The sequence below is a fragment of the Leptotrichia hongkongensis genome (genome assembly GCF_007990635.1).
Classification (GTDB): Bacteria; Fusobacteriota; Fusobacteriia; order Fusobacteriales; family Leptotrichiaceae; genus Leptotrichia; species Leptotrichia hongkongensis.
This window is the reverse complement of sequence record NZ_AP019846.1, coordinates 1,211,101-1,268,771: the sequence shown is the minus strand read 5'-3', so window position 1 is coordinate 1,268,771 and position 57,671 is coordinate 1,211,101. Positions and strand designations below refer to the sequence as shown.

The window sequence follows — 57,671 nt, the reverse complement described above, 5'->3', positions numbered from 1 at the left end:
CCAGCAGTAGCACCGTCACCATCACCAATAGAACAAAAGACTGAACGTGATGGATATGCTGATATGCAAAGTATGATGGAATATAGTAAAAGAAGAACTGAGGAAGAAAGTTATGATAGAGCTAAATACAACTTTAGTAGGAAAGAAAAAAATGTAGAAAATATCATTTTAGAGCAATTGAAGAAAAATGTTTATGATGATCTGAATTATGCTTCCTTTGAAGAAATTATTCTTGTAAATGCTGAAAAATCAATCTATAAGGGTACAATAAAAGCCAATTATATAGAATATGATTTTAAAATTAATTTATCAACACGTGAAATTTTAAAATGGAAATTAAAAAAATAGAATCTAAAAAAGTAAAAATTTTCAGTTAAATTTAAGGTTAATTTGCTAAAATACACTTGAATCTTTTTAAACTTAAATATATCATAACTTTTGATACAAATTTTAAAATAGTATTGTTATGATAAGAAAGTAGGAGAATTATGAAAAAGAAATCAAGAAAATTATCTGTATTAGTTATGACAGGATTAACACTTTATGCTGCAAATGGATTTTCTATACCAGCAATAAAAAAAGATTATACTTGTCCGATAGGAAAAGAAAAGTTTAGTAGCATTGATGATTCGCCACAATGTCCGACTAACAAATTTGTAATGTTCAAGAATGAATTTACAAAAGAAGAATTGAAAAAATATGAAAAAATAATAAATTCAAAAGAATATAAGGCTATTCCCCAAAATTTGCCTAAAGAATATTATTTAGGGAGATTTTATGAAATGGCAGGAGGATTTTCAGACAAGGAAATAGGCGAAACATATTACAAAGCATATATAGCACAAATTAATGAGAATTTTGAAAATGCTAATACTTTAAAGGAAAGTTTGGCAAAAGGGATAAGTTATCTTGAAAAATCTTTGCCTATGGAAAATAAAAGCGACTTTCCTTGGAAGTTAGCTTATTTATATATTAGTAACAAAGAATTTGATAAAGCAAATGCCTTAGTGGAAAAACAGGATAAGAATGTTCATTTGGAAAGAATAGCAAATTTTTACTACACTCTCTCTGATATAGAAAAATCTCAAATAGACTATTATGGTTATGACTATATGGATTTTAATAAGGAAAGTATTGATAAAAAAACAGAAAAAGAATTTAGAGAAAAAGCGTTGTATTACTTACAGGATGTAATTAAGAAAAATAAAGGACGTTATTCAGAGAAAGAACTTTTCAGACTGGTAAATTTATACAAATCTTTAGGAAATGAAAAGGCAATTGACGAAGTATTTTCTAAAGCACCATCAGAATACTGGAGTCTGATTGTGTCATATTATTTAGACGAGCCTATAGAAAGTATTGGTGATGTCTATGATGAAAAAAAATTAGCAACAGAAGATAATTTGAAAAAAGCACTAAGCTATGCTGACAAATTAGAAAAAATGATTTCTAAAAATAATAATGCTGATAAAATTCAATATAATCTATCTATAATTTTAAAAGCTGAAGCTGAACGTCGTTTAGGAAAATTTGAAGAAGCATCAAAAACTTTAAGTAAAATAAATTTAGTAGATGTTAAAGATACGCTTTATGATTATGATTTTAAAATTCTTAAAGAAAGAATAAATAAGAAAGACATTAGTGTAAGGCAATATATTCCAGAACCAATTAGGTATTAATATTAGAAATTTTTTCATTTATAATTTTTCATTATATTGTAAATTTCTTAAAAATTTTCAGTTAATTTTAAGGTTCGTTTGATAAAATACATTTATCAAAGGGAAAGGAGTTGATATGAAAAGGAAAAAAAGAAATTTATCTGCACTAATTACAGCAGGATTGGTAATGTGTGCTTCAAATTCTTTTTCCATAAGAATAGTAACTAAAGAGTATACTTGTCCACTAGGAAATGAAAAGTTTACAGCTGGTATAAGTTTGCCACAGCAATGTCCAGAAAATAAATTTGTAATGTTTAAAGAAAATTTTACAAAAGAGGAATTGAAGAAATATGAAAAGATAATAAGTTCAAAAGAATATAAAGTTATTCCTCAAAATTCTCCTAAAGAATATTATTTAGGGAGATTTTATGAAATGGCAGGAGGATTTTCAGATAAAGAAATAGGGGAAGCATATTATAAATCATATATTGAACACATTAATAGAAATGTTCAGAATAATGATACTTTAAAGGAGAGTCTGATAAAAGGGATAGATTATCTTGAAAAATCTTTATCTTCAGGAAAAAAAGAAGGTTTTCCATCGAGTTTAGCTTACTTATATATCAGTAACAAAGAATATGATAAAGCGAATGCTCTTATAGAAAAGCAGGATAAGAATATTTATTTAGAAAAGATAGCTGATTTTTATTATAGTGTTTCCAGCTTGCAGAAGGCTGAAAGTAGTTATAGTTATAAATATTATAATGAAATCAGTATTGATGAGAAAGCAAAGAAAATTTTTAGAGAAAAGGCATTGAATTATTTGCAGGAAGTAATTAGAAAAAATAATGGACAGTATTCGGGACAGGAGCTTTTAAGGAAAACAGAATTGTATAGTTCTTTAGGTAATAAAAAAGCTATAGATGAAGTATTTCTTAAAGCACAGCCAAAACATTGGAAGTTGATTATTTTACATTATTTGGATGAACACGGAGGAATTATTGGCGAAGTTTATGATAAAAATAATTTATCAACAGAAGCTGATTTGAAAAAAGCTCTAAGTTATGCTGACAAATTAGAAAAGATGACCTATAATTCATTTAAAGAGAATATTAACGTGGAAATGAAAAATATTAAAAGAAATAATTATCTTGAAGCTGCATTTTTGAAAGCTGAAGCTGAACGTCGTTTAGGAAAATTTGGAGAAGCATTAAAAACTTTGAGTAAAATAGATGTAGCAGATATAAAAAATACTGCCTTTAATAGTGCATTTTGAAAAAATTAAAGAATTAATTGAAAAAAAGGATAACAGCGTAAGCCAATATATTCCAGGTCGAATTATGTATTAGTTTAACAAAAAATTATAAAATTAAAACTTAAAGGAGAGATGATTTTTTATGAAAAAGTTTTTTAATAGAAAGATTGAAACTTTTATTCTTTTGCTATTATGTGCTAGTTTTTTAAGTGCTGTGCCTGTAAAAAGTGAGGAAGAAGCAGTAAAAACTGTGAAAAAATCTATAATTAAGCATAACCTTGGTGGTAAATTAGGAACAAAGTGTATGAAATTTTACATTGATGAAACTGCGGAAGATTTTCAGGTTGATGTACGTAGTGATAATGAAAAATGTGGTGGAGATCCTAGAGTTGAACCTCGTATCTTCAGTTACACTGTAAATAAAAAAACTGGTCAACTTAAAACAGACAGTTTTGAATATGCAAAGGAAAAAGGAATTGACTGGGAAGGAGATTATCTGTCTATAGATTAGTGATGCAGAAAATATGGTTAATTAAAACTTAAAGGAGAGATGATTTTTATGAAAAAATTGGTTTTAACAGGATTGCTTGTATTAAGTACAATGGTATTTGCAGAAAAAATTACTACAACAGGAAAAAGCTGGGAGAAAATTGAAAAAGAAAATAAAGTTCCCGAACAGGAAATCAGCATAATGAATTTTAGCTGGTTGGATAAAAAAGATGGTATAGAGGGTGTATATAATGTATATAGTTTTAAAATAGGAAAATTGGAATCTGATAAAAATAATGACTTTTATTTATCATCATATTATGATGAAAAACCTGAAAATGGTCTTCCGTTAGTATCAGATTTTAATAATATCAAAAATTTAAATGGTTTTACCATTAAAGAAAGTCTTGATGAAAATTCTGAAGCTTATGTTTCATATTATAAAATAAGAAAAACAGCTGTAAAAGGAATTTATTATATAGACAACTATATTGGTCAAGATGGGAAAAAACATCCTAAATTATACTTTGGATTTGATGAAAAATCTAAAAAGGTTGTAATTACTGATAAAAATGGTAATATAAAGAATGTATTGGAATATTATCCAGCAGGTTAATTATAAAATTAATATTTAAAAAAAATATAAATGAAAGCAAGGGATAAAAAATGCTAAAAAAAATAGGAATAGCAATGTTAATTATAGCAAGTTTAGGAATTGCAGCTACAACAAAAGAATCAAAACAAATTAAATTCCATAAAACATTTAAAGAAAGTAATCAGGTAAATAAAAATTTAAGCAATGAAGATAAAGAAATAATAAATATAGCAATAAACTTTGCAAATGAATATATACAATTAAAAAACCCTGATGAGTTCGATAAATGGTTTGCAAAAGCTCCAATTACAGAAAAATTTAGAAAGGAATATTTTAGAAAAGAAAAATATATAGATTTAAAGGAAAAAGAATTGTATGCAGTAACAAGTGAATCACCTAAAGAAAAATTAACTCCTGCTGAAAAGAAATTTTTAAAAGAAAATAACGATATATATTCCTATTATCAATACGATCCTTTATTGGGATTAGGAATAGAAGATTTAGCACAGGAAAGTGAATTTTTATTGAAAGAATATGATCCCAAATCTAAAACAGTTTATTTAAAAGATAAGTATGAGGAAGAATTTGTTATTGATGGTAGAAAAAATTATCAAGGTGGAACAGAAATAATATTAAAACTTGTAAAACAAAATGGAAAATGGTTAATTGATGAATCAAAAATAAAATAATTTTAAAAAAATAAAGGAGAACTAATTATGAAAAAAATGTTATTATTTATGATGTTGCTATTATCAGCAATAGTATTTGGAGAAAAAGTTACGAATAAAATTAATTTTGAAATTTCTCCAAAAGAATTGAGAAATATTGTGAAAAGTGAACCGTTATCAAATTCACATGATGATGGAAGTTATGCTGTTTATTATTATGCAAATGTAGAAGATCCGTTAGGTGTGAAAAGACAATTTAACAGTTTTGCTTTTTCTGAAAATAAGCTGTATTCGACAATTTTTGATTCAGTAACAACAGATGAGGAACATGCAAAAATAATTGAAGCTTATAAAAAAAATATAAATAAGATTTCTAAAGAAAAAATGAATATAAAAGAGCGTAAAGGAGCTTTATTATTATATAATTCAAAAAAAATAATTGAAATATATAGAGTAGTAGACCATACATTTATAAATGTTGCTCTTTATAGTGCTGGAAAATTAAACAATAGTTTGAAAAATTATGAATAAATATAAAAAATGAAAGCGAGTGGTAAAAATGTTAAAAAAAGTAGGAATAGCTATGTTAATAGTAGCAAGTTTAGGAATGGCGGTTACAAGAAATAAATCAAAAGTAGGTAAAGTTCAAAAAACAGTTAAAGAAAGTAATCAGGTAAATACAAAATTAAGTAGTGAGGATAAAGAAGCGATAAATACAGCAATAAACTTTATGAATGAATATATAGAAATTAGAGATTCTGATGAGCTTGATAAATGGCTTGCAAAAGCTCCAATTACAGAAAAATTCAGAAAAGAATACCGAAGAAGAGAAAAATATATAGAATTAAGTCAAAAATCACTTGAAGGAAAATTATCTCCTGCTGATGAGAAATTTTTAAAAGAAAATGACGATATTCATTATGAGTATGATGCCTTATTAGGAGCAGGAATAATAGATATAAGAGAAGAAAGTCGATTTCAATTGAAAAAATATGATTCTAAGTCTAAAACAGTTTATTTAAAAGATAAATACGAAGAAGATTTTGTTGTTGATGGTAGAAAAGGTCATCAAGGTGGAACAGAGATAACATTAAAACTTGTAAAACAAAATGGAAAATGGTTAATTGATGACTCAAAATAAATTGTACAAAGAAACAAATGAGATAGTCAAGTAATATATTCATTGAAATATATAGAGCAGTAGACCATACATTTATAAATGTTTCTCTTTATAGTGCTGGAAAATTAAATAATAGTTTGAAAAATTATGATAAATATAAAAAATAAAAGCGAGTGATAAAAATGTTAAAAAAAATAGGAATAGCTATGTTAATCGTAGCAAGTTTAGGAATGTCAGTTACAAGAAATAAATCAAAAGTAGGTAAAGTTCAAAAAACAGTTAAAGAAAGTAATCAGGCAAATACAAAATTAAGTAGTGAGGATAAAGAAGCGATAAATACAGCAATAAACTTTATGAATGAATATATAGAAATTAGAGATCCTGATGAACTTGATAAATGGCTTGCAAAAGCTCCAATTACAGAAAAATTCAGAAAAGAATACAGAAGAAGAGAAAAACATATAGAATTAGGTGAAAAGGCACTTGAAGGGAAATTAACTCCTGCTGATGAGAAATTTTTAAAAGAAAATGATGATATTGATTATGACTATGACCCTTTATTAGGATCAGGAATAATGGATATAAGAGAAGAAAGTGGATTTCAATTGAAAAAATATGATTCTAAGTCTAAAACAGTTTATTTAAAAGATAAATACGAAGAAGATTTTGTTGTTGATGGTAGAAAAGGTCATCAAGGTGGAACAGAAATAACATTAAAACTTGTAAAACAAAATGGAAAATGGTTAATTGATGACTCAAAATAAATTGGACAAAGAAACAAATGATATAGTGAAATAACAATTCATTGAAATAAAAATAGGGATTACTGTAATTTAAGGAAATCCCTATTTTTTATAAATAAAATTTATTAAATCTATTGAATTTATTTAACATTGAAAGTGTTCGGTGATGTGTTAAAAATTAAATTTCCAAAAATTCCTTTTCAAATTCCTCTTCTGTAAGTATCCGAACGCCCAATTTTTCAGCTTTTTCCAGTTTACTTCCAGCCTTTTCTCCAGCGATTAGAAAATCCAGATTTTTTGAGACCGCTGACAGATAATTTCCGCCTTTGGACAGGATAATATCTTTTATGTCGTTTCGTTTGTATTTTTCCAGTTTTCCAGTTGCAAGGAAGTTTTTGTCTTTTATAGGATTATCTGCTATTTCTTCTGAATTAGTTTCATTAACGGCAAATTGCAATCCAATATTTTGTAAATCTGTGATAATTTTCCAGTTATTTTCATCATTTAAGAAAGTATTTACAGCGAGTGCCACTTTATCGCCAATACCTTTTACAGCCAGTAAATTTTCGATTGACTGATTTTTCAGATTTTCAATGTTTTTGAAAGTTTTTGTCAAAAGATTCGCATTGAATTTTCCAACAAAAGGGATTCCAAGTGCGTAGAGAACTTTTGAAAAATCACGATTTTTACTGGACTCGATGCTATTTATCAAGTTGTCTACGCTTTTTTGTCCCATTTTTTCCAGATTTTCCAATTCTTCACGGTATTTTTCCAACGAATAAATATCGACTATTGTTTTTATTTTTCCTAATTCAATAAATTTTTCGACAATTTTGTCACCAAGTCCAGAAATATTCATTGCATCACGAGAAACGAAATAGGCAATTTGGCGTTTAACTTTTTCGGGGCAAAGTGGATTGTGGCATTTTAAGGCGACAAGTCCTTCTTCGTGTGCAAGCTCACTATTGCAGACAGGACAATTTGCTGGTTCCTGAATTTCAATTTCTTGTCCAGTCCTATCGTCAAACACAACATTTACAACTTGCGGAATAATTTCTGCCGCCTTTTCTACAATGACATTATCGCCAATTTTTATATCTTTTCTGCGAATTTCATCAAAGTTATGTAAACTTGCTCTTTTCACAACAGAACCTGATAAATTCACAGCTTCAAGTTCAGCAACAGGAGTGATTACACCAGTTCTTCCAACTTGAAAAGTTACGTCCATTAATTTAGTTTTTACTTGTTCAGCAGGAAACTTGTAGGCAATTGCCCATCGTGGGCTTTTAGTTGTGTAGCCAAGCGTTTCGTAAAGTGCAAAATTATTTACCTTTATAACAAGCCCATCTGTTTCATAATCAAGTTTTTTCCTGTTGTTATGCCATTTGTCGATGGATTTTTCCAATTCTTTAAAATCAGTATATTTCTCAAATATTTTTGTTGTTTTAAACCCAAGTTTTTCAATATATTCAATGCTTTCCAAATGAGTATTTATCCCGTAATTCTCAGCATTTACAAGATAATAGAGATAGCAGTCAAGCCCACGTTCTGCAACAATTGTCTTATCCAGCTGTCTTATTGTACCAGAAGCCGCGTTTCTAGGATTTGCGAAAACATCTTCTCCATCATCTTCACGTTCTTGATTTATTCGGTTAAAGCTCGAAATTGGCAAAATGATTTCTCCACGAACTTCCAGTGAAACATCTTTTTTCAATTTTTTAGGAATAGTTTTAATTTCCATAATATTTTCAGTCACATCTTCCCCAATTTGACCATCTCCCCGTGTTACAGCCTGAACAAGCACTCCATTTTCATAAATCAGGCTTATACTAAGCCCATCCAGTTTCAGTTCCAGAATATACTCTAGTTCCTGTGAATGATTATTAACATTTTCAGATAAAATAATTTTTTTGATTCTTTTGTCAAAATCCTCAATTTCAGAAATATTATAAGTATTCGACAGACTAAGCATAGGTACCCGATGTCGTATCTTCGAAAATTTTTCGCTTGCAGTACCTCCAACTTTTTCAGTAGGTGAACTTTCTCCATTTTCTTTATTTTTCAGCAATTCTGGATATTCCTGCTCAAGCTGTTTTAATTCACGCATTAAAGCGTCATATTCCATATCCGAAATAAGAGGCTTGTCCTCATTATAATAAAGATTGTTATGATATTCGATTTCATTTCTCAATTTTGTATATTTTTCTTGAATATCAGAAAAACTGGTGTTTTTTTCACTATCTATATTTTCATTTTCGTTATTTTTTTCTTGACTAAATAAATTCACGATTGCTCCTTTTATAAAATTTGTTTTGTAAATTATATCATTTTTTTTATGATATGAAAAGTTTTTGGAGCAATTAAATCAGAGCTTGAATCCCAAATATTGACAAATCGTGAATGGTACAATATAATAATTTTATTAAGAATGATATAGTGTTTTTTTACTTTTTTCAAAAGAAGAGAAAAAAAATTGATTTGTATTTTTTTGTTATAAATTTATAAATTAAAAAAATATAAAAATATTGAAAAAAGATTACAAAATTGTATTAAAATGAACTGGAGAAAAAGAATATGTTTTGGTATTGGAAAATACTGGAATTAAGAATATCGTAAAATTAAAATGGTGTTTTTGGAGAAATATATAGAAATTGAAAATGAAAGAAGGATTGGTAAATGTGAAAGATGAAAATAATATGGAAATATTTGAGATTAACATTATTAATAATGGAAAAATAGAAAAAAATAAACTATTTTTATCAGAAATTCAAGATGAAAATTAATTTAAAAATAGAAATTGAAAGAGCAATATATTTTTCAAAAAGTGATAATATCTTTGATTCTGTTGTAGAATTACGAAAAAAATTAGAATTAAATAACATTTATTTACTTTGTAATGCTTCAGCTATTAATGTTTATCCTTCTGGAATGCAAAAAGAATTTGGAGGGACAAAGGCGTATAAATTACAAATGGGAAAACAAACAACTTTAACTGATGTAGTAGATATCTTTGATTATGATAGCGAACTAAAAATTGGTAGTGTTAAAGAGCAAGAGGAATTTTATGAAAGTTGGATAGAAAGTTTGAGAAAATAAAATGAAAAAAATCATTGTATTATTATTAATTATATTAGTTATATTTCTTTATTTTAATAATTCAAAAAAAGTAAAAAAAGAAGGATTTTACTCAGTTTCATTTTTTTATTCTGACAATAAAGAAAAGATTTTTGAAGTTGAAGATATTGAAATTGATTATTTTAAAAATATTATACAATCTATGGTTCCAATAAAATAAATTGAAAGATGGGAGTATAAAAATGGAAAAATTTATAATAAAGAAAATAGAAGCGGATTTTGATGAAAGGTGGTTAAGGGTAAAAAAAATAGATGATGGAAAAGAATTTGGTATATATTTCATGGAATTTTCAGAAGATGTTTTTATGATGAACAATATAAGTATGAAAAGAAAGGTAGGAGACATAATAGAAGGAAATCTATTTATATCTTGGATAACAGAATTTGAAAGAACAGATGAAGAATTAATGTATGTACAAAAAAATGAATATTCTGGAATAGATGCAGTAGTAGAAATAACAGAAGTCATAAATGAATTTACTTATTATGCAAAAAATTCCATTGTAGACAGAGATATAATTTTGGATATGGAAAAAGATATGGATTTAAAAAAAGGAGATAGGATCTATATAGAAGGAAGTTTACAGATAGAACTTGAAGAATACAAGGAAAGACTTGGATTATTGGAAGATTGGAAAAGATAATGTAATAATCTCTTTTCCTTTAGAAAAAAGATTGGGTGTTTCTAAGGGAACATTTGAAAACTCACTGGAAGGATTTACGAACTTTACTGAATAAGCAGAAAGAGTAATTAAAGAAGCTAAGAAAAATAAGAATGTAAGAAATGTAAATGGTAAATCATTTTACTATATTGATGGTGCTGACAAAATAAAAAAAGGTATCGAAGTTGTTGAAGATGGTAAACTTCAGTCAATAATGCCAAGCAACATTAAATTATTTCATAAACTGATGGAGAGTTACAGTATGGTACATCAGAAGCAGTTAACCGACGCTAAAAGACTGAAAATTTAGCAGTAAAGCTGCCAACGTATATATTGCTCAGCAGGGCGGTCAATGGCTTTGTATTAAAACAGTTTAAAATGAATAAAGCAGGAAATTTTAATGAAATACTGTAATCGAGCCTTCAGAAAAAACTTATACACTAAATTCATGAAAATCGAATTGGAATTTCAAATCAGAAATTCCAAAAACAGCAGTAAAAAATTCTGAAGGTACTGATACATTAGGTAGAAATAATGAATGGAATTTTGATACTAAATATAATATTCCGTATACTGAAACTAGAAACAAAGGTCAAGGATTAGTTTCTGTTCCAACTTATAATGCTGTAACGAATGATTATAGCAGAAATTATGATGTTTTTTATCGTACAATTTCAAAAGAAGACTATGGAATTTTAAAAAGTACAGGTAATTTAAAAGGAACAGGAGAAACGTCAACATCACCTAATTTAGGATTTACAGATAGTTATGATGGTATTCAACTGAAATTTTATACAAAGCAAGGAACTATAAATGAAATGGAAAAAATAGGAATAAGATCAGAAGGTAATGTTGTTAAAGATAAATACCCTGATATGCCAATGCCTGAAAAAAGTCCTGGCTGGGGATATAAATTTGTGTGTTTTAAAGAAGAAAAAAATAAAATAACAGGAGAAAAACAAATAAATATTCAACTTGGAAAAGAAAAAGGAAAAGGGTTAGAAATATTTAATCAAAATCTTAAAGAATACGAAGTAATAAAGGAGAATAAATAAAATGGATTTAAAAAGTGAAATTACAATTAGCGAAGTATTTGAATTAATAAATGATTATTGGAATAAAAGAATAACAAAAAAAGAGTTTCTTAATAAATTTTCCTTTACAAAGGAAAAGAAAATTGAATTATTAAAAAAAAGTTTTGAACAAGCATTTTTTCAAAAGTCTGAAGATAAAATAGATGATTTAGTTAGTACAGTTATATTTTTTAAATTAGAAGTAGAATTTGCTGATATTTTATGTAAATTATCAAAAGAAGAATGGCATAACGAACATGAAACAATAGCGATACATTTACCCCAAATAATAGACTGCATATACGAACTAGCAACTTCGAATTTTGAAAAATACCGTTGGGATGATAATTTTGTATTAGTAAGAAAATGTTGTTTTGCTTTAGGAGACATAAATACTCCTAAGGCGAAAGAAAAATTGAAATTATTATTACAAAGTGAAGAAGAGACTATAAGAGAACATGCAATGGAGCAGTTGAAGAGATGTGATTTTACAAATAAGGATGTCGAATGAAAGGATTAATTATGAAAAAAGAAGAAGAAAGAAATATTTATGCTGTATTTGATGATAAAACAATAAGAGTTTATCAGGCGTATAACGATGAAATAGCAGATGAGGCTTTGAAGTTAGGAAGGTTTGGAAGTAAATTCAGCCTTACAAGAATGACTTGGATAAAGCCGTCGTTTCTCTGGATGATGTTCCGAAGTGGCTGGGCTAGTAAGCAAGGACAGGAAAGAATATTGGCAATTGACTTGAAAAGGGAAGGATTTGATGAAATAGTGAAAAATGCTGTACTTTCATCTTTTAGAGAAGTTTCTGGTTTATCTAAGGAAGAATGGAAAGAAAAACTGGAAAATTCAGAAGTAAGATGTCAATGGGATCCTGATAGGGATATTTATGGCAATCCAATAGGAAGAAGGGCGATACAGCTAGGTATAAAAGGAGAAACTGTAAAAAAATATGTAAATGAGTGGATTGTAAATATAACGGATATAACTGATAAAGTTATAGAAATGAGAGAGAAGATTGAGAATGGGAGTTTTTTGGATAGTGATCTTCCAATAGAAGAAAAATATGTTTGAATCCTAATATTTTTTAAATTTTATAAAATTTCTAAAACATATTGACACACGTGTAAAAAATACGTATAATGATATTGTAAGGAGGAATAATGTCAAGAACTAAACCTTACAGAAGTGTTGTTAAAGTTTTAAAAAAGAATGGATGGGTACTTGATCATACAACTGGTTCACATGAAATTTATATAAAAGATGGTAAAATATGTCCTGTAAAATGTACAAAAAAAGATATACCATCTGGAACTTTAACAAATATAGAACGTATTACAGGGCTTAAATTTTAGCCTTGTAATATTTTATAGGAGAGTAGTTTTATGAAAAATAGATTGTTATATCCGTGTGTTGTAAAAGAAAAAGATGGTGTTTTTTATGCAAATTTTGTAAATTTTGAAGGATGTTTTACTGATGGAGAGACGCTTGAGGAAGTTGTAAGAAATGCAAAAGATGTTTTATCAGGAATGCTTTTTACAATGGCAAAAAATAATATTCCGTTTCCAAAATCTGAAAATAGTGAGATAAAACTGGAAAATGGAGAATTTTTGATATATGTTGATGTCTGGATTTCTCCAATTTTAGAAAAAACACGAAATCAGGCTGTAAAAAAGACATTGACAATTCCAAAATGGTTAAATGATGAGGCTGAAAAACAGTCATTAAACTTTTCTAATATATTGCAAACGGCATTAAAAGAGGCTTTGGGAATATAAAAATTAAAAATTAAGAAAAATGTTCAGAAATAGATTAAGTAAAATTAAATTTTGAGCATTTTTTTTATTTTGAAAATTCTATTTTTTATACTGTAATATTTTCGTAAAATATGGTATGATATAGGCAATGAAAATTGTAAAAATAAAAGGAGGAAATTGAAAAAAAATAAAATAATGGAGATAAATAATAATGAAATGACGAATATAAATACAGTTGAGAAAATTGATATTTTGGGGATGGATTTAGAGAGTTTACAAGAGAAATTTGTTGAGATTGGTCTTAAAAAGTTTAATGCGAGTCAAGTTTTTGACTGGCTACATAATAAACTGATATTTGATTTTGATGAGTTTTCTAATATTTCCAAAAAAGACAGAGAGATTTTGAAAGAGAGATTTTATGTGGCAAAATTGGAGTTTAAGACACATCAAGTTTCGGAAGATGGGGATACTGAGAAATTTTTGTTTGAACTGAAGGACAGAAGGCTGATTGAAAGTGTGCTTATTTCTCATAAAAATCGGCATACGCTTTGTGTTTCTTCGCAAATTGGATGTCTTATCGGATGTGATTTCTGTGCCACAGCTACAATGACTTATGAAAGAAATTTATCAATTTCTGAGATTTTACTACAATATTACTATGTTCAGAAATATTTACTTAAACGTGGAGAAAAATTAGGAAATGTAGTTTATATGGGGATGGGAGAACCATTTTTAAATTATGATGCGGTTCTTGGTTCAATTAATATGTTAAATTCTCCTAAGGGGCAAAATTTTTCAAAAAGGAATTTTACGATTTCTACAAGCGGAATTGTAAATGGGATAAAAAGATTTACAGAAAATGAAAATCAAGTGAACTTAGCAATCTCATTACATTCAGTGAGAGATGATGTGAGAAGTGAAATTATGCCGATAAATAAAACATGGGGAGTAAAACAGTTAAAAGAATCACTTTTGGAGTATCATAAACAAACTAAAAATCGTATTACATTTGAATATATCTTGATTGATGATTTGAACTGCGAACCTGAAGATGCAAGGGAACTAGCTGGATTCTTAAATTCATTTTCGTGTCTAGTAAACTTGATTCCTTATAACCCTGTCGGTGGAAAGCCTTATAAAACACCATCAAAACAAAAACAAAGAGAATTTTATAAATTATTAAAAGACAAAAATGTTAATGTAACGTTGCGAGAAACTAAAGGTCAGGACATTGCAGCGGCCTGCGGACAGTTGAAGGCAAAAAAACAGATGGATTCTGCTAAAAATATTTAAATAGATATTGAAATAGTTACGAAAAGAGGTAGTAATGAAAAAGAATAATAAAGAAGAAAAAATTGCAAAACCTAGAAAAAAATTTAGTTTATTGTCATTTTTTTTCAAAGTTTTTGTGTTTTTGTTTATAATCGGAGCGGGAGCGGGAGCTTATCTTGTTTATACGGTAAGCAAGGAAACGCCAGTTGATTTGATTGATGGGTATGCACCTGTATCGCCATCGGTAATTTATGACATCAATGGAAATCAAATAGATACGATAATGGTTCAAAATAGAGCTCCAATTGGAATTGGAGAAATTCCTTTGCATGTGCAGAATGCGTTTTTGGCAATTGAGGATAGAAAATTTAGGACTCATCACGGATTTGACTTTGTAAGAACGGCAAGAGCGGCTTTTTTGACAATTACAGGGAGACGGCGTGAAGGGGGAAGTACACTTACTCAGCAGCTTGCAAAAAATGCTTTTTTGTCACCAGAACAGACAATGACTAGAAAAATTAAAGAAGCGATTTTAGCGATAGAAATTGAAAGAAAGTATACAAAAGATGAAATTCTGGAAAATTACTTGAATACAATCTATTTTGGGCAAGGAGCTTACGGAATAAAAAATGCGGCTATAAAATATTTTAATAAACAGCCAAAACAGCTTTCTATTGCACAAGCGGCAATTTTAGCGAGTCTTCCAAAATCTCCAACAAAATATTCAAAAATAGAACATGCGTTGGAAAGACAAAAGATTGTGCTTCATCAAATGAGGAATTTTGGATTTATAACAGAGGAAGAATATGAGAAAGCGGTTAAAGAAAAAATTACGTTTGTAAATGGTAATATTAAAAGCCGTAATGAAGAGGAACAGATTTCGACTTCAAATGTGGCACCTGAATTTACAACAGTTGTATTAAGTGAAGTAAGAAAAATATTGAAAATACCTGAAGAAGACCAAAAATTCTTATTTGACGGTTATAAAATTTATGCAACAGTTGATTTAGATTTACAAAGGGCAGCTTATTCGGCATTTAACAATAACTATAACTTGAAGAGTCGAGCGAACTTAAATGGTGCATTGCTCTCTATTGATCCAAGCAATGGGTTTGTAAAAGCAATGGTTGGAGGAAAAAATTATAAAAAAGGTAACTTTAATCGTGCATTAAGTTCATTAAGACAGCCAGGTTCATCTTACAAACCAGTAGTTTACCTTGCAGCATTGCAAAAAAACATGGCAATGAATACCGTTATGGAAGATTCACCAGTAAAAATTGGAAACTGGAGTCCAAAGAACTATGACGGAGTATTCAGAGACAGCATGACACTTGCTAAAGCATTGGAAATTTCCAACAATATAATACCAGTAAAACTATTGCAACGTGTTGGAATCAATTCGGCTGAAAAAGTATGGCGTGATGCGGGAGTTGTAGGAGGAGATTTTCCTAAGAACTATACGTTGGCACTTGGTTCAATTTCGACAAGACCAATAGATATGGCAATGTTTTATGCGGCACTTGCAAATGGAGGATATCAAGTTCAGCCTCAATATATTTACAAAATCGAGAATAAATATGGTGAAGTTGTTTATGAAGCAAAACCAAAAATGAAAAAAGTTTATGATTCAAAAGATGTTGCAATATTAACTTACATGCTTGAAAATGCTGTAAATTATGGAACTGGGCAATCTGCAAAAGTCTTAAAAAATGGACAGCTTATTCCAATGGCTGGAAAAACGGGAACAACTTCTGATTACGTTTCAGCATGGTTTACAGGTTACACACCTACTCTTGCAACAGTAGTTTATGTCGGAAATGACGACAACAAGTCAATGGGGCCTGGAATGACTGGGGGAGCTGCAGCTGCACCAATTTGGAAAACTTACATGCAGACAGTAGTTGACTTGCCAAATTACAACGTTGGAGTCTTTGAATTTATAGACGATTATATTACAAGAAAAGATTTAACAACAAGAGATATTGACTTGCAAATTGGACTTCTTGACAGAGATGGAGTAAATAAACGAACAGCACTGTTTAAGACTGGAACAGAGCCAGTTGAGTCGGAAGGTAAGTTTAGGAATGGGATTACTTTCTAAAATTTTGTTATAAAAATTTAATATTTGAAACTACAAAAGATAGAGAATTAAAAATTAGTTCTCTATTTTTTTGTAAATATAATTGACAATTTTCACTATATATTGTACAATAAATTGAACAAAATTTTAAAAGGAGTGAGAAATATGATAGCTACAAATTATTCTAATATTAGAAATAATTTTAAAAAGTATTGTGATAAGGCAACAAGAGATTATGAAACAATAATTGTAACTAGAAAAAATGATGAAAATGTGGTATTAATGAGTGAAGAAGAATACAATAATCTTATAGAAAATTTGTATATTATGTCTAATAAAGATTATTATAATGAATTGTTGAAAAGAAAAGATGAGGTTGAAAAAGGGAAAGTTGAGAAACATGATTTAATTGAGGTGGAATAATAACATGAACATAAATTGGAATAGTGAAGCATGGAAGGAATATGTAGATTGGCAATCAAAAGATAAAAAAGTTATAAAAAAGATAAATGAAATTATAAAGGATATTCAGAGAAATGGAAATGAAGGAATAGGTAAAGCAGAGGCTTTAAAGCATGAATTAAGTGGGTATTGGAGTAGAAGAATAACTGATAAGCACAGATTTATTTATAAATTGACTGAAAATGAAGTTATAATAATAGCTTGTGCTAATCATTACAAATAACTTTTTAAATTATTTTATGAAAAAGTAATAAAAAATATGATTTCAAATACAGATTAATGTATAAGAAATCATATTTTTTGTCTATAAGAATTTATAAATTTGATTATGACATAAATAATAATTTAACTATAAATAATGCTCCTAAAATAACCATTACCCATGAAACGTGTCTTCTGTCTTCTTTTTTCGAGAATAAATTGTAAAATAGATTTATTAATACGTAAGATAATATTCCTAATGTCAAACCATCTCCGATACTGTAAGTTAGAGCCATTGTTGTAATTGTGATGAAAGATGGAACTCCTTCCAGAATATCGTGCAAGTCTATATTTTTAACTGAACTTAGCATTAGGTAACCAACGTAAATTAGGGCTGGAGCTGTGGCACATCCTGGTATTGAAATGAATATTGGTGAGAAAAACATTGATATTAGGAACAGGAATCCTGTTGTGATGGCAGTCCATCCTGTTCTTCCCCCTGCGATAACTCCTGTTGAGCTTTCTACATACGTTGTAACTGTTGAAACTCCAAGTGCGGCACCAGCTGTAGTTGCAATTGCGTCAGCCATTAAAGCTCGTCCTACATTTGGTACGTTTCCATTTTCATCTAGCATATCAGCTTTTGAACATACTCCTACTAATGTTCCGACAGTATCAAAAAAGTCTACAAACAGGAATGTACAAACTATGACAAATAAATTTCCAAACATTTTAAAATCAGTAAATAGCCTAAAGTCCAATTTTCCCATAACAGGCATCATTGACTCGTATTTAAAGATACCAGATGGTAAATAAATTCCTAATTCTTTTGCATGTGCAGGATTTATAAGTGCATATCCCCAGGCTAGAAGAGAACTTAATACTATTCCATAAAGGATTGATCCACGTACATTTTTTTTATCTAAAATAGCTATTAAGAATAATCCGATAAATGAAATAATAACTGCTGGAGAAAAATGTCCCATACTAACTTTGGTAGATTCATTTAAAACAACCAGCCCGCTTCCTGAAAAACCGACAAATGCGATAAATACTCCAATTCCACCAGTAACAGCGTGTTTCATATTTTCTGGAATGGAATTTACTACGGCTTCACGCACTTTAAAAAGGGTTAAGAAGATAAATATAATTCCTTCACAGAAGACAGCAGTCAAAGCAGTTTGCCAGCTGATACCGCCTTTTAATACAACTGTAAATGCAAAAAATGCGTTTAATCCCATACCCGAGGCAAGAGCGAAAGGCAGATTTGCAATAAGGCCCATAAGAAAACAGCCAATTGCGGCTGAAAAACAAGTTGCTGTAACTAATGCCCCTGCATCCATACCAGTTTTTGACAAAATATTTGGATTTACAGCAATTATGTACGCCATTGTAAGAAATGTTGTAATCCCTGCCACAATTTCCTTTTTCATATTGACATTTTCATTTGCTAGGAGCGGGAAAAGTCGTTTAAGTCCGCTTGTTTGTTGAACATTAGTGATGCCCATTTTGATTAATCAACTCCATTTCTATGTATTATTTATGTTGTTACAAATATTATTCATCTTCATTCGATTTGTTTTTAGACTTTTCATCATCTTGCTGATCTTTGTCAAAAGTCATAATAACTTTTTCGATTTTTTTATTTTTAACTCTCTGTGGCTTGAATACAACACCGTTAATAGTAATTGGCTCAATATTTTCATTATCTTCGGGAATATATCCTAAATTTTCAATTAAAATTCCGCTTAAAGTGTCATAATATTTTGATTCAAGTTCAAAGTTAAAGTTATCATTTAAGTCATTTAGCGAAACTTCTCCGTTAATTAAATATTTATTTCGTGACAATTGACGGATTGACAAGTCTTCATCATCAAATTCATCGGCAATATTTCCCATAACTTCCTCGATCAAATCTTCAAGTGTAACAATTCCCGAAAAACCTCCGTATTCATCAATCAGTATAGTAATATGCTTTTTCTCCAGCTGCATTTCGTTAAATAGTTCATTTACATTTTTTGTTTCAGGAACAAAATACGCTTCTTGCAGCAAATCAGCAACTTTTATGTTATCAAACCCTTTTTTGTAGGCTTCCATCATCAAGTCCTTGGTTAACAATACTCCGACAATATTGTCAGCTTCATTTTCATAAACTGGAATACGTGAATATTTTCCAATTTCCTTATTTTCAAAAAGCTCATGAATTGAGATATTTTTATCAATCAAAAATACTTTTGTCCTCGGAATCATTATTTCTCTTGCAATTTTTTCATCAAATTCAATAATATTTTCAATCATTTCCTGTTCAGCTTCATTTATAACACCGTGTTCCTTACCAACTTCCACAAGCGAACGCAGTTCTTCCTTAGAAACTTTTTCTTCAATATTGTCTTCTTTCATTTTCAAAATTGTAAGTACCAAATTTGTAGAAAATGTCAAAAATTTTACAAATGGAGAAAATAACCTTGAAATAAATACAACAACTCCAATTGATGATAAAGCGATCTTTTCTGAGTTTCTAAGTGCAATTCTCTTTGGAATCAGTTCCCCAAACACAAGAGTGATATATGATAATAGAAAAGTTATTAAAATCATCGAAATTTGATTACTGTACGGAATATTCAAAGGTTGCAATGCACCAGATAAATATTGGGATAAACCAGTCGCTGCCGATGCTGATGCAAAAAAACCTGCCAAAGTAATCCCAACTTGAATAGTAGACAGGAATTTACTAGGTTCCTGCAACAAATTATCAAGTAAAATTGCTTTTTTATTTCCATCTTCAATTAATATTTTTAATTTATTTTTGTTTAACGAAACAATCGCCATTTCCGCACTGGAAAAGAAAGCGTTAATTCCCGTTAAAATTATTATTATTACAATCTGTAATAATAAACTGCCCTCAGACATTTTATTTTTCCTCCTAAATTTTTTAAATTTACCAACTTTTATAGTAACAAATTTTAAAACTAAACTTAAAAAATGTAACTATATTTATTCAAACTCTAACTTTTTATTTTGTATTAATTTAAAGAGTTTGAGCATATTATAGCATATTTTTAAAAAATTTAAAAATTGATTTTAAAATTATCTTCCAATCGTTAAACAGCCGTAGCTAAACAAATAAAAGCTCCATCAGTTTATTAAAATTTAAAAATTAGATATAATTTTATAATTAATTAAGCAAAAGAAAAGAGCAAGAATACATTCTCCTAAATGAGAAATCTCTGCCCTTCCTATATAAATTCATAATTTCCTTTACATTATGGTATTTCAACTTTCACATTCTAATTAGTATCTGTTTCCGTCTCTATCCTTACAGTATACATTTCCATTATATTTTTCATAACACTCCACTCCTCTTTCAGCTCTTCTTTCACGTGCTTCATTCCATTCATCTACGTCAAATAAACTACAACTGAACGTGGTCATAGCCAATATAACCAGCATAATAATTTTTTTCATAAATATATCATCTCCTTTTATATTGTTCTTATCTAAGTCGAATATGTATTCTATTTTATGTATTAATTATTTGTGTTCTTTTTATATTTTAATTATACAATATTTCAAGTTAAAATGCAATTTTTTTATATTTCTTCCAAAAATTTAATAAAAAATTACAAAATCTCTTCAAAAACATACTTCTGAACTTTCATTCCCAACCTTTCATAAAATTTAACAGCTCCAGCATTATCAGCCCAAGCATCCAATGTTAAATTGTAACAGCCTTCTTTTTTTGCAAAATCTAAGGCAAAATCATATAATTTCTTTCCGATGTTCTGCCCACGAGTGCTTTCATCAACGCAAAGATCATCAATAAACAATGTTTTTATATCAGTTAGGACATTGTGATTTGTTTGTTGTTCAAAAATGCAGAAAATATAGCCGATTACGTTATCATTTTCATCAGTTGCTACGAATATTGGCTTATTTGAATCATTTAACATTTCTGCTAATTCTTTTGCTGTGTATTTTTTTCCATTTACCTTGAAAATATCTGGACGCCCTTCGTGATGAACTAATAAAATTTGTTCCAGTAAATTTTCTATTTTTGGAATATCTTTTTCTTGTGCTAGTCTAATCTCTTTCATTGTAGTAATTTTTCCTTTCATTTGCATTTTTTTTAATATCATTTCCTATTTAAATAGTGAATGTTTAATAAATTTTGAATTATGTAGTCTTATCAAGGAATTAAAACTTCTTGTTCTTAAAATAGTTTCTATTTTTTAAATAGGGTTTAATAATGAAAACTCAATCAGTTTGTTAAAATTTAAAAATTATATCTAATTTTTATAATTATTCAAGCAAAAAAAGAGCAAGAATACATTCTCCTAAACGAGAAGCCTTACCCTTCTTATTATAAATTCATCATTTCTTATTTTGTACCTTTGCAGTATACATTAGAATTCCCTATTTCCGTATCTATCCTCACAGTATATGTATCCACTACGTTTTTCATAACATTTCCTTCCTCTTTCAGCTGCTTTTTGATGAGCTCTTTCCCAACCACTTGGATCAAGCAGTTCACAGCTGAACAAAGTCATAGCTAATATAACCAGCATAATAATCTTTTTCATAAATATACCATCTCCTTTTATATTGTTATTATCTAAGTCGAATATGTATTCCATTTTATGTATTAATTACTTGTGTTCTTTTTATATTTTAATTATACAATATTTCTAGTTAAAATGCAATTTTTTTATATTTCTTCCAAAAATTTAATAGAAAATAAAATTATATCTAATACTAAATTCTATTTAAATAACGAAATTATTACAAATTTTTCTAAATCTAATATTTTCAAGTAATTTAAGATATAATTTTCATTTTTTAAACAGAGCATAATATAAACTAATCCGTCGGAGCATTTTTCTGTGCTGGCAAAACTGTTTGAGCATAGCGAGTTTTTTGTCAGTGCAGAAAAATGTCGGAGACTAGCCATAGGTTGTAGGATTTGCGGCAATGAGCAATCCTACGAAAATAAAAAAGAAAAACTCTGTTATAAAGTTTCTAAAAATTTCCTTCCATTTTCAATTTGCATTTCAACATTTTTTATGGAAGTTCCACCAAATGAATTTCGTTTGTTTACGCAGTTTTCGATTGTGATTTCTGAAAGAATGTCATCTTTGAAAACATCAGAAAATTTATGAAATTCTTCGAGTTTCATGTCGTCAATTGCGATTTTCTTATCTTCGCAGTAGGATACGATTTCTCCAACGATTTTATGTGCCTGTCTGAATGGAACGTTGTGTTTTGCAAGGTAATCGGCTACATCTGTTGCGTTTAGGAATCCTGCTCGCATTGAAGCATAGATTTTTTCATTATTTACTGTTATTGTATCAAGCATTAGGTAGAAAATTTCGATGGATAATTTGATATTGTCAATAGAGTCAAAAATTCCTTCCTTGTCTTCCTGCATATCCTTGTTGTAAGCTAGCGGAAGTGCTTTCATTGTTGTTAAGATTCCCATAAGATTTCCGTAGATTCTGCCAGTTTTTCCTCTTACAAGTTCGGCAATGTCGGGATTTTTTTTCTGTGGCATAATTGAAGAGCCAGTTGCAAAGGCATCGTCAAGATTTATAAATGAAAATTCAGATGTGCACCAGATAATAATTTCTTCTGAAAATCTTGACAAGTGCATTGAAATTACTGAAATAATCATTGCAAGCTCAATTATAAAATCTCTGTCGCTTACAGAATCAAGGCTATTTTCCGTAGGCTTTGAAAATCCAAGTTCTTCTGCCACAAAATGTCTGTCAAGATTAAATGTAGTTCCAGCCAATGCTCCTGCTCCAAGTGGCATTTCATCACTTCTTTTGAGAAAGTCCTCAATTCTCGAAATATCCCTTTTAAACATTTGAAAGTAAGCCATCAGGTGATGAGAGAATAAAATCGGTTGAGCCCTTTGTAAATGAGTATATCCAGGAATAATAACATTTTTATATTTTTCAGCAAGCCCTAGCAGTACATTTTCCATTTTTACAAGCAAATTTGAAATTTCACGGGCTTCTTTTCGTACATACATTCGTACATCAAGAGCCACCTGATCGTTTCGGCTTCTGGCAGTATGCAATTTCCCAGCCACAGGCCCAATAATCTGTGTCAGCCTTTTCTCAATCGACATATGAATATCTTCATCTTCAATTCTAAACTCAAATTCTCCCTTTTCAATTTCATCCTTTATCTGAAGCAACCCATTTTCAATATCTTTTTGTTCATTTTCCGCAATAATCGCTTGCTTAGCAAGCATTCTGCTGTGTGCAATACTTCCAGCAATATCCTCTTCATACATTCTTTTATCAAATGTAATTGATGCATTAAATTTTTCTAACAATTTATTAGTTTCCTTATGGAATCGACCTTCCCACATTTTTTTCATATTTCTCAGCCCTTTCCTGTATATATTGGATTTTATAGTCAATCTATTTAAAAAGCAGTAAAAATGACTATAGATGTAGTCTAACTCTTTACTCATATTTTAAATAGAATTGCTATATTTAAAGCAATAATCCTTTTTTATAATCATTATATCAAATAAAATCCAATTTTTAAAGGAAATAAAAATTAAATAAACTTGGAATTTGCATAAATTATAAAAAATATCTTTTAAAAATTTGCTAAAAAAGGTATAATATCATAACTGTATATGAATTTTTTGATTATATGCTCAAACCTATTTTAAATTAAACTGCTAAAATTATATAAATTTAAGGTTTGAGTAAAATAGTTATAGCTTTTGAGTTTGATTTTAAATAAGTTTTACTATACTTTAGTTAATTTTAGAAAGGAAAAAATAAAATGGAAAGAAGTGAAATAAAACAGGAATATAAATGGAATTTATCGGATATTTATGAAAATTATTCAGCTTGGGAGAAGGATTTTGAGAAAGTTAGTGAGCTGAAAAAAGAATTGGCTGGGTTTAAAGGGCAATTTGGGAATGAAGGGAAGTTGTTGGAGTTTTTTCAGAAGCAGGAGGAGATGGACAAGATTTCTTATAAATTGTATCGTTATCCTCAGCTTGCGAGGGATTTGAACTCGTCGGATAAAAAGGCTGTGGAGCATTTGCAGAAGGTGCAGTTTTTGTTTGCAGAGATTTCTACTGAATTGTCGTGGGTAAATTCGGAACTGGTTGATAATCGTGAGAATATTGAAAAATGGATTGAAAAAAAAGAATTTGATGATTATAGATTTGGACTGAAAAATTTATTTAGGTTGCAGAAGCATATTCTGGAAGAAAAGGAAAGCAAACTGCTGTCGTACTACAGCTCATTCTTTTCAGCACCGAGAAGCATTTATTCGGAAGTTACGGTTACGGATGTGGAATGGCCTCAAGTTACGCTTAGTTCTGGAGAAAAAGTCGATGTAACGCCTGCTAATTATTCTAAAATTTTGTCTACAAATAGAAATCAGGAAGATAGAAAACTGATGTTTCAGACATTTTACACAATTTATGAAAAGAAAAAAAATACAATTGCTGCAATTTATAACTCAATTTTGCAAAAAGGGATTGCTTCAAAGAAAGCCTACAATTACGATTCATTTTTGTTAAGCCATCTGGAGAGTGACAATATTCCAGAAGAAATTTACTTAAATCTTGTAAATACAGCAAAAAATAATACAAAACCATTGCAAAGATACTTAAAATTGAGAAAGAAAATTTTAGGACTTGAAAAATACTATAATTTTGACGGCTCAATTAATCTAATAGAATTTGACAAGGAATATGAGTATGATGAAGCGAAGGAAATAGTGTTAAATTCAGTTGCTCCGCTTGGAGAAGATTATGTAGAAAAAATGAAAAAAGCGATTTCAGAAGGCTGGCTGGATGTATTTGAGGCGAAAGGGAAAAGAACGGGAGCGTATTCTGCAGGAGTTTACGGAGTTCACCCATATATGCTTCTAAATTACAACAAGACTTTAGACAGCGTATTCACATTGGCACACGAACTGGGACATACCTTACACACTCTTTATTCAGACGAAAATCAGCCTTTCTCGATGGTAGACTACACAATTTTCGTAGCAGAAGTGGCTTCCACATTCAACGAAAGATTACTGCTTGACTACATGCTAGAAAATACCAATGATCCAAAAGAAAGAATCGCACTGCTGGAGCAGGAAATTGGAAATATTGTTGGAACATTCTATTTTCAGGCATTGCTGGCAGATTATGAATATCAGGCACACAAGCTGGCAGAAGCTGGAGAGCCAATTACAGCGGAAGTTTTGAGCAAAATTATGGAAGACTTATTTGACAAATATTACGGCGACATAATAGAAAAAGATGATTTGATCTATATTTTCTGGGCAAGAGTTCCACACTTTTTCAACTCGCCATTTTACGTGTATCAATACGCCACTTGCTTTGCCTCGTCAGCAATTTTATATGAAAAAATGATAAATTCAAGCGATGAAAGCGAGAAAAAACAAACACTAGACAAATACATCCAATTATTAAGCTCAGGAGGAAATGACTTCCCAATGGAACAGCTTAAAAAAGCAGGAGTTGACTTATCAAAAATTGAAACAATCGAGGCTGTGGCAAAACAGTTTGATTTGCTGTTAGATAAATTGGAAGTGGAGATTGGAAAGTTGTAGAAAAATATTAAAATATAAAATAGCTTGCACCCAAACTTAAAATATTGTATAATAAAAATATAAAAAAACACATAAATAGTTAATACATAAAATGGAATGATAATTTGATATAGAAAAAAACAATACAAAAGGAGATGGTATATTTATGAAAAAAATTATTATGTTGGCTATATTGGCTATGACTACGTTCAGTTGTAGTCTGCTTGATAATGAAGCATATCAGGAAATGAAAAGGGATAGAGCTGAAAGAGGGGTAAGATGTTACGAAAGATATGACGGGCACGTTCGATGTGAGGATAGATACGGAAATAGGGAATACTAATGTATACTGCAAAGGTACAAAATAAGAAATTATGAATTTATATTAGGAAGGGCAGATACTTCTTGTTTGGGGAGGATGTATCTTGCTCTTTTTCTTTTAGTTAAATAATTAATGTTTTAAAGCAAAGGAAATCATTCGCCATTTCCCTTCATTTCGCAATAATAGTTATTCTAACATATTTAAATAATAGCACATTAAAGAGAATGGCGAAAGTGCTACGCACTAACCCTAGCTCGTCTAAGCATTTTTTTGAAATATTCCCAAATTTTATTTGGGAAAGTAGTCAAAACATTTATTATTTGGATAAACCTGAATTACTACGAAAACGAAACTCGCTGACGCTCAGACAATCGTTTTCATTCCAAAAAAATCACTACATTCTACATTAAGTTATAAAGATTATATATTTAAGTTCTTAAATTTGAAAAATTTCAAATAAGAAAGTTTTGCGTAAAGCGGGGTAGTTCGTAGAACGTTTCGCCAGTATCTCTAAGTAGCAGTCAGTTAAAGATGTTAAAATAACTGTTATTGCGAAAGAGGGCATGGCGTTTGATGCCCTTACGTAAAAAAACATTGGCTTATTGTATTGACAATGTAATTAAAAATTGATACAATGAAGAAAAAAGGAGGTATTTGTTATGGCAAATGCAAATTTAAGTATTAGAGTTGATAAAGAAACAAAAGAAAAAGCGAATGAATTATTTAACAAATTTGGCTTGACAATGACAACCGCAGTAAATATGTTCTTAAAAACTGCAATTAGGGAAAATAGAATCCCTTTTGAATTGAAATTGGAAGAAGAGCCAAATGAAGTAACAATGAAAGCAATTGAAGAAGGAAGACGGATTGCAAAAGACGATAGTGTAAAGGGATATGACAGTATAGAGGAGTTGAGAGAGGCACTTGGTGTATAAAGTTAAATTTACAGGACAATTTAAAAAAGATTTGAAATTGGCAAAAAAACAAGGAAAAAACCTTGATACATTATTTAACGTGATAAAAGTCTTGGAAAAAGGTGAAAAACTTGATGATAAATATAGAGACCATAGTTTATCTGGAAAATATAAAGGAACAAGAGAATGCCATATTGAGCCTGATTGGTTGTTAGTTTATGAAATAATAGATAATGTGCTGGTACTTGTATTGTATAGATTAGGTTCACACTCAGAACTGTTTTAGTATGGTTCTGAAATTTGAAAAACATTAAATAAGCAAAATTTCGTTAAAGGAAAAATAACTAAATACGAATGTATTTCTTTCGCCATAAGTTTTATAATGATAAAACTTATTTATGCAAAAATAACTTTTGTTTGCGAAAGTGAGTGTAGTTTCTACGAAGCGAGTTTTATTTTTTCTTTATAAGAAAGTTTTGCGTAAAGCGGGGTAGTTCGTAGAACGTTTCGCCAGTATCTCTAAGTAGCAGTCAGTTAAAGATGTTAAAATAACTGTTATTGCGAAAGAAGGCATGGCGTTTGATGCCCTTACGTTAAAAAATATATAAATAAAATAAGAAAAAACATTTATTAATAATAATATTTATAAATAAAACTATAAAAGTCTTTAAGATGAATAATTAAGAATTTTAGCAAAACTATCAAATTGATTTATAGAATTTTATTTCTATTTTAAAAATCGAGTTTTGTATTATAAAAAAATATGGTATAATTATTATGAAAAAGATTGAAAGAGAAGGTGGTTTTGATGAAAAAAATTTTTAATAAAAAGATTGGTGTTTTGATTTTTTCTTTGGTATGTGCGGGATTGGCAAATGCTGCACCTGTAAGAAGTGAGAATGAAGCTTTGAGACTTGTGCAAAATTCAATAGCTAAGCATAAATTTGGTGGTAGTCAAGGGACAGAATGCATGAGATTTTATATTGATGAAACTGATGAGGAATTTGAAATTGATGTGCGAAGCAATAATATGAAATGTGGTGGAGATCCAAATGTTGAGCCACGTTTGTTCAGTTATAGTGTAAATAAGAGAACTGGTAAACTTGCAACAGATAACATTAGTTATGCTAACAGTTTAGGGTTGGAATGGGACGGAAGCTATAATCCGATAGATTAATTGTAATTGTATTTAAAAAAAGAGTTGTCTAAATTGTTAAACTAGGCAACTCTAATTTTTTTTGCTAATTTTATATTTCAATTCTTTTAGTGATATTGAGTTTACTTTTAGCAAATCTTTATAAACGTTATTTAAGTGCTTAATTGCAGTTTTGTCGGTTGTTTTTATGCAAGTTTCGTGATTTAGCATAAATCCTGTGTCGGTAAAATTTAAGGAGCCTAAAAATGCAATTTTATTGTCGATTATGTAGATTTTGCTGTGAAGATCGTAGTTCTTGCTTAAAATATGAATATTAAAATTATCACGCAATGAATAGTAAAATTCATTGTTTTTTATTGCTGTTCTTAGAAAAAATGTAAAAATTCCTAGAAAAATTGTTAAAACTAAAAGATTGTTTTTTGTAATTGGAAATACAGACTTTGTAAAGGAAATATCAAAAAGAAATAGTGTAAAAATTTCTAGTGCTGCAATTGACAAAATTAAATAGAGTGTTGTTAGTATAATTTTTCCAAAGAGAAGAATGAATTTTCCAAAACCTAGTATTGAATGATATTTAAATAAGTTTTTTCGTAAAAAAGGATAAATTTTTTCATTATCTTTTGAAACAATATTTACCTGAACGTCTTTATTTAATGAACTAAAAATATCTTCAGTTATTTCATTTCCACTTAAAAAAGGAGAGATTACTGTGATTGATTTCTTGGCTTTTTGGATTGCATTTCGTACACTAATTCCAGCCTTTTTTCCAACATAGATATCACAGGAAATTCCTTCTAAGAAAGGTTGCTCAGCTTTTGAAATATTTTTTGTTCTTGTAGTTTTTTTCGTTGTGTAGTTAGTTCGTTTTGTTGTCTTTTTTTTCATCATTTTCTTTTATATCAGGACTTTTTAAAAAGTCAGAAATCTCCTTCATTGTTCGGTTATCTTTCAGAATACTCGTGTGAGTAGTATTATTAATAATTTTAAAATTATCAGATTCCATTTTTGCAGTTTCCAAAGGCACCATTCCATCGTCCTTGCCACGAATTATCATTGAATACAGCGGATTATTTGTCTTATTTCCAATCAGAATCATATAATTGTAATTAGGCTCGCCAAGCTGATTTACAAAACTATCCTTTTTTGTGCTAAATTGTGGAACGACTTTTCCAAGCATAACTGGAAGTTTGTCTACAAACGGAACATCTGCCAGATGGCTTCCGTGGGATGGCGGAGAAATAAATACAACTTTTCCTAAATTTTCAAGAGGATTTTCCTTTAAATAATATCGCAAAATCCCAGTTCCCATCGAGTGTGCTACAAAATTAATCTTTACATTTTTTTGTGTATTTTCATCATTTTTTTTATCTTTTCGTTTACCATTTTCATCAATTTCATAATACTGATTTTCTATTTTTCTATGCAGATTGTCTGCATAAATCTGTCCGTTAATATCCTCAATATTTGGCTTTATATAACGTTCAACAATCTCTTCAGCAGTGTCCTTGGTAGTAGGATACTGAATATTGATAATTCTGTAATCATTCTTAAATTTTTGTGCGATACTTTCCATATCCGAACTTTTCCCGTAAATACCGTGAAGAAGTACCATAAAATCTTGATTTTTTCGAGATTTGTCATCTTTTTCATAGTAAGTCTTGATTTTATACTCATGGTAAAGAATTCCAGCAACAACATTTTGAGCTGCAATTGCTCCAGCTACTGTAATTATTGAGCCAATTAATATATCTTTTGCTATTTTATTCATTTTATTTCCTTTTTATTTATTTTTTGCAGTTCAATTTATAAAATTCAAAAATTCCCATTTCTCCAAGTTTTGTTACATATTCATCAATTTCTTTGATATATTCTGAAATTTTCTGTCCCTGTCCGCCAGTTGCGATAACATAAGCGTTTGGAAAGGAATTTTTGTATTGTGAAATTAATTCTTTTATTGCGCCAACATTTCCGTAAAAGATACCGGCATTTATTTGTGAAATTGTATTTATTCCCAAAACTGTTTCAGGTTCGGTAAATTCGATTTTTGGTAAAGCAGCGGTATTGCTAAACAAGGCATTTATTGAAAGTGTGATTCCTGGAAGAATACAACCGCCCATATAAGTAGAATCCTTTATCATATCAAAAGTTGTGGCTGTACCAAAATCAATTATTAAAAGATCCTTTTCTGGATATAGTTTTTTTGCCGCCAAAATGTCTACAATCCTATCTGCACCGAGACCACGTTCCATATTTGGCAAAATTTTTATTTCATTTTCTACATTGTCAAGTGTTACAAACATTGGATTGATGTTAAAATATTTTTTTCCAAGTCTTGTAAAATTTTCGTTAATATTTGGAACAACTGATGAAATAACAATATTTTTAATATTTGAGATTTCTAAATTGCTGTTTTTTGCAAATTCCTTTAACATTACAAAAAGAGTATCTTCAGTAAATTCCAGATGTGTCGGTATTCTGAATGTTGCTAGAATATCGCCATTTTCATTATAAAAAATCGGTATAATATGTGTATTTCCAATATCAAATCCTAAAATCATTATTTTTCCTTTCTGTTAGTGAGTTTATTAAAAGATTAAACTCAAAATCTTGTCTAAATTTAAATTTATAAAGATATTTTTTTATTTTATAAACAGCTTAATATAAGCAACAATTGATAAAATAACGCCTATAATCGCTTCTCCACTCATTAATCCATTAGAAATTAAAAGCAGGTTTGAGTGAGATTTTTGTGAAATTCTGTTTCCAAAAAAACTTGCAAGTCCGCCTAAAAATACAGTTGAAGTTAAATAAAACGGTACATAGATTCCGATTCCAAAAGTTAAAACTGGTAAATTTAACAGGCTTAAAAGCAATCCCGTTACAAGTCCAATAAAGAAAATATTCAAAAACGGAATTCCGTTTATTACTGTTGCAACAATTGAAGCTTGCAGTGCTATCAAATCAGTATTTTCTACTGGACCGATAGTTTTATAGACTCTGAAAAATACAAAAAATAAGAATGTTATTACAAAAGAACTTGCAATTGAGCCGATTAATTCACCAAAAAGCTGTTCTGATGGATTCACTTTCATTTTATATCCTGATTTAAAGTCATTTAGAATATCACCAGAAAGTCCGCATGCGACAGCTATAATGCAAGCCAGTAAAAATAGCGTCAGAGTGTTTAAGTTCGTAGAAAATTTTATTCCGCCAATGTTTAATCCGTTTAACATTTTATTTAAAAATGAAATTATTAGAATTGTGATTATGGCGTAAATTTCCATTGGATTAACTCCAGTCTTTCCAGTTGAATAACCTGCGATTATCGTGCATAAAATCGAGATTAGTACTAAAACTAATGCAAGAAATATTGGAAGTTTATAAATAAAAATTATTATAATTACTGAAACGGCTGATAAAATAAATAATTTGGTAATGATACTTCTATTTTCTGAATTATTCTTTGATTTATTTGAAAAAATAATTTTTAAAATTACAGCAATTCCAATTCCAATCATAAATCCCATTCCAAAACTATTTTTCATAATGGGAAAATCAGCAATTTTAAACATTTTTGCAAGCGGTTCTCCAACAAAAATTACAGCAGCGCCCCCTAAAAACCAGACAAATGTATTTAAAAATCCAAGCACATATCCAATTCCGACTAAAAGAGGCGACACATAAAAGCTGAAAGGCACATTTTTTAGTGAAACTAATGCTGGAATAATAGGAGCTTTTCCTTTTGAAAAATTAAAATCACGCAAGAGAGCGACAATAGAGCTAAATAATGTTCCAAAACCTACATAACGGATACTTCCTGTATTTTTTCCAGAATTTACAAGGTTATATGCCGCTTCTCCGATTGGAAATTCCAATTTTTCCTCTTCAATCAGCTTTGTACGAAAAATATATGATAAAAATGCTCCAGCAATACTTCCAATCAAAATAGTCAAAAATAACAGCTGCTGATTAATATCCGTAAGCTTTCCGCCTAAAATAAAATAGGCAGGCATTGTGAAAGCAACTCCGCCAGCCACCATTGATCCAGCACTCATAATTGTATGTGTAATTGTAATCTCTTTATTATTAGCCTTTTTAAAGAAATTTAGAGTCATCATAGATAAAAGTGTAACCATTATTGTAGGCCATGGTAATGCTCCAAATTTCAACACGATGTAAAAGGAACTGGCGGATACTAGGATTGCTCCGATAATTCCTGTAAAAATTGCTGAAAATGTTATATTTATTTCATTATTTTTAGTTCTAGTTCTTGTTTTTTTTGTTTTTGCCATTAAGTTTCCTCCTGTAGTATTTGTTAAAATTTTACTTCATTTTTGGGTTATTTGTCAATTAAATTTTAGAAATAGCGATAGACTGAAAAAAGTAGTATAATAAAATAAAAAATAGAGAAATAGTTCAAAATTTTTAACGAATATTTCTTTCTAAATTTTTATTTAAAGGAAAATATAATAAATTTTTGAATTTGTTATTAAAATATATGGTAAATTATGTTATAATGTGAAAATATAGAGATAAATAAAAAAATAGAATAAAAAATAATTTTTAGGAAAAGGAGAATTAATAAATGTTATTAGAATTAAGAGAACTTCAAAAAAATACGAAGGAGTATCTAGGTAAAGAAATTGAAATTAATGGATGGGTAAAAAAAATTAGAAGCCAAAAGAACTTTGGATTTATCGAACTGAATGATGGAACTTTCTTTACTGGAATACAAGTTGTATTTGATGAAGAATTGGAAAATTTTGAGGAAATTTCTAAACTTACAATTTCTACTTCTGTTAAAGTTACAGGAATTGTAGTTGAATCATTAGGAAAGGGACAAGCTTACGAAATTAAAGCAACAAAAATTTCTGTTTATCAAAAAGCTGATTCAAATTATCCATTGCAAAACAAAAGACATAGTTTTGAATTTTTGAGAACAATTGCACATTTACGTCCTAGAACTAATGCTTTTTTTGCAACATTCAGAGTGCGTTCAATTTTATCTTATGCAATTCATAAATTTTTTCAGGAAAAAAACTTTGTATATGTTCAAACACCTATAATTACTGGAAGTGATGCTGAAGGTGCCGGAGAAATGTTTAGACTTACGACACTTGATATAAATAATGTTCCGAAAACTGAAAATGGAAGTATTGACTTTAAGCAGGATTTCTTTGGAAAAGAAGCAAATCTTACAGTAAGTGGACAGTTAAATGTTGAAACATTTGCAACAGCGTTTAAAAATACATACACTTTTGGACCTACATTTAGAGCTGAGAAATCTAATACTCCAAAACATGCTGCAGAATTTTGGATGATGGAACCTGAAATTGCATTTGCAGATTTGGATGTAAATATGGATGTTATTGAAGAAATGATAAAATATATTGTAAATTATGTAAGAGAAAATGCTAAGGAAGAAATGGAATTCTTCAACCAATTTGTAGACAAGGACTTGTTTAATAGGCTTGATACTTTAGTAAACAATGAATTTGGGAGAATTACTTATACAGAAGCAATTGAAATTTTGAAAAATTCAAAACAGAAATTTGAATATGAAGTAGAGTGGGGAATTGACCTGCAAACTGAGCATGAAAGATACTTGGCAGAGAAACACTTTAAAAAACCTGTATTTGTAACTGATTATCCAAAAGATATAAAAGCATTTTATATGAAGTTAAATGAAGATGGGAAAACTGTAAGAGCAGTTGATTTATTGGCACCAGGAATTGGAGAAATTGTAGGTGGAAGCCAAAGAGAAGATGATTATGACGTTCTTTTAGGAAAAATTCATGAAATGGGATTAAAAGAGGAAGATTACTGGTGGTACTTAGACCTTAGAAAATATGGAAGTGTGCCACATTCAGGATTTGGACTTGGATTTGACAGAATGCTTATGTACATTACTGGAATGACTAATATAAGAGATGTAATTCCATTTCCAAGAACAACTAAAAATTTGGAATTTTAATTTAATCTTCGGTTCCTCAAATTCAGCTTGACAAAATATTAAAATTATATTCAAAGAAAAGCCAATATAAGAGGTATGTCTTTTGTGTATAATTATAAGTGAAAATACTTTGAAATTCTGAAATTAAAATTTTTGAATAAATAAATTTATTTGATTTTAGATATAATATTAAAATTATACAGTCAGGAGGGAAAAATGGAGAAATTAAGACGAATAATAATGGGAATATTAATCCTTTCTTTTGCAACTATAGTAAAGGCAAACTACTATATTGCAGAAAAAACAGGAACCAATAATGGTGGGGATGCAACAACTATTGAAGAAGAAAGAACGCCAGTTGTGCCACCGACAACCGAAGCTGATGACAATACAAAAAAGGCTCTTGAACAAGGAAGTGAAAAAGACAAGCCTAAAGAGGAAAAAAAGACAGTTGACACAGGAACTATGCCTGCAACACAAACCGAAGACATCTCAACTGAGGCAAAATACAATTCCTATGCAAATTATGAAAATGCGACACTTGCTAAAAAAAGTTCATCAGCTACATTCAGAATGGCACAGCTTTACTTTCGTGACGGACTTTACGAAAAAGCAGTAAATTTGGCATTAAAGGATGAAGCACCTGATATTCCTGTAATGTATGTAATTGCGATTGGTTCACGACTAATGGGGGATAATGACAAGTCAATTGATTACTATACTAGAATATTATCGCAGGATGAAAATCAGGCGGAAGCAAAATTGGGAATAGGCATTGCCTATAAATCAAAAGGGGATTTTTCAAAAGCGTTAGGATATTTGAAGGACTATAATTCAAAACATTCTGATGATGAAGTAAAAAAAGAAATCGCAGTATTAAATGAAATATTAGCCGGTTCAAGATAAAAATTAGGGGGGATTATTGTGGAATGGCTTAGATTAAAGGAATATGGGATGAAAAACGCCCATATAAAAAAACTTATGTTAATTTTTCAAGATTTTGAAGAGTTATTTTATGAAGAAAATTTTAAATTGTTTAATGATGAACTGAAAAATCAATTGGAAGAAGCAATGAAAATTGATTTGAAGGCAAGGATGGAACTCTACGAACGAAACAGAGTAAGAATAATAAGTGCAAATGATAAGGAATATCCAAAAAAACTAAAAGAAATAAAAGATTTTCCAGTTTTTTTATATTTGAAAGGAAAAAAATTAAAAGATTACGACAAAATAAAAATGGATAAAGATAAAATTTCAGTGGACAATAGACGAAATATCGCAGTTGTAGGTACGAGAAGAGCAACAAAATTTGGAAAAACTGCCTGCGAGAAAATAGTAAATGAGCTAGTAAACTATGATGTAACTCTAATTAGCGGACTGGCAGACGGAATTGACACAATCGCCTTAAAAACTGCACTTGATAAGGAAATTGAAGTTGTCGCAGTAGTAGGAACAGGACTGGATGTTGTCTATCCTTATGAAAATCGTAATCTATGGGAAAGAATATCAGAAACAGGTACAATTATAAGTGAATATCCGCTAGGAACACAGCCTACAAGGTGGACTTTTCCTAGAAGAAACCGAATTATAGCAGGAATGTCAGATGGAGTCCTAGTAGCCGAAAGTTTCAAAAAAGGCGGTGCATTAATTACAGCAGAATTAGGATTTAGTATGAATCGTGAAATTTTTGCTGTACCAGGATTCATTAACTATCCTTCATTTGAAGGTTGTAATAATCTAATAAAAAGCAACAAGGCAAAATTAGTAACAAGTGCAGATGACATTGCTGAAGAATTCCTATGGGATATTCGTAAAGAAAAAAGCAAATTACAAAAATTAACAGAAGAAGAGCAAATTGTATTCGAAACAATAATGGAAGAAGTAAGTTTTGAGCAAATACTACAAAGCGTAAAAGAAAAAATCGAAAAAAATAAATTGTTTTCAATAATTATGAGCCTAAAAATTAGAGGATTAATTACAGAAACAAATGGGGCAAAGTACATAAGGATAGTGTAATTCAATACTAAACCCCGTTTAAAAATGAGAATAAATTTTTATAATGGAGTTTTCAATAGTTAATTCATAATCATTCAATTTTTTTTATTTTTTATTTTCGTAGGATTGCTCATTGCCGCAAATCCTACAACCTATGGCTAGTCTACGACATTTTCCTGCACTGGCAAAAAACTCGCTATGCTCAGACAGTTTTGCCAGCACAGAAAAATGCTCCGACGGATATTAATTCATGTCAGATTCTGTTTAAAAAATAAAAATGCTTAGACGAGCCAGGGATAGTGCGTAGCACTTTCGCCATTCTCTTTAATATGCTGTTATTTAAATATGTTAAAATAACTATTATTGTGAAATAAAGGGAAATGGCGATTGATTTCCCTTGCTTTGTAAAAAGAAGAAAAATAGAAATAATAATCATTAATCAAAATAATTCAAAAATAAATAAATACAATATATAAATAGATAAAGAAATAAGGAGAAAATAAAGTTGGCTAGAAAGTTAGTTATTGTTGAGTCACCGTCGAAGGCAAAAACTATCGAAAAGATACTTGGTAGAAATTATGAAGTTGTTGCATCTTACGGACACGTGATCGATTTACCAAAAACGAAAATTGGAATAGATGTAGAAAATAATTTTGAACCTCAATATAAGGTTATAAAAGGAAAAGGTGAGGTTTTAAAAAAATTAAAGGAAAAAGCGAAAAGTGCAAACGCTGTTTACCTGGCATCAGATCAGGATAGGGAAGGGGAAGCGATTGCCTGGCACATTTCTAATTATATTAAGCAGCCTGACAAGGTAAGAAGGATAGAATTTAACGAGATAACAAAGACGGCTGTAAATAATGCGATTAAAAACCCAAGAGATATTAATGATAACCTTGTAAATGCACAGCAGGCAAGAAGACTATTGGATAGAATTGTGGGATATAAGATAAGTCCGCTTTTATGGAAAATAATTAATCGTAACGCCAGTGCTGGCCGTGTACAGTCGGTTGCATTAAAGCTGATTTGTGACCTGGAAGATGAGATAAATGCGTTTGTACCCCAAAAATATTGGGAAGTAAGTGCATTAATTGAAAAAGATATTAATCTTAATTTAGTAAAAATTGCAGATGAAAAAGTGGATAAAATCTTTGATGAAAAAGTTGTAAAAAAACTGAAAAAAGATTTGAAAAATGAAGCATTGACGCTTGAAAAAATAGAAGTTAAGAAAAAATCTCAAAGACCGCCACTTGTATTTAAGACAAGTACGCTGCAGCAGCTCGCTTCATCATATCTTGGTTATGGTGCAAGCAAAACAATGAGAATTGCACAGCAGCTTTATGAAGGACTTGCAATTAATGGCGAAAATAAAGGGCTAATAACGTATATGAGAACAGATTCCACAAGAATTTCTGTTGATGCCCTAAATATGGCAAAAGATTACATTACAAAAAATTATGGCGAAAAATACGTTGGAAAATATATTGTAAAAAATTCAAAATCAAATGTTCAGGATGCCCACGAGGGAATCCGTCCATCTGATATCAACTTAGTCCCAGATAATATAAAAGCTTATTTGACTAATGATCAGTACAGATTGTATAAATTGATTTGGGATAGATTTTTAGTTTCACAGTTTGCAGCTATGCAGTATGAGCAGATGCAAATTAACGCTGTGAATGGGGATTATAATTTTCGTGGGACTATTAACAAAGTAATTTTTGATGGATACTACAAGATTTTTAAAGATGAGGATGAAATTAAGACTGGAGATTTTCCAGAATTAAAAGAGGGCAATGTTCATCCAATAGACAAATTAAATGTGGAAGAAGGAATAACAAAGCCTCCAACAAGATTTTCCGAAGCGACGCTTGTAAAAAAACTGGAATCAGAAGGAATTGGACGTCCATCAACTTATGCTTCAATTGTCGAAACGCTTAAATCAAGGGAATATGTTGAACTTATTGAAAAGCGTTTTCATCCAACATATTTGGGATACGAAGTAAAGGATGAACTTGTCAAGAACTTTAAGGACATTATGAATGTGAAATTTACGGCGAATATGGAAAAGGAACTGGATAAAGTTGAAGAAGGGACAGTTGAATGGATACAGCTTTTGAGAACTTTTTATGATTCGCTTGAAAAGGACATTGATAAGTTTGAGAAGGAAATTGATAAAATAAAAAATCGTAGAATTGTATCGGATGTGCTGGATTCAGAGGGAAATCCAATGATTTTAAAAATGGGGCTTTATGGAAAATATTTGATTAGCGAAGCAAATGAGAAGGAAAAAATCTCGCTAAAAGGGATTGCTGTATCGCCAGAAGCTCTTAAAAAAGGAGAAGTTTTGGTAAAAGAAGAAGTAGAGAAACTTCAAAATAATAAAAAGGGAATTTTGACTGATTATCTTGATGAAGATGGAAACAGATATGTGCTTAAAGTTGGACGTTTCGGAGAATATCTTGAAAGTGAAAATTATGAAAAAGATGAAAAAAGAATGTCGTTGCCAGCTGAATTAAAGCAAAAATATAAAAAAGGCGCTGTAATAGAGCTGGATGGAATATTGCAAATAAACGATGAAATGAAACGGTTGCAGGAAATCGACAGAAAAATAATAGAAGAAGCAGGAACATGTGAATTTTGCGGAAAACCGTATGAAATAAAAACTGGAAGATTTGGAAAATTTTTGGCTTGTACAGGCTACCCAGAATGTAAGACTATAAAAAATATAAAAACTGGGAAAGTTACAAGAGTAACTGAAAAAGCAGAAAAAGCCAAGAAAACTACAAAAAAGGCAACTAAAAAAACGACAGCTAAAGCAAAATCTGCATCTACAAAGGCTAGAAAGACAGCAGCAACTAGAAAATCTACAGCAAAAAAGTCTAAATAGCTAGAAAAAGATAATTAATTTATTAAAATGTAAGTTTAAAATTATTTTGTTTTTTATTATCGAACTAACAAATTAAATAATATAGAGTGTTATAGATTTTAAATACGATTTTAGATAATTTTTAAATAAAAAATAGAATTAACCTGTATTGATGTGAATGATGTGTGTTATGATAAATGGAGAAGTTTTAATGAATAATAGTGACAAAGGTATTGAGAAAGAAAAGGATATTGGAAACAAGGACAATATAAAAAATGAAAATCTTGTGATGTATGTTGACAAATTTTTGTATTATGAAGAGGTTATTCTTGGGAAAAGTTTTAATACGATTAGAAGTTATCGTCGAGATTTACTGCAGTTTATGGAGTATCTAGATGATTATGAAGAAATTCATAATTTTGAAGAAATTGAAATGATGACATTCAGATCCTTTATTGCGTATTTAAATTCTCCTCAGAAGCTGGCTAAAGAGGAAGATAAGAAAAAAAAGGATTCTCAGAAAAATGCTGCAAATAGAGAAATTGATAATACAGAATCAGAGATTGATAAGATAAAAAATATTGAAGATATGGAAGAATTAAATACAAAAATGAGTGTCAAGCCAGTATCTAAAAGGACTATAAATAGAAAGATTTCAGCACTTAGGACATTTTTTAAATATCTTCAGGAAATAAAAGTGATTGAAACGAATAAGGCGGCTTATATTAATGTTCCAAAATTCGAGAAAGAATTGCCAAATGTCTTGAATAGAGATGACTTGAATAGATTGAGAAACGTTATAAATACCGAAAAAATTACTGGGATTCGAGATAGATTGATTATTGAACTTCTTTATTCTAGCGGCCTTCGTTCGATGGAACTTATTAATTTGAGTGAATTTATGATTGATATTGAAGAGCGGGAAATTAGGGTTATTGGAAAAGGTGATAAGGAACGGATAACTTTTTTTAGTGAAAATGCTAAGAAATGGCTGATAAAGTATATTGAAGAAAAGAAAAGGCAATATGAAAATTACACTAGAGAAGTATTGATTGTAAACAGTAAAGGAAAAAAATTGACAACACGTTCATTAAGAAGGCTTATTTCGGCATACGCACATGAAGCAGGGATACAAAAGGAAATAACACCGCATGTATTTAGGCATTCGTTTGCAACAGAACTTTTGAATAACGGAGTGGATATCCGATATTTACAGGAATTGCTTGGGCATAGCAGTATTGCGACAACGCAAGTTTATACACATGTGAGCAAGGCTTTCTTGAGAGATATTTATATGAATACTCATCCGTTGGCTAGGGAATAATGAATAGGATTCAATTTTAATGTAAAAGGAATGAGAAAATAGGAGGAAATTTTGATTATAAAAAAATGTAGCGGTTGTGGAATTGAACTGCAGTTTGAAGATAAAAATAAGGAAGGATATGTTCCTGAAGAGAAGTTTATAACAGAGGATAACTTACTTTGTCAGAGATGTTTTAAAATTAAAAATTATGGGGAAAACCTTGTAAATAATTTTAGTAGGGAAGATTATCTGAAGGAAGTAAATGAATGTGTAAAAAAATCTGATATAATACTTCCAATTTTTGATATTATTGACTTTGAAGGTTCATTTACTGAGGAAATCTTGGATTATCTAAGAGATTACAGATCTATAATTTTAATTAACAAAATAGATTTACTACCTGACTTTATACATCCAACTGAAATTTCCAACTGGGTAAAGGATAGGCTTGCCGAAGAAGATATTGTACCCGATGATATTGCTTTTATCAGTGCAAAAAATAAATACGGAGTAAATGGAATAATCAGAAAAATTAAAAATATTTTTCATAATAAAAAAGTAAAGGCGACTGTACTTGGAGTTTCAAATGTTGGGAAATCATCAGTTATAAATTTACTTCTTGGGAACAATAAAATAACGACTTCTAAATATTCTGGAACTACTTTAAAATCAATTAACAATAAAATTCCAAATAGTGAAATTACGATAATTGACACACCTGGACTTATTCCAGATGGGAGAATTTCTGATTTAATCAGTGTAGAAAATGGATTGAAGCTAGTGCCAGCTGGAGAAATTTCACGAAAAACTTTTAAACTTGAAGAAAATCAAGTATTTATGTTTGATGTTTTCTGCAGATTTAAAATACTTCAAAATGAACTTCTGGAAGGTGGAAGCAAGCCTATATTTTCTGCTTATGCTTCAAAAAGCGTGAAGTTTCACGTGGCTCGTGAGGAAAGAGTGCAAGACTTACTAAATGGAAATTACTTTGAAATTTTACAGGGAAGTGAGAAAGAAAAATATTTTCAAAATGAATTTGTAACTCATGAAGTGGAAATTGAGCAAAATGAGGAACTGGTAATAGCAGGATTAGGCTGGATAAACGTTAAAAGGGGTCCGCTAAAGGTACAGCTTGAAGTTCCAAAAAATGTGAAAGTGATTGTTAGACCGTCAATTTTTAAAAATAGAAAATAAATTTAAGAAATTATAAAACTCAGATTTATTGAAGAGTTGATTTTTTAAAAAGAATAGAAATTTGAAATATAATAAAGAATTTGAAGGAAGGAGAGCATGATTTTTACATTTAAAAAATATAAATTAAAAAATTCGTAAATTTCATGCAGAGAAATGGCTTTTTATAATAATAATTATTATGAGAATAATAGAACAAGAGCAAATAGAAAAATTATTCTTCGTGGTATAACTTTTCTTTTGGTAGTATTTATTGCGATATTTAATGTTGTGATTTTGTTTTCAAGAAAAGTAGATAAACTTATAACTGCTGATATTCAAGTAGAGACAGTAAAATTGCAAAATGCAATTAAAAAGTTTAATGAAGTTACAGGATCAAATCCTAAATTAGCAGGTCTTGAGGATAGTTTACAAAATGTAAAAAGTTCAGATGGAAAATATAATTTTGAAGCTTTTTATGGAAGGGATAAAATTTATGAAATTCCTGAAAGCATAAAGGATTCAAGAGAAAGAAGCAATAGAATTGTAACGAAAAAGGATAAAAAAGGTGGATGGGTTTACGATCAATTAAAAGGAACAATTTCACCAAATATTTAATATTACAAAATGAAAATGGGGGAGTTGAAAGAAACTTAGTTAGAAAGAAGATTAGGAAAAAATGAAATTTTCAAGTTTAGGAAGTGGAAGTAGTGGAAACTCAAGCTATATTGAAATGGGAAACAAGAAATTTCTTATAGATGCAGGATTTAGTGGAAAAAAAATTGTAGAAAAATTGAATAATATTGAAAAAAGGATTGAGGATGTAATGGGGATATTTGTGACACATGAGCATTCTGACCATATTCAAGGGCTTGGAGTTATATCAAGAAAATACGATATTCCAATTTATCTTCATGAAGTGACTTATAATGTAATTAAGGACAGAATTGGAAAAATTGAGAAAAAAAATTTAAATTTTATAAGAGATGAAAAAATTGTTATTGACAATTGCGTGATAAATAACTTTGAAGTAATGCACGATGCTGAAAAGTGCTTGGGATATACATTTGAATACAAAGGGAAAAAATTGTCCTACGCAAGTGATGTTGGCTGTGTAAACAATATTATTAAGGAAAATTTGAAAAATAGCGATGTAATTGTGCTGGAAAGTAATTATGACTATAATATGCTAATGACAGGGCCTTATCATTGGGAACTGAAAAATCGTGTGAAGGGAAGAAATGGACATTTGTCAAATGCAGAAGCATCAAAGCTGATTGGGCAGGTGCTTAGCGAGAAACTGAAAAAGGTTTATTTAATGCATATAAGCAAGGACAATAACACGCCAGAGCTGGCATATAATTCGCTGTATCAAATTTTGGAGCGGGAAAATAAAAGCCATTTGGAAATTGAAATTATTAACGAAGAGGGAACAGAAATTTATAAAATATAGAATATTAGAATAAAGAATAAGGAAAAAGTTATGTGGAATGACTTAAAGCTGGAAATCGACATTTGTACTAAATGTATATTAGAAAAAACTAGAATTAATCCAATTGTTGGCGAAGGGAATAAAAAGGCAGAAATTTTATTTGTGTTGGATAGCATAAGTGAGGAAGAGGATGTAAAGCAGAAACTTTTGATTGACAGAAATGGAAAATATTTTAAAAAATTTTTGGAGTATTCAAAGCTGGATTTGAAGAAATGTTATTTTACAACTCTCACAAAATGCAGTTCACATGGTAATTTAATCGAGAAAGACAGTATTTCAAAGTGTAATGAGTTTCTTGTAGCACAAATTGCCTTAATTAACCCAAGGTACATTGTAACAGTTGGAGAAAGAGCGACCAAATCACTTTTAGAAAATGTAAAAAAAGAGGATATAAAAGATTTGGTGGGGAAAGTGTTTGATTTTTATGGAGAAATTAAGGTTGTGCCGATTTACGATATTTCCTATTTGTTTAAAGCGACAGATAAGGAAAAATGGAAATTAATAAAAATTTTGGAAAAATTATAAAATAAGAAAGGAAATAAAATAAGAATGATAGGAATAGGAATTGTAGGATTACCAAACGTAGGAAAATCAACATTATTTAACGCAATAACAAAAACACAGAATGCAGAGGCGGCAAACTATCCATTTGCAACAATTGAGCCAAATGTAGGGCTTGTAAGCGTACCAGATCCACGTTTAAAAGATTTGGAGAAAGTAGTTAATCCAGAAAGAACGGTTGGAGCGACAGTTGAATTTGTAGATATTGCAGGACTTGTAAAAGGCGCATCAAAAGGGGAAGGACTAGGAAACCAGTTTTTATCAAACATTAGAAATACAGCTGCAATTTGTCAGGTTGTAAGATGTTTTGACGATGACAATATTATTCACGTTGAAGGAAGCGTTGATCCTATAAGAGATATTGAAACGATTAATGCAGAATTGATTTTTGCTGATTTAGACACAGTTGAAAGGGCAATTCAGAAAAATCAGAAGCTGGCTCGTGGAGGAAACGCAGAAGGAAAAGAATTAGTTGCAGTTCTTGAAAGATGTAAAGTTCATCTAGAAGAATTTAAATTATTAAAAACATTGGAATTTACCCAAAGAGAAGAAGAATTAATAAAAGTTTATCAATTTTTGACAATAAAGCCAATGATGTTTGCCGCAAATATTTCGGAAGAAGACTTGACGGCTGGAATTGAAAATGATTACGTAAAAAAAGTGCGTGAATTTGCAAAGCAGTATGACAGCGAAGTAGTAACTTTTTCAGCAAAAGTAGAAGCAGAATTAATTGAAATAGAAGACGAAGAAGAAAGACAAATGTTCATTGACGAATTAGGAATAAAAGAACCAAGCCTAAATAGACTAATTAGAGCAGGATTCAAATTGTTAGGACTAATCACATACTTTACCGCTGGAGTAAAAGAAGTAAGAGCATGGACAATAAAACAAGGAACAAACGCTCAAAAATCTGCCAGTGAAATTCATACAGACATTGAAAAAGGATTTATCAGAGCAGAAGTAGTATCTTTCGACAAATTCATCGAACTAAACGGATGGAACGGTGCAAAAGAAAAAGGTGCAATGAGACTGGAAGGAAAAGAGTACATTGTGCAAGATGGGGATGTAATGTTCTTCAGATTTAATGTTTAAGAAAATATTTATTAATTTTAGAAGCTCTTTTTTAAGTTTGTTGCTTATTAAGGAGCTTTTTTAAATTCTTTAGGAGAAAAAACTATGAAATATAATAAAGTTATGCTAGAAGAAATAGAAAGAGATATATTGAATGCAAAGTATGAGCAAGCAGCAAAAAAATTTAAAAATATGAATAATGAAGAGATACACGATATAATTTGGTTTAATATTGCAGATAGATTGGAGAGTTTGACTGTTTATGGCTTTACACAATATATGTTTAAAAAAACAGAAAATACAATTTGGTTAAGTTTATCAGTAGTTATAATGTCTTTTACATTATGTTGGATGGAGGGTGCTTATGCTGTTGGAATTTTTCATGCTAGAGAATTAGTGTCGCTAGAAAAAAATATTGATAATTTGATATTATTATTAAGTTTTTATGGACTTCCAGAACGTTTAATGAAGGAAGAGGAAGCAGAAAGTATAGCCAAAGAAATATTAAAATTAGATAAAAATAATGAAATAGCACTTAACGTATTAAATGAAGTTTCAAAATCTAAATAAGAATACAGAGAATATTAGGTTTTAAGCAACAAATAGAAATTTGATAAGATAATTTTCAAAATAATTTTAAGTTGCGTATTTTATAAATAATAATTATTGAAATTAAATTAAAAATATAGTATAATAAAAAATATATTAATATTTAATTAATAAAAATTGTTACAAAAATACTTTCTTAAGTATAAAAATTAATAATTATTTCTAATTTTTGCAAGAAGATTTGTTGTTAATAAAGATTTTTTGATAATTTATAAATTTTTCTTTTTATAACGTAAAGGGGATCAATTGCCATCCCCTTTACAATCCCCGCTCGTCTAAGTATTTTTTTGAAACAAAAACGAAACTCGCTACGTAAAACGTCGCTCAAACAGTCGTTTTTATTTAAAAAAAATCACGACACTTTAAATTTAATTATAACAATTATAATAAAAAGAATAATAAGCAAAATTTTGTTAGAAAAAAATAGCTGTTTGAGCTTTTGGATAAAATTATAAATTGGATGTGTTTATTTATATTTGAAATAACTTTTATTCAAAAGCGAGTTCTATTTTTTTCTATAAAAAAGTTTTGCGTAAAGCGGGGGTTGTAAGGGCATGGCGATTGATGCCCTTACGTTAAAAAAATTTTGAAAAATATAAATAAAAAAATAATTATTAGTCAAAAAAATCTGAAATTTAAAAATCTTTTATTTTTGTACTTAAGGATTAAACTGTAAAATGATTGTTAAATAAAATTAATAAAAGGAAATAATTGAGGTGGTAAAAATGAGTAAAGATGTAAATGTTGAAAATATGTATGAAGGGAAAAATATTGGAATCATACTGAATAAAACAAAGTTAGAGAATTTTGTGATTCAGGAATTTGTGTTGGATGAAAATATTAATGAACATCAGAAGCTGGAAATTCAATTGGAAATGGATGATGAGCAGAGAAAAAATTTAGAAAGAATTATTAAAAAGGAAGATGTTGGGATTGAAATTGAGCTTGCTAATGTAGATAAGGATGTCAAAAGAAGAGTTTTTAGTGGGATTGTTGATTATTTTGAGATTTTGGATTATGGGAGTTATGGGTGCAGAATTTTGATGAGGGCGTTTTCTAAGAGTGTGCTTTTTGACAGGAAAAACGAGAAAAAGTACAGGGTTTTTCAGGATAGAAATTTAATGTTTTCAGATATAATTGATGAGATTAATAAGGATTATGCTGATAAAAAGTTGGAAATAAAATATTCTGATATTGCGAAAAAGCAGATAGGCAGTTTGATTGTTCAGTTTGATGAAACAGACTGGGAATTTTTGGTAAGACTTGCAAGTCAATTAAAAACGGGGATGTTTGTAATTGAACAGGGAATAATATTGTTTGGAATCGTAGAAATGGGAGAGATTAAGAAGGAAAATAAATATTTTTCAGATTATTCGCTGGTAAGAGATTATAAAAATCTATATTATAAAGTGCAGTCAAATAAAGTAATAAATTTGGGAGATACTGTTTCTATTTCTGAAAACGCTATAGAAAATGAAGGAAATGATAAAGATTCTAGTGGGAATAGAGGCAATTTTTCTGTATTAAAAACTAAGATATTTTTGAAGGATTTTATTTTAAAAAGTGAATTTTTGGCAACAGATATGAAGAGTTATCACATATTCAAGAAATATAATGAAAAAATAAAAGGGTGCAGAATTGAAGCAAATGTTGAACGGGTGTTTGAAGATGGTGGAATTGCGAAAATGGAAGTCAGATTTTCAGAGGGGCTGAAAAAAATTGTTCAGGAAAGAAGCAATGAGGAAAGTAATGATAAAGCCTACGATGATTATGGGATAAAAAGATTTCCATTAAGCTATCAGACTTTTTATTCGCAGACAAATACTGGATTTTTCTGTACCCCCGAAGTAAATGATACTGTGGAAGTTTATTTTCCAAATGAAGACGAGCGATTTGCAAAAGTGTCGTGGGCAATAAACAATAAAGGAAATGGAAGGTTTAGTGATTATACCAAAAGAAATTTTCAGGTTAATCAGAGTGATTTTAATTTTAGCTTGAATTTGAACAGTTTTGAAGTGAAAACGGCTGAGAAATATAGCGTAGAATCACCAAATATAGTTGAAAATGCAGATAATTTTGTAAATAAGGCTAATCAAAATATGATAGTGGCTTCTAATAATTATTTGGGGATAGAGTCGATTGGGGATGCTGATTTTTATGGCTCTAAGATAAATATTATTGGGAAAGAGAAGGAAATAACGATGGAATCATTAAGTTCAGATGTTAGAATTAAAGGGAAAAAAGTTCACAGTAATTAATAGCAGTTAATAAAAAAATACAGGAGAATAATAAGATTAGTTAAAGCTTACTGTTCTTCCTGTATTGAAAAGATTTTAGTATAATTTATTTTTTTCTTTTGTTTCTTATAAATTGTATAAAAGTTATAATTTCCCGTTTTTCTGTATCTGTGTAATTTTGGGAGTTTAAAACATATTCATCTAAATCATCATCTGGAATTAAATCAGTTTGCCGATTTAAGAAATAACTCGTGATTGCTCCCGTAATCATTCCAAAAGTTCCCATTCCAATCAGTATCAGAAAAATAGCAATTATTCTTCCAATAAATGTATGCGGATAGACATCTCCATAACCAACAGTAGTTGCAGTTATAAAAGCCCACCATAGGCTATTAAAATAAGAGAGTTTTTCGACATAGGAAACTATTAGGGCAGATACTATGATTCCAAGTACAGCAAATATTAACAAATAAATAAGTCCATTTGCTCTCAAGATTTTTTTTATTTTTTTGTAGAATTTTTTTACAGACAAATAAGCTTTTGTCAGCTTTAAATGCTTAAAAACTCTTGCTAAACGTCTAATCTTAAAAATTCTGAATAGCCTAAAAATAGAATAATACGGAATAATTGAGATTAAATCAGGAATATTGCTTTCAATAAAATCTAATTTATTGTCTGAATTTGTAAAACGTATAAAATAATCCACTGCAAAAATTAAATAAATTGATACATCAATAAATTCCAGGATTGGATTATTAAAAATGCTAATATCGCCATGTAAATCTAAAAGTGTAGTGACAAAGCTGTATAATGCCAAGAAAATAAAAATAACCTGATAACTTATACGAAATCTTTTGTTTTTATGTAATTTTTCAATTTTCTTTTTCATAAAAACTCCTGTTTTATTTAATAACTTTTCTATATGTTACTAATAACGGATTCCAAACACTTGCATTTGTTGGGGAATATGCAAAGTCAATTTCTATGAATTTTTCAATAGGTGTTTCAAGAGCAATAACAATAGCCATTTGATCTACAAATTGTGCTACTGCTTCTTTTCCTACCATTGCTCCACCAAGAACAATTTTTCTGTCTTTATCGTAAATAATTTCGGCACTTGCAGGAACAGAGTCTTCAAAGCCAGAATTTTTATACATTGCTTTCATTGAAACTACATCGGCATTGTATCCTAATTGCAGAGCTTCTTTTAGAGAAAGTCCAGTTTGTGCTAGTTTTACATCATAAAATGAAGTTGCAAAAGAACGGATTAACCCTTTCCAGCTCACATCTTTTCCAGATAAGTGTTTTGCAAGGAACATTCCATGCTTGTTTGCTACATCTCCAAATGGAGCATATAAATTTCTATCAGTTTTGTAATATTTGTTAAAAACGCAATCTCCAATGGCATATACATCTTTAATATTTGTCTCAAATTTATCATTTACAACAATTTTCCCAGAATCAGTTTTTAATTCTTTTGGTAAGAAATCAATGTTTGGAGTAATTCCAATACTAAATAGTGCAATATCAAAGTCTACAGTTTCCCCATTATCCAATTTTACTGATTTTGTTATATTATTTTCAGAAATTATTTCTGAAACACCAGAGTTTAATTTTAATTCAACATCATTATTTTCTATTTCTTTATAAATTCTTTTTTTCAAGTTTTCAGAAACATTTGGAAAAATTTGATCAGCCTTTTCAATAAGTGTAACGTTTAATCCATTTTTTCTGAATGATTCAGCCATTTCAAGCCCAATGAAACCAGCTCCTATAACAACTGCATTTTTTAATTTTGATTTATTTTCATTAAGATAATCTTTTATTTTAAAGGCATGTTCTGCATGAGATAAAGTAAACACATTTTCCAGATCCTTTGAATATCCAGTAATATTTGGCACAAATGATTTTGCCCCAACGGCAATTACTAGTTTGTCGTAAAAGATTATTCCATTAATTTCATCTCCTTTTACTGTTATAGTTTTATTTTGAAAATTTATTTCTGTAACTTCGTGATGAATTTTTACTTCAATTCCACGATTTATAAAATCTTCAGGTGTTCCGTGCAGAACATCACTTTTCTTCAATTCATCAGCAATGAAATAAGGTGTTGGACATCCAGCCCAAGCTACATAAGAGGATTTTTCAAATAAAATAACCTCATCTTCAGGATTTGCTTTTTTATATTGAGTCGAAAACATCATTCCAGCTGCTCCGCCTCCAATTACAACTATTTTCATAATATTTTTTGTATGATAATTTAAGAATCATACACTCCTTTCATTTTATTATTTTTATTTTTGATTCATTTTGTTAAATAAATATCTAAGTCTGCTTGCTACCATGTTTATACCGACTTTGTTGTCTTTTCCACGCGGAATTATAACATCAGCATATCTTTTGGAAGGTTCAACAAACTCCAAGTGCATAGGCTTTACAGTATCAATATATTGATTTTTTATACTTTCAAAACTTCTTGCCCGCTCGTTTAAATCCCGCTCAATTCTTCTAAGCAGCCTTTCATCATCATCAGTGTCAACAAAAATTTTTGTATCAAAAAGACTTCTGATTTTTTCCATTGCAAGTACTAAAATACCTTCAACAATGATTATATTTGCAGGTTCAATATGCTGAGTTTCATTAACCCTGTTGTGAACCTGGAAATCATAAATAGGCTTTTCGATAGATTTTCCATCTTTTAATGCCAGTATATGCTTTTCGAGCAAGTTAAAATCAATTGCATCAGGATGATCATAATTTAACTTAGCCCTTTCTTCATAAGTTAGATGATCATTTCTCTTATAATAAGAATCTTGTTCCAGCAAAATCGAATGAATTCCCGTTCTTTCTAAATTTTTGATAATAGCTTGAGTTACACTAGTCTTACCAGAACCAGTACCTCCAGCAATTCCAACAATTATAGTTTGATAGCTCATAAAAATATTTCCTCCTGAATAGATTTTTGTAATTTTTGAATTTTTTAGAAGAATTGTATATTGTTGTATTTTTTTATAATTTTATCATTTTTTTTGCAGTTTTACAATAATGTAAAGGTTTAAAATTTTATATTTTTTAAAAATTAAAAAATAAATAAAAATATTTGAAAAAAATTTAATTATATGATAAAATTAAAATGTAATTAAATATTGGAGGGGTTATGAATAGAGAGAATGAAATTTTTGAGAAAGAAATGCTTGGAAAAAGTCTGAGAGAGATGTTTTTTGAGATGAATGTGGAGATGCAGGAGAGATTTCGGGAAATCAAAGATAAGTTTTTAGAAGCAAAAATTAATGAGAGTTCCGAATATGAAGATATTTTTGTTGAAACAGTACTAGTGGAAAAAGAAGATGTATTTAAAATGGATGGAGTGTTTTTTCCTGTGGTTGATAAAATAGATATTATTGATGAGAATTATAAGGATATTTATTTAGAAAATGTCTATTTAAATTTGGATTTACGTAAGATTAATGAGGTTTTGGAAAGAGAATTTTTTGGATGGATAGACATTGACGGAGATAATTATGAGGTTAAAGTCAGGTTTGTAAAAGATGAGAGATATTTTGACGAAATAAAAAAATTGTATAATTCTTTTGAACTTAATGGAAAAAATGGAAAACTATTAATATGGCGCATTTTATGAGGTGTTATAAGATTAAACTGGCTGAGTATGGTTTTGATATGTCGCAGGATATTTTGGAGAAAATTCAAAATGGAAAATATGAGATTACTTATGATTTTGAAGAAATTCAGGATAAAGCTCTAAGAGATAGGGAATTGCTTTGGAATATTGAAAAGAAAAATATAATAAGCACCATTTTTGTACGTCCGACAAAAATTGACATATCTTTTGAATATACAATAAATTTTGAAAGTGATGAACAGATTTTGGTATCAAATAATGAAAATCAAGATATTTTGTGTTGCTATTACAGCGGAAAAAACAAATTAAATATTCTTTCAAAGAAAAATAAAGGCGATATTTGGGATGTATTTTCAGTAAAGCCAATCGAAAAATGCATAAAAATTCTTGAACTTTATGGAAAAAGTAGCGAGAATCAGGAAAATTATTTTCATTTTACAAATTTTAGAAATAAGAGCTTTATCGATAAAATTCAAACAAAAAATAGAAATACTAGAAGCCGTGCATTTTTAGAAAAATATTTTTGGAATATGAATTTACAAAAGATAAAATTTTGTTAAAAGATATTAATTTTAAAGAAAACATTGAAAAAAATATAGATACTTATGACTGTAATGAAAGTTTGAAAAATGATTTTCAAAAGGGATATTCTGATAAAAAGCCAAAGATGAATTTGTTTGTGGAAATAAAGGATTTTGATGATTATTCAGAAGATAAAGTGAGTTTTTTAATTTCAGAAATTCAAAATGACTATAATGAATTTGAATGCAGGGGGTACCTGTATGGCGAATAAAAATAAAAAAGGATACGCATATATATGGGCAGTTCCTCCAAATGTGCAATTTGAACTGGGAAATAACGTTTCGGCATATATCGAGGTAAATGCAGATTTTTTGAATAATAAATTTGAAAAAAACAAGACTGTAAAAGTGAATCCTTATGTGAGATTTAATAAGATTTTTACCAGTTTTGTGAATTATTATAATAATTTTTTTGAGTTTGAAAATAAACTGGAGAAAGATACTAAAATTAAAAATCTGACAATGGAGAATGTACCTAAAAAAGAGTCTAAAATAAATAGTTTTAGACGTAGGAACAACATAGTTAAAGAAGAAAAGGAAAATATATCAGTTTTAAGAAATTTTAAGAAAAATATTGAAAATAATGCGATAAATTATTTGCAGGAACTTGATTTTGTGAGTGGAACAACGGTAATTGATGTTATTTGCGAAAAAATTTTGGAAGATATAAAAAAAGGAATTCTAGGAATAAGCTTGAAAAAGTATTTTTTATTTTTGAATAGCGAAGAACAGCAATATATAGCACTTTTAATTTATAATGAAAAAATAAATAATGTAAATTGCATGAAAAATTTTAGATTGGGAATAAAATATTTTTTTATTGATTCTCTTATTTATAGACAAAAATCAGAAAGAAATAAAATAATAGTTTATATAAATAAACCAAAAAATAAGGTAAATATTGCAAAAATAAAGACTTTGGAATTACTGTTCCTGGAACTTGGAATGGAATTAAAAGTATTTTGGGAAAATCATTTTGGAGTTGTAAATGTTGATGAAACAGTAAAAATTGATGAAATAGCAGTTTTTTAGAAAAATGAAGGGGTGGAATAAATGAAATATAGATTGAAAATTACAGATGAGGAAAATAAAAAGGAAATAAATGTAAGTGAAGATGAAATTATGGAAGTAAAATATAAAATCGGTCTTGCAGAAGATACAAATCTCGCAAATAGCAGAAGCACAGTAGAAATGGAAATAATCGGAAAAATTATTTCAAATTTGGAAAATACAGGAAATAATTTAGAAAATGAGAGCATAAATGATGATTTGTATGAAAGAAATAAAAAGAATATAATAGATTTAGTGGAATGGGCAGAATCATATCTGGAAAAAAGTGATTACAGAAATTTGGAAATGTTTGTTGATTTGGGTTCAAATAAAAAAATGGATTTAAAATTTACAAATATGTTTGTATATAATTTTTCGCAGGAAATGAGCATTGAAAAAGGGATAGGAATTTTTAAATTGAAGTTGAGACAAAAATTTCATCAGAAAAATAAATTGGACATAAAATAACACTTAAATTAAAATTTTGTGGTATAATAAAAATGTGAATATTTTTAAATAAACTTAAAAATTATTTGTAAAAAAATTACAAAATTTATTTTAGGAGGATCATACTATGTTAGATATAGAGGTTTTAAACGAAAAAAACAAACTTGAAAGACGTTTTGGAATATGATAACAACTTTATTAATAATTTGATATTAAAAGAATTAGATAAAATAGAAGAAAATGAACAAATTTTCAAATCAGAAATAAAAAGAATAGTGAAGTTATCTGAAAAAGCTAAAAAATCCCCAATGATACCTCTTGAAGATTTTGGAAAGAAAATGGGATTTTAAGTGAAATACAGAGTATTGTTATCTAAATATGCAGCAAAAAAATTACAAAAGATGGATAAAAATACAAGTAAAAAAATTTATGATTTTCTGAAAAAAATAAACAATTCTGAAAATCCAAGAATCAAAGGGTAGGCTTTGAGCCATAATTTAAAAGGATATTGGAAGTACAAACCATTAAAAAATTACAGGATAATAGTTGAAATACAAGATGATGAATTAATAGTTTTAGCTGTTGAAATAGAGCATAGAAGTAAAGTATATTTGATTTTGAATAAATTAAAAAAATCATTTTTAAAATAAATAATGATAAATTCAAATATAGGGAGATGAGTTTTTATGAATAGAAATATTTTTATTACTGGAGCTACAAGTGGAATTGGGAAGGAAACAGCTTATGCCTTTGCGAAAAATGGGGATAATGTGATTTTGTGTGCTAGAAATATAGAAAAATTAAAAGAAATAAAGGCTGATATTGATAGAAAATATGGTACTAATGCGTATATTTTTGTTCTTGATGTTACGAAATATAATGATGTTGTTAAATTTACCAAAAAAATACTAGATGATGTGAAAAAGGTAGATATCCTTATAAATAATGCAGGACTTGCCTTGGGACTGGATAAATTTCAGGAATATGATATTGTGGATATTGAACGAATGATAGACACTAATATAAAAGGATTATTGTATGTTACAAGACAAATTTTACCAAGGATGGTTGCAAATGATGAGGGGCATATTATAAATATTGGCTCAACTGCTGGAATTTATGCTTATGCAGGAGCTGCCGTTTATTGTGCGACTAAATCGGCTGTAAAGGTTTTGAGTGATGGAATTAGAATTGATACCATTGATAAAAATATTAAAGTAACTACTGTTCAGCCTGGGATTGTGGAAACTAATTTTAGTAATGTAAGATTCCATGGGAATACAGAGCAGGCTAAGAAGGTTTATGAAGGAATTGAGGCATTGAAGCCGGAAGATATTGCAAATACAATAGTTTATATTGCAAATCAGCCAAAACACGTACAAATTTCAGATATTACAATAATGGCAACAAATCAGGCAACTGGATTTAATATTTACAGAAAAAATCAAAATAAATAATACTGGATAATAATGAATTTTTAAGGAAATAGTAGTATCTACATATAAAGAGATATACGGGATACAATAAATTCATTGACTTTTATAGGCAAGTTTAGTATAATATTCGTAGTTATTTTGTAAAAGTGGAAGTGTCGCCTAATGGTATGGCAGCAGCTTGGAAAGCTGTGGGCGGTTAAACGTCTTGTGGGTTCGAGTCCCTCTACTTCCGCCATTTATAAAAATAATTTGACAAATTAGTGAAAATATAGTAAACTAATTAAGATATACGCATAAAATTGGTGGCTAATACCAATGATAGCGATAAATTATTTGGAGGTGAACATAAATGTTTGCAGTAATTAAAACAGGTGGAAAACAGTACAAAGTAGAAGTTGGAACTGTATTAAAAGTTGAAAAATTAGCAGCTGATGTTGATTCAGACATCGAAATTAACGAAGTTCTATTAGTTGGAGAAGGAGATAACGTAACAGTTGGAACTCCAGTTGTAGAAGGAGCTAAAGTTGTAGCTACAGTTAAATCTCATGGAAAAGCTGATAAAAAAATTAACTTTAAATATAACAAAAAAACTTACTACAGAAAAAAAGGGCATAGACAATCTTTTACAGCAATTGAAATTAAATCAATCAATGCTTAATTGTATTTTTTAATATAATTTAGATTGTGAAAGCTGTTGTGGTTTGAATGATAAGAATAGAAATTCAAAGACAAAAAAATAAAATAACGTATTTTGAAATAAAAGGACATGCAAATTTTTCAGAATATGGAGAAGATGTAATTTGTGCAGCTGTTTCATCAGTAGGACAAATGACAGTAAATGGACTTATTGAAACTTTAAAACTTAAGAAAAAATTGAAGTTTACTGAAGAAGATGGGTATATTTCCTGTGATTTAAAAAATTCTGGATTGACTGATGATGAACTAGAAAATGCAGATATTTTGGTTGAATCAATGTATTCGTATTTGAAGGATGTTGCAAAAAGTTATAAAAATTTTGTAAAACTTAGAGAAATAAAAAAATAAATCTAGGTTTATAAATGTAAAGATTTAAGAAAAATCCAAGAAAATAAAATATGAGAAAGAAATCGAGGAGGTTGGAAAATGTTATTAAAATTAAACTTACAGTTATTTGCCTCAAAAAAAGGTCAAGGATCAACTAGAAATGGTAGAGATTCTAACCCTAAATATTTAGGAGTAAAAAAATATGATGGAGAAGCTGTAAAAGCTGGAAACATTATTGTAAGACAAAGAGGAAGTAAATTTCACGCAGGAACTAACGCTAAATTAGGAAAAGATTACACTTTATTCGCATTAACTGATGGATATGTAAAATTTGAAAAATTTGGAAATGGTAAAAAAAGAGTAAGTATTTATCCTGAAAGAGCAGAAGCATAGTAATAAAATTGTATAATATATTTTTAAAATACTGTCTTAGAAATAGGATAGTATTTTTTATTTGAATTTTATAAAATAAATACTTATTAATGAATATTTTTCTAATGATTTATAAGAAAACTTCTTTAAAAGCGAACTCAAAAGCAATGACTTGATTTTTAGTATTTCAATTTTGAATGAGTTCAAGTATACATATTTTTTAGTAAAAGAAGTCAATTGAAATTTAGTTTATATCTTTTGTTGTCTATAACTTAATGAATAATACCTAAAGGACTATGCAGTATTTTTTTGAAAAAAATTAAATTAAACTTATTAAAAAAATAAAAATATATTATTTCTTTATTTAGTAGAAAGGGGAGTAAGCCTTTGCAAAAAAAGTTTATAATAAGTTTAAATCTACTGTTTTAGTAGTTAATAACAATAAATATCTTTTTTACTGTATTTTTTAACTCGTTACAACCCTATCCACTCTATCCATGTATTTTTCATTTATCAAATAAGCAGTAAGTATCTAAGTTTTTAGAATTTATTTTACTCTTAAAAATTGGAAAAATTAATTAAAAATCCTTGTATTCAGGAATCCATTTTGCATTTTTTATTGCTTCTTTTAAATCGCTTATGGGTTCTGTATTTAATTTTTGATCTAGTACGCTTTGTCCAACTGACAGTGCCACAGTTTCAGAAAATTCTGTCAGTTTTGATACTGGAGGAAGTACAGCAGCTCCAGGTTTTGTCGTGTCGATGATTCCACCTAGTGAATGTGCGGCTGCTGAGATTATTTTGTCGTTTACAATCTTTGATTTTGTTGCGATAATTCCAAGTCCTAACCCAGGATAGATTAGAGCATTGTTTGCTTGTCCAATTTCATAGGTGATTCCGTTAAGCTCTATTGGGTCTGATGGTATTCCTGTTGCAACGAGAGCTTTTCCGTCTGTCCATTCGATAAGATCTTTTGCACTGGCTTCTGCTAGCCTTGTTGGGTTACTAAGTGGAAAAATTATTGGTCTTGCAGTGTGTTTTGCCATTTCCTGAACAATTTCCTTTGTGAAAGTCTTTGGCACTGTGGAAGTTCCGACAAGTATAGTTGGTTTTACAGCTTTTACAGCGGCTTCCAAAGTAGTTAATTCATTTGCATTTGTAAATTCACTCCGTTTTCTTGCGAAAGGAATTTGTTCTGGAGTTAGTCCTTCTGTGTCTTCAAATAATAAGCCTTGTCTGTCAACTAGATAAAACCGCTTTTTTGCTTCTTCTTCAGAAAGACCCTGTGCAACCATTTCATTAAAAATACGTCTAGCAATTCCAGCTCCAGCAGTTCCTGCTCCAAAACACATATAAATCTGGTCAGTAAGCTTTTCACCTGAAATTTTTAACGCTCCTAAGATTCCGGCTAAAGTGATAATTCCAGTTCCTTGTATATCATCGTTAAAAGTTGCGATTTCATTTTTATATTTATTTAAAATATTTGCCGCATTTAATCTTCCAAAGTCTTCCCAGTGAAGATATAAATTTGGGAAAAGTTTTTCAGCTGTTTTTACAAATTTGTCTATAAAATTATAATATGCCTCTCCTCGAACTCTCTCAAATCTATTTCCTAGATACAAGTCGTTTTCTAGCAGTTCTTTTCTATTTGTTCCAGCATCAATTACAACTGGCAGGACAGTAGCGGGATCAATTCCAGCGGCGGCAGTGT

Annotated in this window: 66 protein-coding genes and 1 tRNA gene (2 of these 67 only partly in view); 52 read left to right on the top strand and 15 right to left on the bottom strand. The window is 29.3% G+C overall.

Features of this window, described 5'->3' with window-relative positions; translation table 11 throughout:
- The 9 genes from FVE75_RS06075 to FVE75_RS06035 form a co-directional block, all read left to right on the top strand.
- Positions 1–348 carry the end of a PepSY domain-containing protein gene (locus FVE75_RS06075; protein WP_147005683.1) on the top strand. It extends 384 nt beyond the left edge of the window, so the window shows 348 of its 732 coding nt (coding positions 385–732); its start codon lies beyond the left edge, outside the window; it ends in the stop codon at positions 346–348.
- A 140-nt stretch (positions 349–488) separates the two neighbouring features.
- Positions 489–1,679 carry a tetratricopeptide repeat protein gene (locus tag FVE75_RS06070; RefSeq protein WP_147005682.1) on the top strand — a complete coding sequence of 397 codons (1,191 nt, stop codon included), beginning with the start codon at positions 489–491 and terminating at the stop codon, positions 1,677–1,679.
- Between the two features lie 115 nt (positions 1,680–1,794).
- Entirely contained in the window at positions 1,795–2,934 is a 1,140-nt protein-coding gene (locus tag FVE75_RS06065) for a tetratricopeptide repeat protein (protein WP_147005681.1), read from the top strand.
- Positions 2,935–3,055: 121 nt separating this feature from the next.
- Positions 3,056–3,424, top strand: a complete 369-nt coding sequence (locus FVE75_RS06060) for a hypothetical protein (protein ID WP_147005680.1) — start codon at positions 3,056–3,058, stop codon at positions 3,422–3,424.
- Positions 3,425–3,472: 48 nt separating this feature from the next.
- A complete protein-coding gene (locus FVE75_RS06055; protein ID WP_147005679.1) occupies positions 3,473–4,018 on the top strand; it encodes a hypothetical protein in 546 nt (181 codons plus the stop codon).
- A gap of 50 nt (positions 4,019–4,068) precedes the next feature.
- A complete protein-coding gene (locus FVE75_RS06050) occupies positions 4,069–4,686 on the top strand; it encodes a hypothetical protein (RefSeq protein WP_147005678.1) in 618 nt (205 codons plus the stop codon).
- A gap of 27 nt (positions 4,687–4,713) precedes the next feature.
- Positions 4,714–5,196, top strand: a complete 483-nt coding sequence (locus tag FVE75_RS06045) for a hypothetical protein (protein ID WP_147005677.1) — start codon at positions 4,714–4,716, stop codon at positions 5,194–5,196.
- Positions 5,197–5,224: 28 nt separating this feature from the next.
- Complete coding sequence (locus FVE75_RS06040; protein WP_147005676.1) at positions 5,225–5,806, top strand: hypothetical protein; 582 nt, start codon at positions 5,225–5,227, stop codon at positions 5,804–5,806.
- Between the two features lie 161 nt (positions 5,807–5,967).
- On the top strand, positions 5,968–6,549 hold the full coding sequence (locus FVE75_RS06035; protein ID WP_147005675.1) for a hypothetical protein: 582 nt from the start codon (positions 5,968–5,970) through the stop codon (positions 6,547–6,549).
- 157 nt (positions 6,550–6,706) lie between these two features.
- Here FVE75_RS06035 and ligA read toward each other — a convergent pair whose 3' ends face one another.
- Entirely contained in the window at positions 6,707–8,815 is a 2,109-nt protein-coding gene (gene ligA / locus FVE75_RS06030; RefSeq protein ID WP_147005674.1) for an NAD-dependent DNA ligase LigA, read from the bottom strand.
- 364 nt (positions 8,816–9,179) lie between these two features.
- On the opposite strand from ligA, the gene FVE75_RS11705 reads away from it, so the two are divergent.
- From FVE75_RS11705 to FVE75_RS05970, 13 genes are all read left to right on the top strand, one after another.
- Positions 9,180–9,311, top strand: coding sequence for a hypothetical protein (locus tag FVE75_RS11705; protein WP_269472148.1), 132 nt, complete (start codon positions 9,180–9,182; stop codon positions 9,309–9,311).
- A complete protein-coding gene (locus FVE75_RS06025; protein ID WP_232052465.1) occupies positions 9,301–9,624 on the top strand; it encodes a hypothetical protein in 324 nt (107 codons plus the stop codon). The genes FVE75_RS11705 and FVE75_RS06025 overlap by 11 nt, the downstream gene beginning before the upstream one ends.
- 1 nt (position 9,625) lies before the next feature.
- The gene (locus tag FVE75_RS06020; RefSeq protein WP_147005673.1) at positions 9,626–9,823 is read left to right on the top strand and encodes a hypothetical protein; all 198 of its coding nucleotides are present in this window, start codon (positions 9,626–9,628) and stop codon (positions 9,821–9,823) included.
- A gap of 22 nt (positions 9,824–9,845) precedes the next feature.
- The gene (locus FVE75_RS06015) at positions 9,846–10,307 is read left to right on the top strand and encodes a hypothetical protein (RefSeq protein WP_147005672.1); all 462 of its coding nucleotides are present in this window, start codon (positions 9,846–9,848) and stop codon (positions 10,305–10,307) included.
- A gap of 836 nt (positions 10,308–11,143) precedes the next feature.
- Entirely contained in the window at positions 11,144–11,380 is a 237-nt protein-coding gene (locus tag FVE75_RS06010) for a hypothetical protein (protein ID WP_147005671.1), read from the top strand.
- Position 11,381: 1 nt separating this feature from the next.
- Entirely contained in the window at positions 11,382–11,909 is a 528-nt protein-coding gene (locus tag FVE75_RS06005) for a HEAT repeat domain-containing protein (protein WP_147005670.1), read from the top strand.
- A complete protein-coding gene (locus tag FVE75_RS06000) occupies positions 11,906–12,478 on the top strand; it encodes a DUF4291 domain-containing protein (RefSeq protein WP_147005669.1) in 573 nt (190 codons plus the stop codon). The genes FVE75_RS06005 and FVE75_RS06000 overlap by 4 nt, the downstream gene beginning before the upstream one ends.
- 89 nt (positions 12,479–12,567) lie before the next feature.
- The gene (locus tag FVE75_RS05995) at positions 12,568–12,759 is read left to right on the top strand and encodes a type II toxin-antitoxin system HicA family toxin (protein ID WP_147005668.1); all 192 of its coding nucleotides are present in this window, start codon (positions 12,568–12,570) and stop codon (positions 12,757–12,759) included.
- Between the two features lie 30 nt (positions 12,760–12,789).
- Positions 12,790–13,182 (top strand): type II toxin-antitoxin system HicB family antitoxin, encoded by a 393-nt coding sequence (locus FVE75_RS05990; protein WP_147005667.1) that lies wholly within the window; start codon positions 12,790–12,792, stop codon positions 13,180–13,182.
- Positions 13,183–13,356: 174 nt separating this feature from the next.
- On the top strand, positions 13,357–14,454 hold the full coding sequence (rlmN, locus tag FVE75_RS05985) for a 23S rRNA (adenine(2503)-C(2))-methyltransferase RlmN (RefSeq protein ID WP_147006454.1): 1,098 nt from the start codon (positions 13,357–13,359) through the stop codon (positions 14,452–14,454).
- A 34-nt stretch (positions 14,455–14,488) separates the two neighbouring features.
- Complete coding sequence (locus FVE75_RS05980) at positions 14,489–16,534, top strand: transglycosylase domain-containing protein (protein WP_147005666.1); 2,046 nt, start codon at positions 14,489–14,491, stop codon at positions 16,532–16,534.
- A gap of 144 nt (positions 16,535–16,678) precedes the next feature.
- Positions 16,679–16,936: a type II toxin-antitoxin system Phd/YefM family antitoxin gene (locus FVE75_RS05975; RefSeq protein WP_147005665.1), complete on the top strand. Its 258-nt coding sequence runs from the start codon at positions 16,679–16,681 to the stop codon at positions 16,934–16,936.
- A gap of 4 nt (positions 16,937–16,940) precedes the next feature.
- Positions 16,941–17,198: a Txe/YoeB family addiction module toxin gene (locus tag FVE75_RS05970; protein WP_006804080.1), complete on the top strand. Its 258-nt coding sequence runs from the start codon at positions 16,941–16,943 to the stop codon at positions 17,196–17,198.
- Positions 17,199–17,301: 103 nt separating this feature from the next.
- Here FVE75_RS05970 and FVE75_RS05965 read toward each other — a convergent pair whose 3' ends face one another.
- From FVE75_RS05965 to argH, 6 genes are all read right to left on the bottom strand, one after another.
- Positions 17,302–18,684: an NCS2 family permease gene (locus FVE75_RS05965; RefSeq protein ID WP_147005664.1), complete on the bottom strand. Its 1,383-nt coding sequence runs from the start codon at positions 18,682–18,684 to the stop codon at positions 17,302–17,304.
- A gap of 49 nt (positions 18,685–18,733) precedes the next feature.
- Complete coding sequence (locus FVE75_RS05960) at positions 18,734–20,086, bottom strand: hemolysin family protein (protein ID WP_147005663.1); 1,353 nt, start codon at positions 20,084–20,086, stop codon at positions 18,734–18,736.
- A 381-nt stretch (positions 20,087–20,467) separates the two neighbouring features.
- A complete protein-coding gene (locus tag FVE75_RS10940; protein WP_172618747.1) occupies positions 20,468–20,626 on the bottom strand; it encodes a hypothetical protein in 159 nt (52 codons plus the stop codon).
- A gap of 170 nt (positions 20,627–20,796) precedes the next feature.
- Positions 20,797–21,270 carry a GNAT family N-acetyltransferase gene (locus tag FVE75_RS05955; protein ID WP_147005662.1) on the bottom strand — a complete coding sequence of 158 codons (474 nt, stop codon included), beginning with the start codon at positions 21,268–21,270 and terminating at the stop codon, positions 20,797–20,799.
- A 309-nt stretch (positions 21,271–21,579) separates the two neighbouring features.
- The gene (locus tag FVE75_RS10935) at positions 21,580–21,756 is read right to left on the bottom strand and encodes a hypothetical protein (RefSeq protein WP_172618789.1); all 177 of its coding nucleotides are present in this window, start codon (positions 21,754–21,756) and stop codon (positions 21,580–21,582) included.
- Positions 21,757–22,181: 425 nt separating this feature from the next.
- Positions 22,182–23,561, bottom strand: a complete 1,380-nt coding sequence (gene argH, locus FVE75_RS05950) for an argininosuccinate lyase (RefSeq protein WP_147005661.1) — start codon at positions 23,559–23,561, stop codon at positions 22,182–22,184.
- 419 nt (positions 23,562–23,980) lie between these two features.
- Between argH and pepF the strand changes: the two genes are divergently transcribed.
- From pepF to FVE75_RS05925, 5 genes are all read left to right on the top strand, one after another.
- Entirely contained in the window at positions 23,981–25,780 is a 1,800-nt protein-coding gene (gene pepF / locus FVE75_RS05945) for an oligoendopeptidase F (RefSeq protein ID WP_147005660.1), read from the top strand.
- 160 nt (positions 25,781–25,940) lie between these two features.
- On the top strand, positions 25,941–26,102 hold the full coding sequence (locus FVE75_RS05940) for a hypothetical protein (protein ID WP_172618746.1): 162 nt from the start codon (positions 25,941–25,943) through the stop codon (positions 26,100–26,102).
- 638 nt (positions 26,103–26,740) lie between these two features.
- On the top strand, positions 26,741–27,016 hold the full coding sequence (locus FVE75_RS05935) for a type II toxin-antitoxin system RelB/DinJ family antitoxin (RefSeq protein ID WP_026746383.1): 276 nt from the start codon (positions 26,741–26,743) through the stop codon (positions 27,014–27,016).
- A complete protein-coding gene (locus FVE75_RS05930; protein ID WP_197735179.1) occupies positions 27,009–27,281 on the top strand; it encodes a type II toxin-antitoxin system YafQ family toxin in 273 nt (90 codons plus the stop codon). The genes FVE75_RS05935 and FVE75_RS05930 overlap by 8 nt, the downstream gene beginning before the upstream one ends.
- A 522-nt stretch (positions 27,282–27,803) precedes the next feature.
- Positions 27,804–28,172, top strand: coding sequence for a hypothetical protein (locus tag FVE75_RS05925; protein ID WP_147005657.1), 369 nt, complete (start codon positions 27,804–27,806; stop codon positions 28,170–28,172).
- A 51-nt stretch (positions 28,173–28,223) separates the two neighbouring features.
- Here FVE75_RS05925 and FVE75_RS05920 read toward each other — a convergent pair whose 3' ends face one another.
- The 4 genes from FVE75_RS05920 to FVE75_RS05905 form a co-directional block, all read right to left on the bottom strand.
- Positions 28,224–29,036 (bottom strand): phospholipase D-like domain-containing protein, encoded by an 813-nt coding sequence (locus FVE75_RS05920; protein ID WP_147005656.1) that lies wholly within the window; start codon positions 29,034–29,036, stop codon positions 28,224–28,226.
- Positions 29,008–29,919 (bottom strand): esterase/lipase family protein, encoded by a 912-nt coding sequence (locus FVE75_RS05915; RefSeq protein ID WP_147005655.1) that lies wholly within the window; start codon positions 29,917–29,919, stop codon positions 29,008–29,010. The genes FVE75_RS05920 and FVE75_RS05915 overlap by 29 nt, the downstream gene beginning before the upstream one ends.
- Before the next feature lie 16 nt (positions 29,920–29,935).
- Positions 29,936–30,709, bottom strand: coding sequence for a type III pantothenate kinase (locus FVE75_RS05910; protein WP_147005654.1), 774 nt, complete (start codon positions 30,707–30,709; stop codon positions 29,936–29,938).
- Positions 30,710–30,790: 81 nt separating this feature from the next.
- Positions 30,791–32,443 carry an OPT/YSL family transporter gene (locus FVE75_RS05905; protein ID WP_147005653.1) on the bottom strand — a complete coding sequence of 551 codons (1,653 nt, stop codon included), beginning with the start codon at positions 32,441–32,443 and terminating at the stop codon, positions 30,791–30,793.
- Between the two features lie 293 nt (positions 32,444–32,736).
- On the opposite strand from FVE75_RS05905, the gene asnS reads away from it, so the two are divergent.
- The 12 genes from asnS (at position 32,737) to FVE75_RS05845 (ending at position 47,432) form a co-directional block, all read left to right on the top strand.
- On the top strand, positions 32,737–34,125 hold the full coding sequence (gene asnS, locus FVE75_RS05900) for an asparagine--tRNA ligase (RefSeq protein ID WP_147005652.1): 1,389 nt from the start codon (positions 32,737–32,739) through the stop codon (positions 34,123–34,125).
- 195 nt (positions 34,126–34,320) lie between these two features.
- Entirely contained in the window at positions 34,321–35,010 is a 690-nt protein-coding gene (locus tag FVE75_RS05895; RefSeq protein WP_147005651.1) for a tetratricopeptide repeat protein, read from the top strand.
- A gap of 18 nt (positions 35,011–35,028) precedes the next feature.
- Complete coding sequence (gene dprA / locus FVE75_RS05890) at positions 35,029–36,120, top strand: DNA-processing protein DprA (protein ID WP_147005650.1); 1,092 nt, start codon at positions 35,029–35,031, stop codon at positions 36,118–36,120.
- Positions 36,121–36,604: 484 nt separating this feature from the next.
- Positions 36,605–38,989, top strand: a complete 2,385-nt coding sequence (gene topA / locus FVE75_RS05885; protein ID WP_147005649.1) for a type I DNA topoisomerase — start codon at positions 36,605–36,607, stop codon at positions 38,987–38,989.
- Between the two features lie 190 nt (positions 38,990–39,179).
- Positions 39,180–40,292, top strand: coding sequence for a site-specific tyrosine recombinase/integron integrase (gene xerA, locus FVE75_RS05880; protein WP_147005648.1), 1,113 nt, complete (start codon positions 39,180–39,182; stop codon positions 40,290–40,292).
- Between the two features lie 51 nt (positions 40,293–40,343).
- A complete protein-coding gene (gene yqeH / locus FVE75_RS05875) occupies positions 40,344–41,465 on the top strand; it encodes a ribosome biogenesis GTPase YqeH (RefSeq protein WP_147005647.1) in 1,122 nt (373 codons plus the stop codon).
- A 153-nt stretch (positions 41,466–41,618) separates the two neighbouring features.
- Positions 41,619–42,059, top strand: a complete 441-nt coding sequence (locus FVE75_RS05870; protein WP_147005646.1) for a competence protein ComE — start codon at positions 41,619–41,621, stop codon at positions 42,057–42,059.
- Between the two features lie 61 nt (positions 42,060–42,120).
- A complete protein-coding gene (locus FVE75_RS05865; RefSeq protein ID WP_147005645.1) occupies positions 42,121–42,894 on the top strand; it encodes an MBL fold metallo-hydrolase in 774 nt (257 codons plus the stop codon).
- A gap of 30 nt (positions 42,895–42,924) precedes the next feature.
- Positions 42,925–43,458 carry a uracil-DNA glycosylase gene (locus FVE75_RS05860; protein WP_147005644.1) on the top strand — a complete coding sequence of 178 codons (534 nt, stop codon included), beginning with the start codon at positions 42,925–42,927 and terminating at the stop codon, positions 43,456–43,458.
- A 24-nt stretch (positions 43,459–43,482) separates the two neighbouring features.
- A complete protein-coding gene (ychF, locus tag FVE75_RS05855; RefSeq protein ID WP_006803975.1) occupies positions 43,483–44,586 on the top strand; it encodes a redox-regulated ATPase YchF in 1,104 nt (367 codons plus the stop codon).
- Positions 44,587–44,670: 84 nt separating this feature from the next.
- Positions 44,671–45,135 (top strand): hypothetical protein, encoded by a 465-nt coding sequence (locus FVE75_RS05850; RefSeq protein ID WP_147005643.1) that lies wholly within the window; start codon positions 44,671–44,673, stop codon positions 45,133–45,135.
- 764 nt (positions 45,136–45,899) lie between these two features.
- Entirely contained in the window at positions 45,900–47,432 is a 1,533-nt protein-coding gene (locus FVE75_RS05845) for a contractile injection system protein, VgrG/Pvc8 family (RefSeq protein ID WP_147005642.1), read from the top strand.
- 85 nt (positions 47,433–47,517) lie between these two features.
- Here the strand turns inward: FVE75_RS05845 and FVE75_RS05840 are convergent, their stop codons facing one another.
- From FVE75_RS05840 to udk, 3 genes are read right to left on the bottom strand one after another with little or no spacing between them, the layout of a single operon-like run.
- Complete coding sequence (locus tag FVE75_RS05840) at positions 47,518–48,300, bottom strand: potassium channel family protein (RefSeq protein ID WP_147005641.1); 783 nt, start codon at positions 48,298–48,300, stop codon at positions 47,518–47,520.
- Between the two features lie 13 nt (positions 48,301–48,313).
- Positions 48,314–49,651, bottom strand: coding sequence for an FAD-dependent oxidoreductase (locus FVE75_RS05835; protein WP_147005640.1), 1,338 nt, complete (start codon positions 49,649–49,651; stop codon positions 48,314–48,316).
- Positions 49,652–49,705: 54 nt separating this feature from the next.
- Positions 49,706–50,347 (bottom strand): uridine kinase, encoded by a 642-nt coding sequence (gene udk / locus FVE75_RS05830; RefSeq protein WP_021743808.1) that lies wholly within the window; start codon positions 50,345–50,347, stop codon positions 49,706–49,708.
- Between the two features lie 221 nt (positions 50,348–50,568).
- Between udk and FVE75_RS11415 the strand changes: the two genes are divergently transcribed.
- From FVE75_RS11415 to rpmA, 13 genes are all read left to right on the top strand, one after another.
- Positions 50,569–51,051 (top strand): hypothetical protein, encoded by a 483-nt coding sequence (locus FVE75_RS11415; RefSeq protein WP_232052464.1) that lies wholly within the window; start codon positions 50,569–50,571, stop codon positions 51,049–51,051.
- Positions 51,048–51,611 carry a hypothetical protein gene (locus FVE75_RS11410; protein ID WP_232052463.1) on the top strand — a complete coding sequence of 188 codons (564 nt, stop codon included), beginning with the start codon at positions 51,048–51,050 and terminating at the stop codon, positions 51,609–51,611. Before FVE75_RS11415 ends, FVE75_RS11410 begins: the two co-directional genes overlap by 4 nt.
- A complete protein-coding gene (locus tag FVE75_RS11405; RefSeq protein ID WP_232052462.1) occupies positions 51,605–51,844 on the top strand; it encodes a hypothetical protein in 240 nt (79 codons plus the stop codon). Before FVE75_RS11410 ends, FVE75_RS11405 begins: the two co-directional genes overlap by 7 nt.
- Complete coding sequence (locus FVE75_RS05820; RefSeq protein ID WP_147005639.1) at positions 51,834–52,664, top strand: hypothetical protein; 831 nt, start codon at positions 51,834–51,836, stop codon at positions 52,662–52,664. The genes FVE75_RS11405 and FVE75_RS05820 overlap by 11 nt, the downstream gene beginning before the upstream one ends.
- A gap of 21 nt (positions 52,665–52,685) precedes the next feature.
- Positions 52,686–53,150: a hypothetical protein gene (locus FVE75_RS05815; RefSeq protein ID WP_021769497.1), complete on the top strand. Its 465-nt coding sequence runs from the start codon at positions 52,686–52,688 to the stop codon at positions 53,148–53,150.
- A 155-nt stretch (positions 53,151–53,305) separates the two neighbouring features.
- Positions 53,306–53,479 carry a hypothetical protein gene (locus tag FVE75_RS05810; protein WP_232052461.1) on the top strand — a complete coding sequence of 58 codons (174 nt, stop codon included), beginning with the start codon at positions 53,306–53,308 and terminating at the stop codon, positions 53,477–53,479.
- The gene (locus tag FVE75_RS11700; protein WP_269472147.1) at positions 53,480–53,611 is read left to right on the top strand and encodes a type II toxin-antitoxin system RelE family toxin; all 132 of its coding nucleotides are present in this window, start codon (positions 53,480–53,482) and stop codon (positions 53,609–53,611) included. It begins immediately after the preceding gene.
- A 3-nt stretch (positions 53,612–53,614) separates the two neighbouring features.
- Complete coding sequence (locus FVE75_RS05805; RefSeq protein WP_147005638.1) at positions 53,615–53,779, top strand: type II toxin-antitoxin system RelE family toxin; 165 nt, start codon at positions 53,615–53,617, stop codon at positions 53,777–53,779.
- A 36-nt stretch (positions 53,780–53,815) separates the two neighbouring features.
- Positions 53,816–54,586, top strand: a complete 771-nt coding sequence (locus tag FVE75_RS05800) for an SDR family NAD(P)-dependent oxidoreductase (protein WP_147005637.1) — start codon at positions 53,816–53,818, stop codon at positions 54,584–54,586.
- Positions 54,587–54,713: 127 nt separating this feature from the next.
- Positions 54,714–54,800, top strand: a tRNA-Ser gene (locus FVE75_RS05795).
- 114 nt (positions 54,801–54,914) lie between these two features.
- Entirely contained in the window at positions 54,915–55,223 is a 309-nt protein-coding gene (gene rplU / locus FVE75_RS05790) for a 50S ribosomal protein L21 (RefSeq protein ID WP_021769501.1), read from the top strand.
- Between the two features lie 47 nt (positions 55,224–55,270).
- On the top strand, positions 55,271–55,609 hold the full coding sequence (locus FVE75_RS05785) for a ribosomal-processing cysteine protease Prp (protein WP_147005636.1): 339 nt from the start codon (positions 55,271–55,273) through the stop codon (positions 55,607–55,609).
- Positions 55,610–55,687: 78 nt separating this feature from the next.
- Positions 55,688–55,981: a 50S ribosomal protein L27 gene (gene rpmA / locus FVE75_RS05780; RefSeq protein WP_026746154.1), complete on the top strand. Its 294-nt coding sequence runs from the start codon at positions 55,688–55,690 to the stop codon at positions 55,979–55,981.
- A 557-nt stretch (positions 55,982–56,538) separates the two neighbouring features.
- On the opposite strand, the gene FVE75_RS05775 is transcribed toward rpmA, so the two are convergent.
- Positions 56,539–57,671, bottom strand: partial view of a malolactic enzyme gene (locus FVE75_RS05775; protein WP_147005635.1) — the 3' portion only. 502 nt of this gene lie beyond the right edge of the window; 1,133 of the gene's 1,635 nt are visible here — the last part of the coding sequence; its start codon lies beyond the right edge, outside the window; its stop codon occupies positions 56,539–56,541.

Coding starts and splice junctions, on each gene's coding strand:
- FVE75_RS06070 (WP_147005682.1), top strand. CDS start 489: ATGAAAAAGAAATCAAGAAAATTATCTGTATTAGTTATGACAGGATTA.
- FVE75_RS06065 (WP_147005681.1), top strand. CDS start 1,795: ATGAAAAGGAAAAAAAGAAATTTATCTGCACTAATTACAGCAGGATTG.
- FVE75_RS06060 (WP_147005680.1), top strand. CDS start 3,056: ATGAAAAAGTTTTTTAATAGAAAGATTGAAACTTTTATTCTTTTGCTA.
- FVE75_RS06055 (WP_147005679.1), top strand. CDS start 3,473: ATGAAAAAATTGGTTTTAACAGGATTGCTTGTATTAAGTACAATGGTA.
- FVE75_RS06050 (WP_147005678.1), top strand. CDS start 4,069: ATGCTAAAAAAAATAGGAATAGCAATGTTAATTATAGCAAGTTTAGGA.
- FVE75_RS06045 (WP_147005677.1), top strand. CDS start 4,714: ATGAAAAAAATGTTATTATTTATGATGTTGCTATTATCAGCAATAGTA.
- FVE75_RS06040 (WP_147005676.1), top strand. CDS start 5,225: ATGTTAAAAAAAGTAGGAATAGCTATGTTAATAGTAGCAAGTTTAGGA.
- FVE75_RS06035 (WP_147005675.1), top strand. CDS start 5,968: ATGTTAAAAAAAATAGGAATAGCTATGTTAATCGTAGCAAGTTTAGGA.
- FVE75_RS06025 (WP_232052465.1), top strand. CDS start 9,301: ATGAAAATTAATTTAAAAATAGAAATTGAAAGAGCAATATATTTTTCA.
- FVE75_RS06020 (WP_147005673.1), top strand. CDS start 9,626: ATGAAAAAAATCATTGTATTATTATTAATTATATTAGTTATATTTCTT.
- FVE75_RS06015 (WP_147005672.1), top strand. CDS start 9,846: ATGGAAAAATTTATAATAAAGAAAATAGAAGCGGATTTTGATGAAAGG.
- FVE75_RS06010 (WP_147005671.1), top strand. CDS start 11,144: ATGGAAAAAATAGGAATAAGATCAGAAGGTAATGTTGTTAAAGATAAA.
- FVE75_RS06005 (WP_147005670.1), top strand. CDS start 11,382: ATGGATTTAAAAAGTGAAATTACAATTAGCGAAGTATTTGAATTAATA.
- FVE75_RS06000 (WP_147005669.1), top strand. CDS start 11,906: ATGAAAGGATTAATTATGAAAAAAGAAGAAGAAAGAAATATTTATGCT.
- FVE75_RS05995 (WP_147005668.1), top strand. CDS start 12,568: ATGTCAAGAACTAAACCTTACAGAAGTGTTGTTAAAGTTTTAAAAAAG.
- FVE75_RS05990 (WP_147005667.1), top strand. CDS start 12,790: ATGAAAAATAGATTGTTATATCCGTGTGTTGTAAAAGAAAAAGATGGT.
- rlmN (WP_147006454.1), top strand. CDS start 13,357: ATGGAGATAAATAATAATGAAATGACGAATATAAATACAGTTGAGAAA.
- FVE75_RS05980 (WP_147005666.1), top strand. CDS start 14,489: ATGAAAAAGAATAATAAAGAAGAAAAAATTGCAAAACCTAGAAAAAAA.
- FVE75_RS05975 (WP_147005665.1), top strand. CDS start 16,679: ATGATAGCTACAAATTATTCTAATATTAGAAATAATTTTAAAAAGTAT.
- FVE75_RS05970 (WP_006804080.1), top strand. CDS start 16,941: ATGAACATAAATTGGAATAGTGAAGCATGGAAGGAATATGTAGATTGG.
- FVE75_RS05965 (WP_147005664.1), bottom strand. CDS start 18,684: ATGGGCATCACTAATGTTCAACAAACAAGCGGACTTAAACGACTTTTC.
- FVE75_RS05960 (WP_147005663.1), bottom strand. CDS start 20,086: ATGTCTGAGGGCAGTTTATTATTACAGATTGTAATAATAATAATTTTA.
- FVE75_RS10940 (WP_172618747.1), bottom strand. CDS start 20,626: ATGCTGGTTATATTGGCTATGACCACGTTCAGTTGTAGTTTATTTGAC.
- FVE75_RS05955 (WP_147005662.1), bottom strand. CDS start 21,270: ATGAAAGAGATTAGACTAGCACAAGAAAAAGATATTCCAAAAATAGAA.
- FVE75_RS10935 (WP_172618789.1), bottom strand. CDS start 21,756: ATGAAAAAGATTATTATGCTGGTTATATTAGCTATGACTTTGTTCAGC.
- argH (WP_147005661.1), bottom strand. CDS start 23,561: ATGAAAAAAATGTGGGAAGGTCGATTCCATAAGGAAACTAATAAATTG.
- pepF (WP_147005660.1), top strand. CDS start 23,981: ATGGAAAGAAGTGAAATAAAACAGGAATATAAATGGAATTTATCGGAT.
- FVE75_RS05940 (WP_172618746.1), top strand. CDS start 25,941: ATGTTGGCTATATTGGCTATGACTACGTTCAGTTGTAGTCTGCTTGAT.
- FVE75_RS05935 (WP_026746383.1), top strand. CDS start 26,741: ATGGCAAATGCAAATTTAAGTATTAGAGTTGATAAAGAAACAAAAGAA.
- FVE75_RS05925 (WP_147005657.1), top strand. CDS start 27,804: ATGAAAAAAATTTTTAATAAAAAGATTGGTGTTTTGATTTTTTCTTTG.
- FVE75_RS05920 (WP_147005656.1), bottom strand. CDS start 29,036: ATGAAAAAAAAGACAACAAAACGAACTAACTACACAACGAAAAAAACT.
- FVE75_RS05915 (WP_147005655.1), bottom strand. CDS start 29,919: ATGAATAAAATAGCAAAAGATATATTAATTGGCTCAATAATTACAGTA.
- FVE75_RS05910 (WP_147005654.1), bottom strand. CDS start 30,709: ATGATTTTAGGATTTGATATTGGAAATACACATATTATACCGATTTTT.
- FVE75_RS05905 (WP_147005653.1), bottom strand. CDS start 32,443: ATGGCAAAAACAAAAAAAACAAGAACTAGAACTAAAAATAATGAAATA.
- asnS (WP_147005652.1), top strand. CDS start 32,737: ATGTTATTAGAATTAAGAGAACTTCAAAAAAATACGAAGGAGTATCTA.
- FVE75_RS05895 (WP_147005651.1), top strand. CDS start 34,321: ATGGAGAAATTAAGACGAATAATAATGGGAATATTAATCCTTTCTTTT.
- xerA (WP_147005648.1), top strand. CDS start 39,180: ATGAATAATAGTGACAAAGGTATTGAGAAAGAAAAGGATATTGGAAAC.
- FVE75_RS05870 (WP_147005646.1), top strand. CDS start 41,619: ATGGCTTTTTATAATAATAATTATTATGAGAATAATAGAACAAGAGCA.
- FVE75_RS05865 (WP_147005645.1), top strand. CDS start 42,121: ATGAAATTTTCAAGTTTAGGAAGTGGAAGTAGTGGAAACTCAAGCTAT.
- FVE75_RS05860 (WP_147005644.1), top strand. CDS start 42,925: ATGTGGAATGACTTAAAGCTGGAAATCGACATTTGTACTAAATGTATA.
- ychF (WP_006803975.1), top strand. CDS start 43,483: ATGATAGGAATAGGAATTGTAGGATTACCAAACGTAGGAAAATCAACA.
- FVE75_RS05850 (WP_147005643.1), top strand. CDS start 44,671: ATGAAATATAATAAAGTTATGCTAGAAGAAATAGAAAGAGATATATTG.
- FVE75_RS05845 (WP_147005642.1), top strand. CDS start 45,900: ATGAGTAAAGATGTAAATGTTGAAAATATGTATGAAGGGAAAAATATT.
- FVE75_RS05840 (WP_147005641.1), bottom strand. CDS start 48,300: ATGAAAAAGAAAATTGAAAAATTACATAAAAACAAAAGATTTCGTATA.
- FVE75_RS05835 (WP_147005640.1), bottom strand. CDS start 49,651: ATGAAAATAGTTGTAATTGGAGGCGGAGCAGCTGGAATGATGTTTTCG.
- udk (WP_021743808.1), bottom strand. CDS start 50,347: ATGAGCTATCAAACTATAATTGTTGGAATTGCTGGAGGTACTGGTTCT.
- FVE75_RS11415 (WP_232052464.1), top strand. CDS start 50,569: ATGAATAGAGAGAATGAAATTTTTGAGAAAGAAATGCTTGGAAAAAGT.
- FVE75_RS11410 (WP_232052463.1), top strand. CDS start 51,048: ATGAGGTGTTATAAGATTAAACTGGCTGAGTATGGTTTTGATATGTCG.
- FVE75_RS05820 (WP_147005639.1), top strand. CDS start 51,834: ATGGCGAATAAAAATAAAAAAGGATACGCATATATATGGGCAGTTCCT.
- FVE75_RS05815 (WP_021769497.1), top strand. CDS start 52,686: ATGAAATATAGATTGAAAATTACAGATGAGGAAAATAAAAAGGAAATA.
- FVE75_RS05800 (WP_147005637.1), top strand. CDS start 53,816: ATGAATAGAAATATTTTTATTACTGGAGCTACAAGTGGAATTGGGAAG.
- rplU (WP_021769501.1), top strand. CDS start 54,915: ATGTTTGCAGTAATTAAAACAGGTGGAAAACAGTACAAAGTAGAAGTT.
- FVE75_RS05785 (WP_147005636.1), top strand. CDS start 55,271: ATGATAAGAATAGAAATTCAAAGACAAAAAAATAAAATAACGTATTTT.
- rpmA (WP_026746154.1), top strand. CDS start 55,688: ATGTTATTAAAATTAAACTTACAGTTATTTGCCTCAAAAAAAGGTCAA.